Source organism: Kitasatospora sp. NPDC001683 (assembly GCF_053596495.1).
Window position 1 is genome coordinate 1 of sequence record NZ_JBSFGK010000059.1, and the last position, 47,821, is coordinate 47,821.

The 47,821-nt window shown below is 71.4% G+C and carries 38 protein-coding genes and 6 pseudogenes; 21 read left to right on the forward strand and 23 right to left on the reverse strand.

Annotation, left to right across the window (positions count from 1 at the left end; translation table 11 throughout):
- From ACWCYO_RS27355 to ACWCYO_RS27365, 3 genes and pseudogenes are all read right to left on the reverse strand, one after another.
- A pseudogene (locus ACWCYO_RS27355) lies at positions 1 to 353 on the reverse strand (multicopper oxidase family protein); the annotation flags it as partial.
- Positions 350 to 730 (reverse strand): hypothetical protein, encoded by a 381-nt coding sequence (locus tag ACWCYO_RS27360; protein WP_449785663.1) that lies wholly within the window; start codon positions 728 to 730, stop codon positions 350 to 352. The pseudogene ACWCYO_RS27355 and the gene ACWCYO_RS27360, both read right to left, overlap by 4 nt.
- The gene (locus tag ACWCYO_RS27365) at positions 727 to 1,044 is read right to left on the reverse strand and encodes a darcynin family protein (protein WP_449785664.1); all 318 of its coding nucleotides are present in this window, start codon (positions 1,042 to 1,044) and stop codon (positions 727 to 729) included. Before ACWCYO_RS27365 ends, ACWCYO_RS27360 begins: the two co-directional genes overlap by 4 nt.
- 154 nt (positions 1,045 to 1,198) lie before the next feature.
- Between ACWCYO_RS27365 and ACWCYO_RS27370 the strand changes: the two genes are divergently transcribed.
- Positions 1,199 to 1,915, forward strand: a complete 717-nt coding sequence (locus ACWCYO_RS27370) for a TetR/AcrR family transcriptional regulator (protein ID WP_449785665.1) — start codon at positions 1,199 to 1,201, stop codon at positions 1,913 to 1,915.
- Between the two features lie 701 nt (positions 1,916 to 2,616).
- Here the strand turns inward: ACWCYO_RS27370 and ACWCYO_RS27375 are convergent.
- Positions 2,617 to 3,540 carry a phosphotransferase family protein gene (locus ACWCYO_RS27375; protein ID WP_449785666.1) on the reverse strand — a complete coding sequence of 308 codons (924 nt, stop codon included), beginning with the start codon at positions 3,538 to 3,540 and terminating at the stop codon, positions 2,617 to 2,619.
- 57 nt (positions 3,541 to 3,597) lie between these two features.
- Between ACWCYO_RS27375 and ACWCYO_RS27380 the strand changes: the two genes are divergently transcribed.
- A protein-coding gene (locus ACWCYO_RS27380) for an IS5 family transposase (RefSeq protein WP_449785667.1) occupies positions 3,598 to 4,472 on the forward strand; the annotation gives its coding sequence in 2 pieces (ribosomal slippage) (positions 3,598 to 3,979 and positions 3,979 to 4,472; 876 coding nt in all).
- Between the two features lie 131 nt (positions 4,473 to 4,603).
- Here ACWCYO_RS27380 and ACWCYO_RS27385 read toward each other — a convergent pair.
- Positions 4,604 to 5,152 carry a TetR/AcrR family transcriptional regulator gene (locus ACWCYO_RS27385; RefSeq protein ID WP_270140074.1) on the reverse strand — a complete coding sequence of 183 codons (549 nt, stop codon included), beginning with the start codon at positions 5,150 to 5,152 and terminating at the stop codon, positions 4,604 to 4,606.
- A 20-nt stretch (positions 5,153 to 5,172) separates the two neighbouring features.
- Between ACWCYO_RS27385 and ACWCYO_RS27390 the strand changes: the two genes are divergently transcribed.
- Positions 5,173 to 6,021, forward strand: coding sequence for a transposase (locus ACWCYO_RS27390; RefSeq protein ID WP_449785692.1), 849 nt, complete (start codon positions 5,173 to 5,175; stop codon positions 6,019 to 6,021).
- 241 nt (positions 6,022 to 6,262) lie between these two features.
- On the opposite strand, the gene ACWCYO_RS27395 is transcribed toward ACWCYO_RS27390, so the two are convergent.
- The gene (locus ACWCYO_RS27395) at positions 6,263 to 7,480 is read right to left on the reverse strand and encodes a GNAT family N-acetyltransferase (RefSeq protein WP_449785668.1); all 1,218 of its coding nucleotides are present in this window, start codon (positions 7,478 to 7,480) and stop codon (positions 6,263 to 6,265) included.
- Positions 7,481 to 7,859: 379 nt separating this feature from the next.
- Here ACWCYO_RS27395 and ACWCYO_RS27400 point away from each other — a divergent pair, with 379 nt between their 5' ends.
- The 6 genes from ACWCYO_RS27400 to ACWCYO_RS27425 all read left to right on the forward strand — a co-directional run bounded on the left by ACWCYO_RS27400 (position 7,860) and on the right by ACWCYO_RS27425 (position 11,738).
- Positions 7,860 to 7,985: a hypothetical protein gene (locus ACWCYO_RS27400; protein WP_449785669.1), complete on the forward strand. Its 126-nt coding sequence runs from the start codon at positions 7,860 to 7,862 to the stop codon at positions 7,983 to 7,985.
- Positions 7,986 to 8,189: 204 nt separating this feature from the next.
- Complete coding sequence (locus ACWCYO_RS27405) at positions 8,190 to 8,492, forward strand: hypothetical protein (RefSeq protein WP_449785670.1); 303 nt, start codon at positions 8,190 to 8,192, stop codon at positions 8,490 to 8,492.
- A gap of 53 nt (positions 8,493 to 8,545) precedes the next feature.
- Positions 8,546 to 8,935, forward strand: a complete 390-nt coding sequence (locus ACWCYO_RS27410; RefSeq protein WP_449785671.1) for a hypothetical protein — start codon at positions 8,546 to 8,548, stop codon at positions 8,933 to 8,935.
- Positions 8,936 to 9,933: 998 nt separating this feature from the next.
- Positions 9,934 to 10,122, forward strand: coding sequence for a hypothetical protein (locus ACWCYO_RS27415; protein WP_449785672.1), 189 nt, complete (start codon positions 9,934 to 9,936; stop codon positions 10,120 to 10,122).
- A gap of 72 nt (positions 10,123 to 10,194) precedes the next feature.
- Positions 10,195 to 10,521, forward strand: coding sequence for a helicase associated domain-containing protein (locus ACWCYO_RS27420; RefSeq protein ID WP_449785673.1), 327 nt, complete (start codon positions 10,195 to 10,197; stop codon positions 10,519 to 10,521).
- Positions 10,522 to 10,649: 128 nt separating this feature from the next.
- Entirely contained in the window at positions 10,650 to 11,738 is a 1,089-nt protein-coding gene (locus tag ACWCYO_RS27425; RefSeq protein ID WP_449785674.1) for a DUF4190 domain-containing protein, read from the forward strand.
- Positions 11,739 to 11,900: 162 nt separating this feature from the next.
- Here the strand turns inward: ACWCYO_RS27425 and ACWCYO_RS27430 are convergent, their stop codons facing one another.
- The gene (locus tag ACWCYO_RS27430; RefSeq protein ID WP_449785675.1) at positions 11,901 to 12,893 is read right to left on the reverse strand and encodes an asparagine synthase-related protein; all 993 of its coding nucleotides are present in this window, start codon (positions 12,891 to 12,893) and stop codon (positions 11,901 to 11,903) included.
- Positions 12,894 to 13,005: 112 nt separating this feature from the next.
- Positions 13,006 to 13,347 (reverse strand): asparagine synthase-related protein, encoded by a 342-nt coding sequence (locus ACWCYO_RS27435; RefSeq protein WP_270140085.1) that lies wholly within the window; start codon positions 13,345 to 13,347, stop codon positions 13,006 to 13,008.
- 149 nt (positions 13,348 to 13,496) lie between these two features.
- Here ACWCYO_RS27435 and ACWCYO_RS27440 point away from each other — a divergent pair, with 149 nt between their 5' ends.
- Positions 13,497 to 14,084, forward strand: coding sequence for an RNA polymerase sigma factor (locus tag ACWCYO_RS27440; protein ID WP_449785676.1), 588 nt, complete (start codon positions 13,497 to 13,499; stop codon positions 14,082 to 14,084).
- Positions 14,085 to 14,804 carry a hypothetical protein gene (locus ACWCYO_RS27445; protein ID WP_449785677.1) on the forward strand — a complete coding sequence of 240 codons (720 nt, stop codon included), beginning with the start codon at positions 14,085 to 14,087 and terminating at the stop codon, positions 14,802 to 14,804. It abuts the gene before it with no gap.
- Positions 14,805 to 15,577: 773 nt separating this feature from the next.
- Here the strand turns inward: ACWCYO_RS27445 and ACWCYO_RS27450 are convergent.
- The gene (locus ACWCYO_RS27450) at positions 15,578 to 16,867 is read right to left on the reverse strand and encodes an SUKH-4 family immunity protein (RefSeq protein ID WP_449785678.1); all 1,290 of its coding nucleotides are present in this window, start codon (positions 16,865 to 16,867) and stop codon (positions 15,578 to 15,580) included.
- An 871-nt stretch (positions 16,868 to 17,738) separates the two neighbouring features.
- On the opposite strand from ACWCYO_RS27450, the gene ACWCYO_RS27455 reads away from it, so the two are divergent.
- From ACWCYO_RS27455 to ACWCYO_RS27465, 3 genes are all read left to right on the forward strand, one after another.
- Positions 17,739 to 19,850: a protein kinase domain-containing protein gene (locus ACWCYO_RS27455; protein WP_449785679.1), complete on the forward strand. Its 2,112-nt coding sequence runs from the start codon at positions 17,739 to 17,741 to the stop codon at positions 19,848 to 19,850.
- 336 nt (positions 19,851 to 20,186) lie between these two features.
- Positions 20,187 to 21,443, forward strand: a complete 1,257-nt coding sequence (locus ACWCYO_RS27460; RefSeq protein WP_270150742.1) for an SLC13 family permease — start codon at positions 20,187 to 20,189, stop codon at positions 21,441 to 21,443.
- Between the two features lie 14 nt (positions 21,444 to 21,457).
- Positions 21,458 to 21,949, forward strand: coding sequence for a universal stress protein (locus ACWCYO_RS27465; RefSeq protein WP_449785680.1), 492 nt, complete (start codon positions 21,458 to 21,460; stop codon positions 21,947 to 21,949).
- 262 nt (positions 21,950 to 22,211) lie between these two features.
- Here the strand turns inward: ACWCYO_RS27465 and ACWCYO_RS27470 are convergent, their stop codons facing one another.
- Entirely contained in the window at positions 22,212 to 24,128 is a 1,917-nt protein-coding gene (locus tag ACWCYO_RS27470) for a putative Ig domain-containing protein (protein WP_449785681.1), read from the reverse strand.
- A gap of 803 nt (positions 24,129 to 24,931) precedes the next feature.
- Here ACWCYO_RS27470 and ACWCYO_RS27475 point away from each other — a divergent pair.
- Positions 24,932 to 27,076 carry an alpha-galactosidase gene (locus ACWCYO_RS27475; RefSeq protein ID WP_449785682.1) on the forward strand — a complete coding sequence of 715 codons (2,145 nt, stop codon included), beginning with the start codon at positions 24,932 to 24,934 and terminating at the stop codon, positions 27,074 to 27,076.
- A 106-nt stretch (positions 27,077 to 27,182) separates the two neighbouring features.
- Here ACWCYO_RS27475 and ACWCYO_RS27480 read toward each other — a convergent pair whose 3' ends face one another.
- From ACWCYO_RS27480 to ACWCYO_RS27500, 5 genes are all read right to left on the reverse strand, one after another.
- Positions 27,183 to 27,962, reverse strand: coding sequence for a class I SAM-dependent methyltransferase (locus ACWCYO_RS27480; RefSeq protein WP_449785683.1), 780 nt, complete (start codon positions 27,960 to 27,962; stop codon positions 27,183 to 27,185).
- Positions 27,963 to 28,197: 235 nt separating this feature from the next.
- Positions 28,198 to 30,753 (reverse strand): glycosyl hydrolase family 95 catalytic domain-containing protein, encoded by a 2,556-nt coding sequence (locus tag ACWCYO_RS27485; RefSeq protein ID WP_449785684.1) that lies wholly within the window; start codon positions 30,751 to 30,753, stop codon positions 28,198 to 28,200.
- Between the two features lies 1 nt (position 30,754).
- Positions 30,755 to 30,880, reverse strand: coding sequence for a hypothetical protein (locus tag ACWCYO_RS27490; protein ID WP_270140101.1), 126 nt, complete (start codon positions 30,878 to 30,880; stop codon positions 30,755 to 30,757).
- A gap of 196 nt (positions 30,881 to 31,076) precedes the next feature.
- Positions 31,077 to 31,811 carry a FadR/GntR family transcriptional regulator gene (locus ACWCYO_RS27495; RefSeq protein ID WP_449785685.1) on the reverse strand — a complete coding sequence of 245 codons (735 nt, stop codon included), beginning with the start codon at positions 31,809 to 31,811 and terminating at the stop codon, positions 31,077 to 31,079.
- Positions 31,812 to 31,989: 178 nt separating this feature from the next.
- Entirely contained in the window at positions 31,990 to 32,466 is a 477-nt protein-coding gene (locus ACWCYO_RS27500) for an ABC transporter ATP-binding protein (RefSeq protein ID WP_270140105.1), read from the reverse strand.
- A 246-nt stretch (positions 32,467 to 32,712) separates the two neighbouring features.
- Between ACWCYO_RS27500 and ACWCYO_RS27505 the strand changes: the two are divergent.
- Both ACWCYO_RS27505 and ACWCYO_RS27510 read left to right on the forward strand, forming a co-directional pair.
- Positions 32,713 to 33,037 (forward strand): annotated as a pseudogene (locus tag ACWCYO_RS27505) (allantoin permease); the annotation flags it as partial.
- 32 nt (positions 33,038 to 33,069) lie between these two features.
- A pseudogene (locus ACWCYO_RS27510) lies at positions 33,070 to 33,132 on the forward strand (hypothetical protein); the annotation flags it as partial.
- 21 nt (positions 33,133 to 33,153) lie between these two features.
- Here the strand turns inward: ACWCYO_RS27510 and ACWCYO_RS27515 are convergent.
- A pseudogene (locus tag ACWCYO_RS27515) lies at positions 33,154 to 33,273 on the reverse strand (biotin carboxylase N-terminal domain-containing protein); the annotation flags it as partial.
- Here ACWCYO_RS27515 and ACWCYO_RS27520 point away from each other — a divergent pair.
- Positions 33,262 to 33,940, forward strand: a pseudogene (locus tag ACWCYO_RS27520) (carboxyltransferase domain-containing protein); the annotation flags it as partial. The pseudogenes ACWCYO_RS27515 and ACWCYO_RS27520 sit on opposite strands and share 12 nt — an antisense overlap.
- A 211-nt stretch (positions 33,941 to 34,151) precedes the next feature.
- Here the strand turns inward: ACWCYO_RS27520 and ACWCYO_RS27525 are convergent.
- Both ACWCYO_RS27525 and ACWCYO_RS27530 read right to left on the reverse strand, forming a co-directional pair.
- Positions 34,152 to 34,703, reverse strand: coding sequence for a hypothetical protein (locus ACWCYO_RS27525; protein ID WP_449785686.1), 552 nt, complete (start codon positions 34,701 to 34,703; stop codon positions 34,152 to 34,154).
- Positions 34,704 to 34,794: 91 nt separating this feature from the next.
- Positions 34,795 to 36,312, reverse strand: a complete 1,518-nt coding sequence (locus ACWCYO_RS27530) for an RICIN domain-containing protein (RefSeq protein ID WP_449785687.1) — start codon at positions 36,310 to 36,312, stop codon at positions 34,795 to 34,797.
- A gap of 502 nt (positions 36,313 to 36,814) precedes the next feature.
- Between ACWCYO_RS27530 and ACWCYO_RS27535 the strand changes: the two genes are divergently transcribed.
- Both ACWCYO_RS27535 and ACWCYO_RS27540 read left to right on the forward strand, forming a co-directional pair.
- Complete coding sequence (locus ACWCYO_RS27535; RefSeq protein ID WP_449785688.1) at positions 36,815 to 37,777, forward strand: extracellular catalytic domain type 1 short-chain-length polyhydroxyalkanoate depolymerase; 963 nt, start codon at positions 36,815 to 36,817, stop codon at positions 37,775 to 37,777.
- A gap of 147 nt (positions 37,778 to 37,924) precedes the next feature.
- Positions 37,925 to 39,182: pseudogene (locus tag ACWCYO_RS27540) on the forward strand (ricin-type beta-trefoil lectin domain protein).
- Between the two features lie 77 nt (positions 39,183 to 39,259).
- Here ACWCYO_RS27540 and ACWCYO_RS27545 read toward each other — a convergent pair.
- Genes ACWCYO_RS27545 through ACWCYO_RS27560 form a run of 4 tightly spaced genes read right to left on the reverse strand, consistent with a single transcriptional unit; the run spans position 39,260 to position 44,641 of the window.
- Positions 39,260 to 41,641, reverse strand: a complete 2,382-nt coding sequence (locus ACWCYO_RS27545) for a beta-xylosidase/alpha-l-arabinosidase (RefSeq protein WP_449785689.1) — start codon at positions 41,639 to 41,641, stop codon at positions 39,260 to 39,262.
- Positions 41,638 to 42,456, reverse strand: coding sequence for a carbohydrate ABC transporter permease (locus ACWCYO_RS27550; protein ID WP_270140117.1), 819 nt, complete (start codon positions 42,454 to 42,456; stop codon positions 41,638 to 41,640). The genes ACWCYO_RS27545 and ACWCYO_RS27550 overlap by 4 nt, the downstream gene beginning before the upstream one ends.
- Positions 42,456 to 43,352 carry a carbohydrate ABC transporter permease gene (locus ACWCYO_RS27555; protein WP_449785690.1) on the reverse strand — a complete coding sequence of 299 codons (897 nt, stop codon included), beginning with the start codon at positions 43,350 to 43,352 and terminating at the stop codon, positions 42,456 to 42,458. The genes ACWCYO_RS27550 and ACWCYO_RS27555 overlap by 1 nt, the downstream gene beginning before the upstream one ends.
- Positions 43,349 to 44,641 carry an ABC transporter substrate-binding protein gene (locus ACWCYO_RS27560; RefSeq protein WP_449785691.1) on the reverse strand — a complete coding sequence of 431 codons (1,293 nt, stop codon included), beginning with the start codon at positions 44,639 to 44,641 and terminating at the stop codon, positions 43,349 to 43,351. Before ACWCYO_RS27560 ends, ACWCYO_RS27555 begins: the two co-directional genes overlap by 4 nt.
- A 192-nt stretch (positions 44,642 to 44,833) precedes the next feature.
- Here ACWCYO_RS27560 and ACWCYO_RS27565 point away from each other — a divergent pair, with 192 nt between their 5' ends.
- Positions 44,834 to 45,880, forward strand: coding sequence for a LacI family DNA-binding transcriptional regulator (locus ACWCYO_RS27565; RefSeq protein WP_405000572.1), 1,047 nt, complete (start codon positions 44,834 to 44,836; stop codon positions 45,878 to 45,880).
- Between the two features lie 103 nt (positions 45,881 to 45,983).
- Here ACWCYO_RS27565 and ACWCYO_RS27570 read toward each other — a convergent pair whose 3' ends face one another.
- Positions 45,984 to 47,456, reverse strand: a complete 1,473-nt coding sequence (locus ACWCYO_RS27570) for an endo-1,4-beta-xylanase (RefSeq protein ID WP_270140125.1) — start codon at positions 47,454 to 47,456, stop codon at positions 45,984 to 45,986.
- Positions 47,457 to 47,821 lie beyond the last annotated feature (365 nt).

The following is a 47,821-nucleotide window of genomic DNA, read 5'->3' on the forward strand; positions in this document are numbered from 1 at the left end:
CGGTTGCGCACCCGCACCGACACCGGCCGGCCCCGGCGCCCGACGAAGGTCGAACCGGGGAAACCGCCGTCATAGCCCCAGATGGTGGTCTTCAGGCCGGGCAGGATCTCGACCTCGGCCTCGCGTTGCGTCACCTCGTACACGTCCCGGCCACCATCCGTTGCCACCGGCCGGGCGGTGGCCGGGACCGGCAGCGGCACCTTGAACGGCTCCGGCAGCTCGGCCGTGCTGGACAGCAGCCGCCCGGTGGAGGGCCGGGCAAGTTGCCCGTAGCCGGCGGCGCCCAGTGTGACGGCGGCACCGGCACCGGCGAGCAGCCCAAGCGCGCTGCGGCGCGACAGCCGCGGCCTCACGACGCCTCCCCGGGAACGGGGCGGTAGGTGAAGGACCAGCAGGTCAGCGCAGTCGCGGTGCCGAAGATCCCGAGCGCGAGCGGGATGTGACCGGCGAGTATCCGGGCCTGCCCGAGACCCTGCTGCCCCAGCACCAGGACCAGCAGGGCACCGGTCGCCGCGATCGGCCAGCCCGGGCCGCCGCCGCGCACGCGCAGCAGCACGGCGGCACCGACCAGCGCGGCGGCGAGCGCGGCGAGGAGTTGGGCGTTCGCGTCGTGCCAAGCGAGCAGGTCGACGTCGCCGGTGACGAACAGGCCGGCCAGCGCCGCCTGCGCGAGCGTGTCGAGCAGGAACGCGCACACCAGCGCCCGAATGAAGGCGATCGGCGTGCTCATGCGGCGGCCTCGGCGGCGAGGCTGCGCTCGAAGTGCTCGTGCCCGTCCTCGATGCCGAGCACGACGTCCTTGAAGGTCAGGTAGCCCTGGCCGACCAGCGGGGTGTCCCGCAGCTCCTCGATGAGGAAGTAGTAGGCCGTCAGGTCGGCCGTCTCCAGCAGCGCGAAGTCGCTGAACCGGGTCTGGAACGCCTCCGCGTCGAAGAACCGGGCTCGCACCCGGTCGGCGTACTTCTCGACCAGCGGCGCGATGTGGGCCGCCTTGAGCCGCTGCCGCTCCGAGCGGGGCAGGGCGAGCCACTGCGGAGAGAACAAGTAACCGAGCATGACCATGTACATCGCGTGAATCCCCCTGGGGTGAAGGCAGGCTGACGAGGCGTGGGGGCGGTCCTCGTCCGTCCACGCCTACAGCAAGTGCTGACGGTGTAAGCTACCGCTAACAGTGTCAGCAAAGTCAAGTGGAGCCGGGATGCCCGACCAGCCGCTCACCCGCCGCGAACGCCAGCGCGAACAGACGACTGCGGAGATCCTGACCGCCGCCCGGCACCTGCTCGCCGCCGACGGCCCGGCCGCGCTCACCTTGCGCGCCACCGCCCGTGAGGTCGGCATGACCGCCCCCGGCGTCTGCCGCTACTTCCCCGACCACCGCGCCCTGGTCCAGGCCGTCGTCGCCGATCTCTACCGCGACCTCGCCGCGGATCTCGAAGCCGCCCGCGATGCCCGGCCCGAGGCGCCCACCGCCGAGCGGCTCGCTGCTGCCGCCCGCGCCCTGCGCCGATGGGCGCTCACCAACCGCAGCGAGTTCACCCTGCTCTTCGGCAAGCCCGACGCCGACGCCGGCACCGCCCCCACCGACCCCGCGCACGAAGCGAGCTGGCGCTTCGGCCAGGTCTTCCTCGGCCTGATGACCCAGCTCTGGCGCGAAGGATCCGTCCCGACCCCGCGCACACCGGAGCCAGCCCCCACCTGGTGGTCCCAGTTCGACGACCTGCGCGAACACCTCACCGAGGACGTCCCGCTGCCCGTGATCCACCGCTTCGTCCAGGCCTGGACCCGCATCTACGGCCTCGTCGCGCTGGAGACCTTCGGCCACCTCGACTTCACCCTCGCCGACCCCGAGCCCTTCTTCGAGCAGGCCCTCGTCGACGTCCTCGGATCACTGACCCCGGCCGCCCCCGCGGTGTAGACCACGGTGGCCCACAAGCCAGCACTCTCGGAGCTGTGGGGACAGCCGGAAGGCAAGCCGACCAATGGGCACCCAGGACTGCCCGACCATCCCCCGTCAACCTCGCACCGCCCGGTGCGGCGCGTTCGTAGCGCCGCACCGGGCGGGCGGTCGCGCGGTCCACACAGCACTCGCAGGCAAGCCACCCGCCAGCCGCGTCCCCAACCTCACGAGTCAGAACACCTAGGGCGTGTTTCAGAAGTGATCTTTGTGGGACCCGCGCTCAGGAGCGTGCGGGAGAATGTGGATCGTGGAGGGAAATACAGGCTGCTGCGCCAGACAAGTCGATGGGCGCGGTTCGCACAGGTCACCGTGCACGGAGCCGTGGCCACCGAGCCAGAGGTCCGGATGGGCCCCGACATGTTCGGTTGGCGCGGCCGGTCCTACGGCACCGCGCCGTGCGCCAGCCGTTCCGATGATCAACGCATCCTGGCAGAGGCGCGGGAAGGTACTTGGTACGCGCTCATGCGGCTTCCCGAAGAGGCCCGTGGCGTGTCCGTTTCCGTCGTCGAGATCGTCACGGCACCAGCGGACACGGGCCCCGGTGATGTGAAGTTCGCTGCGGCAGATGCTGTCTGGCAAGCCGTCGGCCAGAAGCCGGACCAGCATCCATGGATCGGTGAGGAGGGAGTCCTGTCTTCCCATAGCGACTCAGGTCGCTGTCACACGAGCAGTGCCTCGAGCTCCGGAAGTCGGCCGAACAGGACCGGGAGGCCGCGCACGCCGTTGCGCGCGGACTCGTGCGACAGCGCGAGGTCGGGGCCGGTGCTTGCCTCGACAGCGGCGAGGCACCGGAGGATGTTCCACCTCGTGTGCCCCAGCCAGCCGCCGATCATGTACGCGAACCAGCTTGGACCTGACGGCGGCGGCGCTCCGCCCCCCGCGACATAGCCGTCGAGGACCGAGCGGAAGATGGCGGGCTTGATGTCGTCGAAGCCAGGCCCCTTGGCGAGGCTCAGCGCAGTGGAGCCGAGCTCACCGGACAGGTCGAGCATCCCCGAGAGCTCCCAGTCGAGCACCACCGGCCGACCCTCTCGGGCCAGCAGGTTCCACGGTTGGATGTCCCCGTGGGTCAGCACGACGGGGCCTGGCCGTTCGCAGGTGTCGACGAAGTGGGCGATCGCGAGGAACGTCTCGACGTGGGAGGCGAGTTCGTCGGCCCACGGCTGTCCGGTCGCCACCGCCCGCGCGGCGAGCTCGGGCCAGTCCCGTGGCGTCGGGTCCTCGATCGACACATGGGTCCACGCGACGTCGAGCGCGTGGATGCGCGCGAGGATCTCACCGATCTCGAACGCGTACGCCGCCGACACCGGTGCTTCGGGCACCTTCTCTCCCTCGACCCATCGGTGAACGAGCGTGTCGTGGCTGGCCGAGATCGGCTCCGGCATCGGGACACCGGCGGCGAAGGCCGTCCGCTCAAACCTGAACACCTCCTCGACGCGATAGGTCCAGCGACGGTCGACGAGGTTCAACTCCTTCACGGCGAACGACCCTTGGTCGGTGTCGAGCCGGTACATCCGGTTGGCGAACCCGCCATGGACGCGGGTCATCGGCCCGATCGGCACGCCGAGATGCGAAAGGTTCACCCACGCATGCTAGGGTCTGTTCAGAAGTGGATCAAGGTCGTGCGATGATCACGTTCCATGGCTCGGGGAGATCTGTCAGTCACGCATTGGGCGGTGCTGGAACTTCTGTTGCCGCGGGGCGTCAAGGCCGGTCGGCCGCCGGTGCACACCAAGCGGCAGCTGATCAACGGCATACGGTTCCGCACACGCACCGGCATACCGTGGCGGGATCTTCCCGAGCGGTACGGGCCGTGGGAGACGGTGTATGGACTCTTCCGTCGCTGGCAGCGCGACAGCACGTGGCACCGGATCCTCGAGCAGCTGCAGGCCCGCGCGGATGCGAAGGGCCTGATCACCTGGGACATCTCCGTCGACTCCACGATCGCCCGCGCGCACCAGCACGCGGCCGGCGCGCGCAAAAAGGGGATCTACAGGTCGAGCCACCCGGCGGCGTCTTCGCCGAGCCTGATGACCACGGACTCGGACGCTCTCGCGGTGGACTGACCACCAAGATCCACCTGGCCGTCGAGCAGACCCAGAAGCTGTTGTCGCTCGTGATCACCGCCGGACAACGGGGTGACTCCCCGCAGTTTCAGGTCGTCCTGGGCCGCATCCGGGTGCCGCGTCTCGGCCCGGGGCGCCCTCGTACCCGGCCGGACAAGGTCCGTGCTGACAAGGCGTACGGCTCCCGCGCGAACCGCGTTTACCTGCGCAGACGTCGTATCGGCTGCACGATCCCGGAGAAGCGCGACCAGATCGCCAACCGCAGGAAGCACGGCTCCCGCGGCGGTCGGCCACCGCAGTTCGACAAGGACGACTACCGCGAGCGCCATGCCGTGGAGTGCGGCACCAATCGCCTCAAGCGCCACCGCGCGGTCGCCACGAGATACGACAAACTCGCTGTCCGCTACGAAGCGACCGTGCTGATCGTAGCCATCAACGAGTGGCTGTGACCAGCACTTTCGAAACACGCCCTAGCGCCTTGGGGCCGCTGGGAGATCGTCCGGAAGTCTCCCCTTGGGATGACGCGATCGATGCTGAGGGCGGGCGCTGGCGTGAGATGCGAAGTGAGCCAGCAGATGGATCACCGCGCAGGCCTGGCGGCTGGCGTCAGCGGTAGGCGGCCAGGAATACGCGGACGCCTTCGTCCGCGAGGCGTTCGAGGTCGGCTGCGGGCTGGGTCCCCGTCGTAGCCGTGGAACATGGCGTGGTCCATCGGGATGGCCAGGATGAGCCAGGCGAAGTGGCTGGCGGCGAGTAGCGGATCGTCGACCCGCAGCAATCCGCGCCCCGCGAGGTGCTGGAAGCAGTCGGCCAGGGCCCTGACGGTGCGCTCGGGCGCCCGCTGGTAGTAATCACGGGCCGCTTCGGGGAAGCGGTCGGCTTCGGCGATGAGCAGTCGGCGTAGTCGCAGCCCCTGGGGCTGGATGACGGTGGAGATGTAGTGGCGGGCGAGTTGGCGCAGGTCCCGGTCGAGGTCGTCGGTGTCCTGGAGTGCGGTGATGGCGTCGACGAACAGGCCGACCTTGCTGCTGGCGTTGAGGATGATGGCGCCGAACAGGGTCTCCTTGTCGGTGAACTGCTTGTAGACGGTCTGCTTCGACACGGCCGCCATGGCCGCGATCTCGTCCATGCTGGTGCACCCACCGGGTCCTGGACCTGCTCCCCGAGCACGACGCGGCCACGCTCGCCCCATGGCTGGCCGCCCACCCACAGATCGAGGTGATCTGCCGGGACCGCGCGAGCGCCTACGCGGAGGCCGCTGACACCGCGGCGCCCCAGGCCGGGCAGGTTGCCGATCGGTACCACTTGTGGGCGAACCTGGTCCGCGCCGTCGAGCGCACCGTCATGGACCACCGGGCCTGCCTGACCAGCCTGCCCGTCGTCGAGCCGGCACCCGAGCCCCAGTGGGAGGCCCCGCTACCCACCGGCAGCGACACGGCCGGGCCGGCCAACCCGACCGGACGAATGGCCGACCGCCGCCGCGAACACCACGCGTTGGTCCACCAGTTGCTGGCAAGCGGCATGAGCCTGCGCGAGGTCGCCCGCCTCCTGGGCTGGGGCCGCCACGCCGTGCAACGCTATGCCAGGGCGAAGCACTGGCAGGACATGGTCAAAGGCCAGCTTCCCCGAGCGAGCAAGCTCGACCCCTACAAGGCCTACCTCGCCCAGCGCTGGGAGGAGACCGAAGGGAAGATCACCGGCCTGGCCCTGCTGGAGGAGATCAAACGGCGGGGCTACCGGGGCAGCTACACGATCCTCGCCGTCTGGAAGCAGCACGCCCTGACCGCTGCGGACAGCGTACCGCCACCGCCCCCGGCACCCACGGTCCGGCAGGTCACCGGCTGGCTCACCCGCCACCCAGCAGGCCTCACCCCTGATGAGGCAGTCCAACGCAAGGCCGTCCTGGCGCACTGCCCCGAGCTCGACACCGCCGCGCGCCTGGTCACCACCTTCGCCCGCATGCTCACCCTCCTGGAAGGCGAGCACCTCACCGACTGATCACCGAAGCCACGGCCCCCGACCTGCCCGCACCTTCGCCGCCGGCCTGAACAGCGACTGCGCCGCTGTCGAGGCCGGACTCACCAGCCACTGGAACTCTGGCCCCGTCGAGGGAGCCGTCAACCGGATCATGCTGAAACGACAAATGTTCGGACGCGTCGGCTTCGCACTCCCACGCAAGCGAGTCCTTCTCGCCTGACGCTGCGTGACCACCGCGGCCCCTGTCTGCAGCCGCGCGCGGTCAGAACCAGTGCAGGCAGTGCGGGGAGCGTTCGGCGCGGAAGAGGGTGTCGGCGCGGGCGGCCACGTCCGGGTGGTGGGCGTGGATGTGGCCGGCGCGGACGAGGGCGCTCGGAGTGGTGCCGCCGAGGTAGATCGCGCCCAGGTCGCGGACGTCCAGGGACAGGTCGGGCTTGCGGTCCGTGGGGACGCAGTCGGCCTTGCCGTCCTGGACGGTGAGCAGGTAGCGGCCGTGCTCGTCGAGGAACGGGTCGGTGACGTCGAGGACAAGCTCGCCGTCGGTGAACCAGCCGCGGGCAGTCAGGGCGCGCGGAATGTCGAGGAGCCGGACCCAGAGCCAGTCGGTCTCGCTGCTCTTCTGGCCGGCATTGAAGTCCGCCAACTGCCAGCGCAGCGGGTGGTCCGGCGGGACGTGCTTGAAGACGACCTCGGTGACCAGGTCGTGGCCGAGGGCGAGCCGGGCCAGGGCGGTGGCGGCGGTGTCGTTCGTGGTGATCGTTTCGTCGATGGTCAGGGTGCCCGCGCCGTCCAGGTAGTAGGTCGCGTAGCCGTCCGGGACGCCGTCGGCGTCGCGGTGGACGGCGACGTAGCGCGGCGCCGGGGCGACCGGGGGCATGCCGGCGCCCAGGGCCCACCAGTGGGGCGGGCGGGAGATCGCGCCGGGCTGGGCACGGCGGTAGCGGTCGTAGAGCTGCTCCAGGAGCTCGCCGCAGTCGGCGCGGTTCAGTATCTCGATCGAGCCGATCTCCGGGGTGTGGGCTCCCGCCCGGGGGGCGTCGAGGGCGGCGCGGTGGCGCGGGACGGTCAGCCGGCCGGTGTAGGTTGCCGGGCCGTAACCGAACCTGCCGTAGATCTGGGACTCGGAGGCCAGCAGTACGGAGAGGAACTCCCCGCGGTCGCGGAACTCGGCGAGCTGATGCCGCATCATGGCAGTGAGCACGCCCTGGCGTCGGTGCGTGGGCAGGACGCCGACGGCGGTGACCCCGGGGGCCGGCACGAGGGCCCCGCCGGGGAGGGTGAGCTCGAAGGAGTAGGCGGCGGCGGTGCCGACCGGTCGGCCGTCCTCGGTCCGGGCGAGCAGGCAACGGTCCGTTTCGTACGCCGCCCAGAACACTCCGCTGCCGTCCTCGTTCGGGGTGTCCGGGAAGCGGGCGAACGCGATGTGGACGGTGGCGACGAAGAGATCGCGCTCCTGGTCGGTCGTGGTGCGGATGTCCATTGGTGCCGTGGCCTCCCCGGGTGAAGGGCTCCACGACGCGTGGTGCCCCGTCACATTGGAGTCATGCTCCGTGGCGGGTGCAACCGAATATCGGCCGGGACGGCCGGGTGGAGCGACTCAGTGCGCGCGGGTGATCAGCGGGGGCCTTCCGACGTAACGCTGCGTGGCCGCGTCACACAACTTGGACCAGACCCTTCTGTTTGGCCCCACCTGGCGGCCGGCGCGGTGAGGTGTCGGCGGCAACTGTGTCTGCTCATGTCAGTACGACCGAAGGTGCTCGGCTCCCCGTCCGGTTCAGGTTCCGGAAGAGGCGAGAATGCTCGGCGTAATCGAGAGGCGATACGGGCAAGAGTGCGGAACACTGCGCCAGGTGATCGTGATGCAGCCTGTCCTGGAGATCAACATCCCCGAGGGGTTCGACCTCTGGCCTATCTCCAGGATCGAGCCGCTCGCCTTCCTGCCCCTGAACTGCGAACTCTCACCCGCCGAGGTCGGGAGGCGATGATGCGCATCATCGGCTGCAACGACATCGACCCCCCACGGGGACCGCCCGCCACGGCCGACTGACCCGGTCGAGTCCCTCCTTCATGGACTGCTGACCTTCGACCACCTCTACGCAGCCGGTGGCCTGCGAGTCACCGACCACTCCACGGGGGTCACCTTCCAGCCTGGCTGCTGCGACGGACTGGAAGACTGGCGCGACTGGCACGTGTTCGTCGATGGCGGCAGTCTGCTTGAGTTCGGCCACGAGCCCGTGTCACCGATTGCAGAACGTTTCGGAGACACCGTCCGGCTCACCGTCAACGCCGAGCAGAGTGACAGCCCGGTGATCGAGCTGTCCGTGACCGAGCTCCGTCACCTGCTCGCCGGCGCCGAGCGTGACCTGACCAACTTCCTCGCGTTGGCGACCGACTGGGTCCGTCAGCAAATGCCCGAGCACTCTGATCCGGTCATTGCCGCCATTGCCCGAGTTCTCGACCTGCCCGCACCGGCCGTGCCACCAGAGCCATAGGACGGCCGTGCACTCGTTTGGCGGCGCCGGCCCCAGTGGTGGATGATCTTGGCGTGCTGGTGCGTACCGAGTTGCTGCCGCTGGATCCGTCGGGGTTGCCGAGGGTCCGGGTCCACACCCCTGTCGGCAGCGCCATGGCGGTATGGCGCGGTGGCCTGGACGACGCGACTGGCTGGCACCACATCGAGTGGACCGTCGACTCGGACCTCCTGTGGGGATGCGACACACGGCTGACCTCACTCGCCGAACCGGGGGTGCGCGAGGAGGCCGGCCAAGTCGTCCTCCGAGGACGCCTCCAGCTCACCGAAGACGGCACTGCTGTCCTTGAGCTGGGTGACACGCAGGTGCTGTTCGATGTCGGTTCACCGCCGCCGCCCGACAGCGCCTGGGTGGAGATCGGCGTCAAAGCGGACCAGGTGGAGCTGTACCCCTACCTGCCCTGACCGGTCGAAGTCACCTGTCAATCAGTCAAGATCATTTTTTTTCGGAGGACAGGCCGTCCCGCCTGGGACGGGCATCAAGACACCTCACGGTGCCAAGCGGTCGAGTTGATCTCTGGTAGCTCCTGGGGTGGTCGAACAGAGCGGATCTTCGTGCGCCAGAATCACGGCATGGTGATGGCGCGGCATTGGTAGTCGTCGGCTCCCGTTGTGGACGGTTTCCCACTGCTGGACGAGCCTGGGTTCTGGGCCGCGCACCTGGCCGACCTGTGCGATGACGTGTCGCCGGAGGCCTTCGGTGTGGACGCCGCTGATGCTGGTGCCATGTTGGAGCGGCTGCACGACAAGTCGGCCTGGCCGGCGTTCACGGTCCCGTTGGAGGGTGGGTTCGCGATCGTCGTGCACTCAACAGCGGCGAGGAGTTCACGAGCACGGACTACTTCCTGGTCCACTCGGGCAGCACCGATGCGGTCCTGGCCAGCAGGTCTGGAGGGTACCCGTCGGCCGCCCCCAGAACGCCCCCGCCATCACGGCGCTGGAAGTGCTCGGAGTGCGCGGCTCGACGGCGGTCGTCGCAGGCTCCGACCCGACCGATCCGAACAAGATCACGGCGATCCTTACAGCCGTGGACCTCACCGCCAGGAAGGAGATCTGGACCAGGAGGTCCCTGGAATGAGGCCGAGGACCTGGTCGTCGGTGAGCGCAACATCGGATGGAACTCGGACAAGGGCGTGTACAGCGCCACTCTGCAGCCCGCCGGACCCAACCGCGTCGTCTTCCAGGGCCAGACCGTCCGCGACGACGGCCTCGTCTGGCTCCTGGAAGCACGACCGGCCAGCAGGTCGCCGACCTCAGCAACGGCGCTTACACCCATAAGTGCACCTACGACGACCGCTCCGTCACCGTCTGCGCGGGCGCCACCGTTTTCGCCTTCGACCCCTCCCACCGGCAAAACGCTGTGGAAGCTACCCGACGATGCCAAGACCCGGGTCGCACCCGAGGTGACCGCGGTCTGGCACGGCACCGTCTACGGAAAGACGGGCAACGGGGCCGTGACCCTCAACGCGGTCACCGGCCAGGACGTGCCGACCGACCCGGAGGTCGCACCCGTCCTCGTCAACAGCTACGCCGGAGTTGCCCTCTCCTCCGCCAGCGGATCCGCACTCGCGGTCTACCCCGTCATCGGCTGACCCTCAGGCCCCACCGACGGAAGCCGTCCAGGGACCCGCACGCCGACGAACCGCTAGCCCCGGACTTCGCACATGGGCGTGAAGATCGATAACCGAGCGACGGTGGCATCGGAGTCTCACGATGCGAACGCTCGGTGCGACGGCCTGGTCGACTGGGCCACGCTGCCCGTGGATACCGTGTTCGAGGGCGAGCAGCTCGGACGCTGGATGATGGCGCAGCGGGCTGGCTTCGCCGAGCTCGACCAGGAGCAGCAGGACCTGCTCACGGCGATCGGCATCGCCGAGGACCAGGAGCTGGCCGCCGCGCTGGCGGCAGCCGCGGCTCGGTCGAAGGTCTCCCGCACGGACCGGTTCCGGCGCGCAAGGATCTGGCCAGCCGCATTGCCAGCATCGAACTGACGCTCCGCGCTGGCTGGCCGTCCCCTACGGTGGCCCGTAAGCAGATCGCGCTGGGCAGTCGGCTATATTCGCGCAGCCGTCGAACGCCACGAGCCGCTACGCGGCGCGTACCAGGGGGAGAGTCAGCCATGCCGAATGCCAGGAACCAGCCGGACGACAGCTGTCCGGACCAGGGCGATCACGCATTGGTGGTGGCTCCGCCGTCCGGCCCGGGCGCCGCGCCGCGCGCCGGCGGGTGGAACGGTTATGCGATCACCTCGCTGGTGACCGGCATTCTTGGTGCCGCCTGTTTCCTCTGGGTCGCGGGCCTCGGCTTCGGCATCGCGGCCATTCGCGTCATCCCCCGGCGCAACCAGCGGGGTCGTGGCCTGGCTATCGCCGGTATCGCCCTGTCCGGGTTGTGGGCACTGCTGCTCGCGGTCGGTGCTGGCCTTGGCTTGTTCGGGTACTCCGTCGTGCCATTGTTGGCCGGCCGCGCCGATCCCTCAGACACGGTGAGCGTGTTCAGCCTCCGACGCGGTGATTGTTTCGAAGCGCTCGATGCTGCGAAGAGCCGCACCAGGGTGCGACCAGTGTCCTGTACGGAGCGCCACTCCGGCGAGGTCTTCGCTGTGGTACCCGTGGACGACCCGTCCTACCCGGGACCGTACCCGCTCCAGCGTGAGACGACCAAAGCCTGCGAGTCGCAGCAGAACGGCTACGCGATGGACACCTGGGCCGTGCCTCATTCCGTGCGCGTCCATGACTACATGCCGGACGAGCGGTCCTGGGATGGCTCGGGACACCGGATCGTCTGCTGGTTCGCCGACGACGACGGCGAACGGACGGGCTCGCTGCGGCGGGACGAGACGAACCTGACCGCGGAGCAGATCAGCTATCTCCAGGTTGCCGACCGGATGGAGAGCGAGCTGGCTGGCGCGCCCCGCAGCATGGATCTGGACGCCGATCCGACGAGTGTGCGGCCCTGGGCGGACCGGTTGTCGGGCACTGTCAACGCGGAGTTGATGACGCTGGATTCGACCACCTGGAGTGACCGGGTTCGGCAGCCGGCAGCCGACCTGAAGGCCGAACTCGCCCAGATGCTCCCGGCGCTGGCATCGCTGCGGACCGCCTCCGACGGCACAAGCGCACAACAGGATGTCGCGACCGCTTGCAGCCACGGGGCCCGTGCGCAGGCCGTCGGCATCCGGGCCGCGCTCGGCCTCGCCATCGAGTAGCGCGGCCGTCCAGGCGCCGGGCCCGCGGCCGGGACTTCGCGGTGGTCCGGACCACCGCGACCTCGCCCGCCAGTACCTGGAGCCGCTCGACCAGCGCGCCACCGTGCTGAATGCAGAGTGCCCCTGGGCCGCCGGACGGCTCAGGGGCACTCGGTTGGCGCGTCAGGCGCTGAGCTCGATGGGGGCGACGTCGCTGATCTTGGTGGCGAGGAAGGCGTTCGCGACGCCCTTGATCAGCTCGGCGGTTGCGATGCCGGTGACGATCAGCGGGGAGCCCTTGGCCAGGATGTCGGCATGGACGGCCCGGAAGACGGCCTCGCTGCTGGTGTCGCCGTCCTCGATGCCGAGGGCGATCCGGTCCGGCCGCAGGGTGTCCAGGATGGCGAAGGACTCGCGCAGGAACTCCGGCGACCTGGTCCAGTGACCAGGCCAGGCGATGCCGTCGACGTCGTCGCGCAGGTGCAGCAGGAGCTCGCCGCAGCGGTTGGTGATGATCGCGACCGCTCCGCGCGGTTCGGCGGCGGACGGCGGTGGGGAGAGTCTGGGAGTCCATGCGCTCACGGTAATGAGCCGACTGTCCGTCATGCCGCAGCGGCCAGCGTGTGGCGGGAGAACCAGGCCGCCGCCATCAGGGCCTGCATCCGGGTGCGGTCGAACCGCCCGCCCGCCCGGCCGCAGGCCGCCGGCCAGCAGCGGCTGAAGCCCGCGCGGGGCCTGGTCGAGTGCCGAGCTGATCTGGGCCCTCGCCCAGGGCTCCAGCGGGCCGGACAGCCAGCTCGGGACCGGGGAGGCGAAGCCGAGCTTGTCCCGGCTGCCCCAGACCTCCCGCGGCAGGCCGAGGGCCTTCGCCGCGTCGCGCAGGATCCGCTTCCCGGCCGCCGGGTCGGCGATCTTGTGCTCGACCGCAAGCCGGTAGGCGAACTCGACCGGGTCCCGCGCCAGGAACGGCGAGCGCCGCTCCAGCGCAAAGGCGGAGGCGAGCTTGTCCGAGGTCATCACCAGCGGGCGCCAAGCCGTGGCCAGGTCCGCCAGCGTCAGCCCCCGCGCGAGGTCACCGTCCGCGCGGCTCAGGGCGTCGGTGACCAGCTCTCGGAGCCGTCCGTCCGGGTCCTGCCCGCGCAGGACCAGCTTCACGATCGCCTCGGCCGGGCTCATCGGCCCGCCCGCCTCGTTCACGAGCTTGGACGCGAGCGGCCGGTAGGCCTCTAGCCCCGCGCCCAGCACCGCGTCCGGGCCGAAGAGGACGAGCGCGTGACGGACGTAGCCATCAGGAACTCGTCTGGCCCGAGTCCGCCGACCACCACCCGCAGGCCCGTTCGGCGACCGCCCGGCAGGCCATGTGCTCGGAGAACGTCGACGCGTTGCCCATCGGGTAGTCCAGCGCGTGCATGATCTCCGGCAGCGCGCGGGTGAAGTCCTGGATGGTCGGCTCGATGACCACCAGCTCGGCGCCGATGTCCCGGGCGACGGCCGCTGCCGTCGCGGACTCGTCCAGCCGGTCCTGCCCGGGGTAGCGGACCGTGACGCAGACCTGCGGGCGCATCAGGTAGACCAGCACCGAACAGCCGGTCGAGGAAGTCGACCGCCAGGGCGGCACCGGCGAAGTCATTCTCGGTCCAGTGACGACAGACATGACATCGCCTCACATGCCAGCCCTCTGAGTACCGGGGCCTCAAAGTCGATTCTGGTTCGGATGTAACGCTCCGGTCGTGCGTCGCCAAGAGGAGATGTGGGGGACGGACAGACAAGGGAGTCGATGTGAGGAAACCGCCGGACAGCGGTCTGGTCGCGCGGATCGGTGAGGATCCAGAGGCGTTCGAGGCCTTCTACCGGGAGCACGTGCAAGCGGTGCTGCGGTACGCGACCCGGCGGACCCGGGACCCGCACGCTGCGGCCGACCTGGTCACCGAGGTCTTCCTCGCGGCGATCTCCGCCGCCGGCGGGTACCGGCCGCAGCTGGGCACGCCGATCGCCTGGCTGCACGGCATCGCCCGCAACGTGGCCGCGTCCCAGGAACGGCGCGCGGCGCGGATCTGGGCGGCGGAGGGCCGAATAGCCGGCCACCGGCTGCTGGACGGCGATGACATCGCACGGCTGGAGGAGCGCATCGACGCCGAGCGCGCCTCGCGACAGCTGCTGGAACGCATCGCTCTGCTGCCGCGCGGACTGCGGGAGGTGCTGGAACTGGTGGCGGTTGACGGTCTGAGCGTCTCCGAGGCCGCCAAGGCACTCGGTACCAGCACCGTGGCTGCCCGGGTCCGGCTGCACCGGGCTCGCAAGGCCCTCCAGCAGCCCGGCGCCAATCCCGATTCCTCTCCGTCCCCCCCGTCCCTTGTGGAGGCCTGAATGAACGCCGAACGCTTCGAGGAGCGGTTGATGCACGAGCTCAAGAACCATGTCCAGCAGCGGGCGGAGAGCCCGCACCCCGACCAGTCGGCCACGGCCCGACCCCGCCGTGGCGTCCGCGTGCGCTGGGTCCCGGTCGGTCTGGCCTCGGGTCTGGCCGCCGCCGTGGCAGGCGTCGCCCTGACCGTGCTGCCGAGCCAGCCCGCGGCCGCCTACACCCTGCAGAACGACGGGAGCGACCTCGTCAAACTCACCATCGTCAACCCGGCCGGGAAGATCGACCTGGGCAAGCTGCAGAAGGACCTGGACCGCATCGGCGTTCACAGCCGCGTGCTGGCCGGTGACCCCGACTGCGCCACCCCGTGGGGCGGTCCCGACCCGACCGCGTCCCCCAGCCCGTCCTCGTCCCCGTCCACCTCCCCGAACCCGCAGCCGCCCCGCGGCGAAACGCCGCGCTCGGCCCCGCCCGGTTCGGCGCACCCCTCCCCCGGCGACACCAGCCTGCCGGCCGACGGCTGGGACATCGGCGGGGAAGACGGCAAGACCGTTCTGTACATCCGCCCCGGCAAGATCCCCGCCGGCAAGCTGCTCATGGTGGGCTTCCCCCTCGCCAAGGCCGACCCCTCCCACGCCTACGGCGTGATCACGGCGGGTCTGCTGGACGGATCGGGCCCGGACTGCCTGCCGGCCCCGCCGCCCGGCACGGTTCACTTCCAGTAGAGCCATGACTGTGCCCACGGTCGTCTCGCGGCCGTACTGACCATCGTGTCGGCCGCCCGGCCGCGGAGTCATCATCCGCCGCGGCCGGTAGCGGCGGATGATGACGCGTGTCGGCGACCGGCTCGCGGGTCCGCGGGCGCGACCGGGGCGTATGCGGCCGTGGCCGGCCTCAGCGGCGGCCGACGGCCTCGCGGGTGCGGCGGGCGGCGTGGTGGAGGCGTTGGAGGGCGACGAAGCGGTTCATCCGGTCGGCCTGGGTGAGGCGGTACTTGAAGCGCAGCTGGGGCTGAGGCCAGCCTGGGCCTTGGGGCCGATGGCCTGGAGAAGGCGGCTGACGTGCTGCTGGTAAGCGGCGCGGTCGGGGATGGGTCCAGAAGCGATTCCCAAAGCGGACGTAGCTTCAAGTCTTCACTGTTCAGGCATGTAGTCGTCGCCGGGTAGGCAGGCTGGATCCGCTGTGTTCACGCTCGCTGTGTGCGGAGGTGGCGGAGGCCGCGCGGCGCGCGGCCGTCGCCCGCGAGGAGGTCGTCGATGTCCCTATGCGTCGATCAGCGATCGGTCACCCGAACGAGGTCGACACACGCGACAGTTCGATGAGGAGGCGTGCCATCCGCATTGGGAATCGCTTCTGAGGCGCGACGCGAGGTCGCACGCTGCGAGTGGTCGCGGAGGAAGGAGGTCGGCATCGATGACGTGATCCGGGCCAGTGCCCAGGGCCCCTTCCCTCCCTGACGTGCGTTGCAGGCGACGGCAGGGCGCGCTCCAGGCCGGGCTCAGCCGAGGAGGTAGCCGTAGTTGCTGTCGTTGGCGCAGACGTTCCAGAGGGTGTCGTCGTGTGCCACGGACGGGGCGTCGAGCTGGGCGAGCAAGTCCAGGGCGATCCGTTCGAGGGTGAACTTTCCGAAGAAGGCGTTCCAGTCGGTGGGCCCCGGATTGTAGGGGTCGAGCTTGAACTCGTCCTTGTAGTCGTCCTCGTAGTCGTCGAAGTCCTCGTCCTCGTTCTGCATGGCGTCCCACAGCTCGGCGAGCCTGGTGAGAGTCCAGATGGCCAGGTAGAAGGCGGACAGGTCGGTGTGGAGCAAGTCGGAGGCGCAGTCCTCCAAGTCCTCGCCCTCGACCGCCTCGATACGGCCGGTGGCTCCGTCCAGCAGGATCTCGTAATCCTGTCCGGCCGCGCCTAGGCGGATGAGGTCGCGCTGGGCCGGGCAGTGCGGCTCGCCATCGTCGTCCGCCTGCCAGGAGCCGGAGTCGCGCAAGGTGACGAGCGGGCGCGCCTCGCTGTCTCGCAGGTAGCCGCTCGTGGGCAACCCGACGGTGGTGAGCAGGCGGCGGGTGGGCTCGTGCCGCAGGGTCGGCGGCAGGTCCTCGGGGCTGACGGGGAGCATGACGAGGTCCTCCATCAGCTCGGGTGTGATGTCGAAGGCAAGGGACTCGGCTGCGTCGTGATTGCGGCGGGCGGCCCAGAGCAGGCCGTAGCCCGCCAGGACGGCGGTCCAGTGCGGGGCGTCACTGTACTGCGTGAACACCGCGGGGTCGGTGGCTTGCATTCGCTCGCAGACCGCCCTGGTCACCTCGGTCATCACATCCCGGCCACGTCGGCCGTCGTGCGCCGTGGGATCGGCGGCGGTCGCGCGGAGGGCTTCCAGCTCGTGCACGAACGTGACCAGCACGGACAGGTCGCTCGCCACGAGGTCGGTGACCAACTCGCTGCCCGCGCTGCACCTCCCATCGACGATGAACACTTGACCGGTCACGGAGTCCAGCACGAGCCAGTCGCCGAAGATCGGCGGATGGCCACCACACTCCCCAAGGACGAGCAGGTGGTCCGCGCCGGCGGTCGGTTGCTCCAGCCGGCCCGAGACCGGCCGCAGCCAGACGGCCGGGTCGGTGTGGAGGCGTACGTACGCGCCGCCCTCGCGGGGCAGGCCGACCTCGCTCAGGAAACGCCGGGTCGGTTCGTGGACCAGATCGTCGGGCAGGGCGCTGGTCGGGACCCGGATCAGATCGTCGGCGCCGAACCACTGCGCCACGCTGTCTGCTGTGATGGTCGTCCTGAGCTGCACTGTCGCCGTCCTCGGTATCGATGCTTGATCGGCCGTCACCTTATCCGTCGGGCCGACAGCGGGTGTCTTGTGATCTTTGCCGTGCGGGTTGGCTGGGTCGGCCCGACCTCACCGAGGAGGAAGGCATCATCCCGAAGGCCATGGAGGAGCCGGAGCTCAGCGGGACCGGTGAACGACCTGCTCGACGGCAACGAGCGGCATGGCTACCCGAAAGCCTGCGGCGAGGCGATGGCTCCGCCGACGCCCGGAAGCGATGTACAGGCCGCTCGGTGAGCAGTCGCGATGCGCGCGTCCCCACGGACTGATCAGCAGAGCACCATCGACGACTCACGGTGACCGAGGCCGACGGCCGCCGGAGAATGGGCGACACCTCGACATACGAGCTCACCAGTCCCACGGGCCGACCCCAGGCGTAGCCGGCCTTGACGAGCCGGTCCCAGTTGATGCCCGTCAGGGCTTCCCGGTGGGCGATGGTGGTGGCCACGGCTTCGCGCGCGTGGGGGTGTCCGGGGTGGCCTCCGGGGAAGAGCCGGGGGGCGTCGTCCGGGGTGCCGATTCTGGCTTTGCCGCGGCACGTCGCGACAGGCTCGCGGACCGGCAGAGTCAAAAGACCGGTGTAACTCCCGATCAAGGAAGTAGCACCTGACGAAGGAGATGACCGTTTCGGCCGAGGCTGTCGCTACCCGATCGTTCGTGCACTCGTGGACAGCCTTCGGGGGTCCGTCCGCGAGCGCGGGCTGACCCGGGCGGGCCCGCCCGGCCGTTCATCCGGCGGGGGCGGGACAAGGCACCCCCATCGCTCTTCTACACTCCTGGGCTGCGGCGGGCTGACCCGCCGGGAACAGACCAGCCCTGAGGGAGCCGAACCACCATGCCGATACAGCCGCTGGCCGGGGACGACCCGGCGGAGGTGGGCCCCTACCGGCTGCTCGGGGTGCTGGGTGCGGGCGGGATGGGCCGGGTGTACCTCGCCCGGTCGGCGGGTGGTCGGACGGTCGCGGTCAAGCTGGTGCGCCCGGAGCTGGCGGACGGCGAGGAGTTCCGGGTCCGCTTCGCGCGGGAGGTGGCGGCTGCGCGGCGGGTGGACGGGGCGCATACGGCGGCGGTCGTCGATGCGGACCCGGACGCCGCTCAGCCGTGGTTGGCCACGGCGTACGTGCCGGGACCCTCGCTCAGTCAGGCCGTCCGGCGGTACGGCCCGCTGCCCGAGGCGTCGGTGCGCACGCTCGGAGACGCACTGGCCCGTGCTCTGGCCGCCGTCCACCGAGCCGGGCTGGTCCACCGTGACCTCAAGCCCTCCAACGTGCTGCTGGCCGCCGACGGGCCGCGGGTGGTCGACTTCGGCATCGCCCGTGCCGTCGACGGCGACCGCCTGACCCGTACCGGGGTCGCGATCGGCACACCCGGCTTCATGTCACCCGAGCAGGCCAACGGTCAGGTGGTGGGCCCGGCGTCGGACGTGTTCTCACTGGGTTCGGTGCTGGTGTTCGCCACGACCGGTCGGGGCCCGTTCGACAGCGACTCCGGTCCGGCCGTGCAGCTGTACAAGGTGGTCCACGAGCGGCCCGACCTGGCCGACGTTCCGGACGGTCTGCGGCCGCTCGTCGAGCACTGTCTGGCCAAGGAGCCGGAGCGGCGACCCGCACTCGTCGAACTACAGGAGCGCCTGTCGGCCGGGGCGGCGGTCGACTGGCTGCCCGCGCCCGTCGCAACGGCGATCGCTGTACAGTCGGCCGCCGTACTCGAACTGGAGACCCCGAGGCCCGGTCAGCGGCCCGGCGCCGTGGCCACCGCCGCAGCGCAGTCGGAAGGACGGCCCCGCCGGGCCGTCCTGTTGGGCGGCGCCGCAGCGCTGGCCGCCGTCGTGGCCGGCGGGGCGGCAGCCTGGCGGCTGACCGACCGGAGTGGTGGGGCGACCGGCTCCGCCACATCCGGCCCGAATTCCCCCGACGACACGGACTCCCGGCCGCCGTCGCGCAGTCCGGGGCCGGACGCCGCGCCGAAGCCGGTCTGGACGTACGACGCGATCGGTGCTCTCAACGCCCCTCCGCTGGTGGCCGATGGCACGGTGCTGCTCGGCGGCGACTCGGTGTTCGCGCTGGACAGCGCCTCAGGCAAGGAACGGTGGCGGATCCGGGACGCGAGCACGTACCAACTGGCCGCGGCTCACGGAACCGCGTTCTTCACCGTCGCCGGGGACCTGGTCGGCCACGACCTGAAGTCGGGGGCACAGCGCTGGAGGTACACCGCCACCGCGACCGCGCCGACCCAGCTGCTCGGCGCCGACGACCACGGCGTCTACACGCTGGCCGACCGCGGCGCCGACCTGCGCGGGGTGGCCGGTTTCAGCCCGGAGACGGGGGCGGTGTCCTGGTTCTCGGAGCGGCGGACGGCGCCCGAACCGGGCGTGAGCTCGCTGATGGCGCCCGACCACGTGCTCTACGGCGACGACAAGGGGAACCTGGTCTGCCGCAGCACCGCCGACGGCCGCGAGGTGTGGTCGGTGAGCACGGGGGCCCCGCTCGGCCACCCGATGTGCTGCGACGGGGAGCGGGTCTACTGCGCGTACCGACAGCGCGGGCTGCAGGCCCTGCGGCTCGCCGACGGCAAGCAACTCTGGTCCGTCGAGCCACCGGCGGACAGGCAGAGCGCCTACACCCCGCCGACCGTCGCCGACGGGGTGGTCTACGCGACCGCGGCCGACACCGACGTCCACGCGTTCCGCGCGGGCAGCGGTGAGAAGCTGTGGAGTTGCGGGCTCCCGGATGGCACGGTCGCCCCCGTGCAGGCCCAGGTGGTCGCCCGCACGCTCGTCGTTCCGACCGGCGCCAGCGGGCTCTACGCGATCGACACCGCCACGGGCCGGATCCGGTGGACCTTCCGCACCGGATCCGACTCCTCGCACGACTGGCTGCTGACCACCGACGGACAACGGCTGATCGCCCAACACGGCGCCACGGTGTACGCCCTGCCGCTGACGTAGCCGGCACCGTTCGCGCCTATCCACGTCACGCAGACCCGGCACCCGTCAGCGGCCGGGCGTTGCGCTCGACATGAGGTTCTACGAGTGGGTGTGTCACGAACGCCGAAGGGGGCTCGATGCAGGTAGAGCTTCGTGAGGCGGTGCTGCGTGGAAGACGAAGGTTCTGGCCCTTCGGAGTCGCCCTGCGGGAGGAGGCTCTTGGGAGCGGACGGGGCCGGTTGATCGCGAGCGGCTCGCTGTCCGGTTGGCCGACGTCCGGGTGGGCGGCCGGGCGCCGGTCGGGGCTCTCTGGTTCGATAGGAGCTGCCGTCACCACCAGCCACGAGGAGCAAGGCCCTGAGTACGTCGTTCGCCGAGGCGCTGTCCGTCGGGTTGCTGGTGCTGGTGCTGGTCTGCGCGGTGGTGCGGCCGTGGGGGTGGCCGGAGGCGGTGGTCGCCGTTCCGGCGGCGGGGCTGGTGGTCGCCACCGGCGCGATCCCGGCCGGGCACGCCGTCGCCGAGGCGCAGCGGCTGGGGCCGGTGATCGGGTTCCTGGCGGCCGTGCTGGTGCTGGCGCAGCTGTGCGACGACGAGGGCCTGTTCCAGGCCTGCGGGGCGTGGATGGCCCGTACCTCGGCGGGGAGTGCGCGGCGGCTGCTGGTGCAGGTGTTCGCGGTCGCGTCGGTGATCACGGCGGTGCTGAGTCTGGACGCCACCGTGGTGCTGCTGACACCGGTGGTGTTCGCCACGGCGGCCCGGCTGGGTGCCCGCCCGAAGCCGCACCTCTACGCCTGTACGCATCTGTCGAACACCGCCTCGCTGCTGCTGCCGGTCTCCAACCTGACGAACCTGCTGGCCTTCGCCGCCAGCGGGCTGAGCTTCACCCGGTTCGCGGCGCTGATGGTGCTGCCGTGGCTGGCGGCCATCGCGGTGGAGTACGTGGTGTTGCGCCGGTTCTTCGCCGCCGACCTGGACGCGGGTGCCCCGGCTCCGGCCGGGGCGCGGGCGCCGGAGACGCCGCTGTTCGCCCTCGTCACGGTGGCGGGCACGCTCGCCGGGTTCGTCCTGACCTCCGTGGTCGGGATCGATCCGGCCTGGGCGGCGCTGGCGGGCGCCCTGGTGCTCGCCGTCCGGGCGCTCGTCCAGCGCCGTACCACCCCGGCGGCGGTCGTGCGCTCGGCCGCCGTGCCGTTCCTGGCCTTCGTCCTCGCGCTCGGCGTCGTGGTGCGGGCGGTGGTCGACAACGGGCTGGCCTCCGCGCTCGGGCACCTCGTCCCGCACGGGACCTCGCTGCCGGCGCTGCTCGGCGTCGCAGCGCTGGCGGCCGTCCTGGCGAACGTCATCAACAACCTGCCAGCCACCCTCGTCCTGCTCCCGCTGGCCGTCCCGTCCGGTTCGGGTGCCGTTCTGGCGGTGCTGCTCGGGGTGAACATCGGCCCCAACCTCACCTACGCCGGCTCGCTGGCCACCCTGCTGTGGCGGCGGATCGTGCGTGAGCACGACACCGACGTCGGCCTGGGTGAGTTCACCCGGCTCGGGCTGCTCGTCGTGCCCGCTGCGCTGGTGCTGGCCGTGGTGGCACTGTGGGGGTCCCTGCAGATCATCGGAGCGTGAGGAGGCTGACCGTTGTGACGGTAGTCGTCTGGATCACCGAGGGCACCTGGCCCGCCTGCGTGGACGCCGCCCGCGCCCATGCGCCGCAGGACGCGCAGATCGTCCTGCTGCACGTCAGCGGCCAGGACGTCCCCGGCCTCGCGCACGGGGCGTTCGCCGGTCTGCTGGGGCGCGGCCACCGCGAGCGCGACCCCGGCGACCGGGTGGAGGAGCTGGCCACCGCCTCCGCACGGCAGTTGCTCGACGCCGCGGCGGACCGGCTCGGACGGCCCTGCACCCGGCTGGAGCGCACCGGGCGCACCGAGCGCGAGGTCGTCGCGGCGGCGGAGGGGGCCGGGCTGCTGGTCCTCGCCCGCGACGGCGACCGCACCCGCCTGGGGCCGCACAGCCTCGGCCCCGCCACCCGCTTCGTCGTCGACCACGCCCCCTGCCCCGTCCTGCTGGTCTGGCCGGAGACCGCACCGGGCGCCGACACCCTGCCGCCCCCGCCGGACCATCACCCGTGACGCGACCGGACGTGCGCGGCGGTGGTGCCACGAGGCATCACCGCCGCGAAGGGCTGCGCACACAGCGACAGTTTGCTTGAGCAGATCTGACGAGCCTGGGTACGGTTCGACGCCCCCGTTCCCGGCAGGTACCGGGAACGGGGGCGTGGGGGTGGAACCGGTGAGTCTGCTGCCCGGGGCGAGGCGGTGCGGGAATCCGCCGCTGCGGGATGGGCCCGGCGGCTGGGAGCCGCCGGGCCCGGCGCCGGGACGCGGACCGGGGTCAGCTGGTCTGGATCGCGGTGTCGTCGATCACGAAGCTGGTCTGGAGGGAGGAGTCCTCCACCCCGGTGAACTTGAGGGTGACGCTCTGCCCGGCGTAGGCCGACAGGTCGACCGTCTTCTGGGCGTAGCCGGTGTTGTGGTCGAGGTTGGAGTAGGTGGCCACCGTGGTGCCGTTGACGGTCACGGTGAGCTTGTCGTACTGGGCCGTGGTGGTGGTTTCGGCCGTGTCGATGTGCAGCCAGTAGCTGAGGGTGGCCTTGCAGCCCGTCGGGATGGTGACGGCCTGGGAGAGGGTGTCGGTGTGCGAGGTGCCGTACCCGTCCAGCCAGGCCTTCCAGGAGCCGCTGTGGGCGGGCTCGGACGACGAGTTGTCGATGACGCCGCTGGTCGCGGTCCACGGCGCGGCGGAGCCGGTCTCGAAGCCGGGGTTGCCGAGCAGCTGGGCCGGGGTGCAGGAGCCGCCGCTGCCGCTGACCGTCCAGCCGAAGCTGGTGGAGCCGGTGGCTCCGGTGGTGTCCTTGGCGGTGGCGGTGACGTTGTAGCTGCCGGCGGTGGTGGCGGTGCCGGTGATCAGGCCGGTCGCGGAGTTGATGGACAGACCGGTCGGCAGGCCGGTGGCCGAGTAGGTGTAGCTCTGGCCGGAGGCCGAGTCACTGGCCTGGATCTGCAGGCTGACCGAGGCGCCCTGCGCGGTGGTCTGGTTGCCGGGGTTGGTGACCGTCACCGTGTTGCCCGTCGAGCCGCCGCCCACGATCGGGTGGGAGATCGCGCAGGAGTTGGTGTCGTTCGACCAGCTGGCCTGCTCGGCCCAGGTGCCGAAGCTGCCGAAGGTGATGTTGGCCGCGCCGCCCGTGGTGCCCGGGGACAGCCAGGCGCACTCGTCGGAGTTCTCCTGGCCGTTGTACGAGCTGCCCGACACGTGGTTGGTCCAGCCGCCGGCCGGGTTCTGGTCGGACATCATCTCGTGCCACTCGTGGCCGAGGGTCATCGTGAAACCGTCCAGCGTGCCGGGCGAGTTGACGAAGCCGACGCCGCAGCCGGAGCCCGAGTCGATGTTGTAGGGCTGGTTGCTGAACGCGACGTCGCCGTACGGGGAGGTCACCGCGCCGCCGGTGAGCGTGGTGTCACCGTTGTAGTCGTGCCAGGCGCAGTACTGGCCCTGGTAGTTGTCGGGGTTGGTGCCGTGCGGCGACATGATCACGTAGTAGGCGTCCCGGTTGGCCGCCGCCGTGGTGTTGCCGAAGTGCGCCGCCGCGTTGACGGCTTCCTGGCCGAGCTGGTGCCCGGTGGCCGCGCTCGGCGACGCCGCCGCGTTGTCGTACCACACGCCGGCCAGCACCCCGCCGGCCTGGTACGGGATGAAGTTCGCGTTCGAGGGGCAACTGGTGGCGCCCACGGCCACGTTGGGCCCGTCGCACCATTGCGTCAGGTCCGCGGACCACAGCTCGTTGCCGGTGCCGATGCCCTTGAACATCTGCTGGGCGGCGCCCGCCGCACCGGCCGAGTCCCCGGAGAACTTCGCGTTCCCGTTGGCGTCCGTGCTCTGGGTCCCCCACTGGTTGCCGTAGAAGACCAGGTAGACCTTGGAGTGGCCGCTCTGGACACCGATGCCGTCGATCCCTCCGCCGTAGGAGAGGGTCTGGGGGCCGGTGGCCGCATCGGCGCTGGTCTCCTGATGGGTGGCGGCCCACTGCTTGATCTTCTCGTTCTGCGCGATGGTGGGCACCGCGCCGTGCCGGTAGGGGTGCTGGTAGGCGGGGCTGTACGGGTTGGTCACGGTGCCGTTCTGCGACGACACCGGCTGGTCCGCCGCCTGGGCGGCGCCGCCGGTTGTCAGCGCGGCGGTGACGAGGGACAGCGAGGCGACGGCGGCCAGGGCCAGCCTTCTGCTCGCACGGCTACGGGGAACGCCCATGTGTGGGGGATCCTCTCTCCCGCCGTCTCCGGCGCCGGTCGGCCCGGATGACGGCTCGTGGCATGACGGGGTACGGCGATCACACGGGCGAGAGGCGCGTAGAATCGGGGGCGGCCCGTGCTAGCCGGTAGTGCTGTGGGGGGCTGACGCGCAATGACCGACGCCGCGTCAGCGAACTGAGCACCAAGCGATGGTGGAGCAGCGGTACCAGCGCCGGCCGCCGGCCCGGGGGCTTCGGCAGGGGGCGTGAACCGAAGAAAAGCAGCGGTGACGGGCCTCAGTCAACGGGTAGCGCGAAAAGAGGGATGGGCGGGCCGCCGAAACCCCTGGGCGGGAAGAATCCGGCGAGGAATCGGCAATGGGATCCTCAAAGCCGATCGGTCACCCGCCCGACAGACCGGGGCCGCCGACGGAGGGAAGATCACTGCCCGAAGTCAGTGGCGGGCGCCCCCTCGCCGTGGCGGTCTCCAGGCGTCCGAAGAACATTTCCCGATCGTGGCAACCTCTGTGCGTGCGGCGGCGACTGAGAGCTGACCGAGGCCGAGACCAAGGCCAACTCCGTCCCAGAGGGAACAAGCCCTTGCGCAACGGCGGACGTGCTATCCCTACGAGTGCACTCTGCCGGTCAGGCCTGGAATCGACCTGCCCGCGCGGGGAACCGACGCTGGGTCAACGCACCGGACAGAAGCATACTGTTAGCGTTCACATAGCAAGGGCCAAAAGACGGACAACCCAGTACGGGCACGGCACGACACGGCTCGTTGACCGCTACCGTGACCGCACACCCCCTGAACGAGGACGAAATGACTGAGGCGAACCTCGTCGTGCTGTCGGCCGGTGACGCGGCCCTCGCGCTCGACACCACCGGCCCCGAACTGCCCCGGGTGCTGCACTGGGGCGTCGATCCCGGCCTCCGCGCCGGTGACGCCGCGCAGGTGCTCGACGCCATGGGCCGGACCTCACGCCACCAGGCCGGGAGCCTGATGCCCTCCCAGGGGCGGGGCTGGGGCTGGTTCGGACGTCCGGCGCTGGCCGGGCACCGCGACGGCCGGGTCCGCCCCCTGCGGTTCGAACTCGCCGAACCGGTCGCCGTACACGCCCGGGACGGCCGGGGCGGCACCGTCCACGTGCGGGCCCTGGACCCCGGCGCGGGGCTCGCGCTGGACACCGAGCTGCAGATGACGGAGCAGGGCGTGGTGCGGCTGCGGCACACCCTGACCAACACGGCGACGGACACCTACACCCTGGACGTGCTGGCGTGCGTGCTGCCCGTCCCCGCCCACGCCGCGCAACTGCTGGACTTCGCCGGCCGCTGGGCCCGTGAGCGCTCCCCGCAGCGCTCCCCGCTGCGGCACGGCGTCTGGTCCAGGGAGAGCCGCCGCGGCCGCACCGGCTTCGACGCCGGGCTGCTGCTCGCCGGCACCGAGGGCTTCGGCTTCCGGCACGGCGAGGTCTGGGGCGTGCACCCCGCCTGGAGCGGCAACCACGTCCAGTACGCGGAGCGGCTGGCCGACGGGACGACGGTCCTCGGCGCCGGCGAACTGCTGGACGCGGGCGAGATCCGGCTGACGGAGGGCGAGTCCTACCGGACCCCGTGGGTGTACTTCGCGACCTCCGGCACGGGTCTGGACGGGATCAGCCGAGGATTCCACGAGATGCTCCGGGCCCGGCCGCAGCACCCGACCAGCGCCCGGCCGGTCACCCTGAACATCTGGGAGGCGGTCTACTTCGACCACGACCCCGAGCGGTTGCGCGCATTCGCGCAGACCGCGGCGGCGGTCGGCGTGGAACGGTTCGTCGTGGACGACGGCTGGTTCCGCCACCGCCGCCACGACCGGGCCGGCCTCGGCGACTGGTACGTCGACGAGAAGGTGTGGCCCGACGGACTGCGCCCGCTCGCCGACCACGTCCACGGCCTCGGCATGCAGTTCGGCCTCTGGTTCGAGCCCGAGATGGTCAACCCCGACTCCGACCTGGCCCGCGCCCACCCCGACTGGTTCCTCGCCGACCCCGAACGCCTCCCGTTCGAGCAGCGCAGCCAGCACGTCCTGGACGTCGCGCATCCCGACGCCTACGCCTACCTGCTGGAGCGGATCAGCACCCTCGTCGGGGACCTGGGCATCGACTACATCAAGTGGGACCACAACCGCGACCTCGCCGATGCCGTCCACGCCGGCCGACCCGGCGTGCACGCGCAGACGACGGCGGTCTACCGGCTCCTGGACGAACTGCGGGGCCGCCGTCCCGGGCTGGAGATCGAGTCCTGCTCCTCCGGCGGGGCCCGCGCCGACCTCGGCATCCTCGAGCGCACCGACCGGATCTGGGGATCGGACAACATCGACCCGATCGAGCGCCAGGCCATCCAGCGCTGGACCAGCCTGCTGCTGCCCTACGAGCTGATCGGCTCCCACGTCGGCTCCGCCCCCGCCCACATCAGCCACCGCGACACCGCACTCGCCTTCCGCTGCGCCACCGCCCTGTTCGGCCACGCCGGCATCGAATCCGACATCTCCGGTTGGCCGCAGGAGGACCTGACCGCCTTGACCGCGTGGGTCGGGGCCTACAAGCAACTGCGGCCGCTGCTGCACGGCGGCGACGTCGTCCGCACTGATCACCCCGACCCGGCCGCCTGGGTCCACGGCGTCGTCTCCCGGGACCGGACCCACGCCGTCTTCGCCTACGTCCAGCTGGACACCTCCGTCGCCGAGAACGGCGCGCCCGTCCGCCTCCAGGGGCTGGAGCCCGCGACCCGCTACGCCCTGCGGGTGCGCCCCGAACTCTCGTCCCCCGAGGAGACCTGGCCCGCCTGGGCACGGCGGACGTCCCCGCTCACCCTGACCGGGCGGTACCTGGCCCAGGTCGGCCTGGCCGCCCCGGGTCTGGCCAACCGCCCCGGCCACGCGCTGGTGATCGAAGCACAGGCTCAGTCACCCGCCGCGCAGGACTGACAGGACTGGTGGGAGCAGGCCGCACGAGCCCAGGCAGGAGTCACAACTCACCCAACCCGTGCGGCCCTTCTCACGTCACGACGCGAGCGGAGCTGCGACGCGGGTATCAGGCCGGAACGGACCGGATCACAACCAACGAGCCCTCGTAAAAGGGCTGTTGCCGTAGGGCGCCGAACCGGGCGTCCCATGCTCCGCTGTCCAGGTCGCCCCGCAAATTCGCGGCGAATCGTTCGCGCGACTGCTCGTCGACGAAGCTCCACGCCGAGCACGCCTGTCGAGCACCGGGGTCGAGCAGCATCTCGGGGCGCGCGTAGTACGCCTCGTTGAAGCCGTCGGTGCAATCAACGGGTATCGGCACCCGGGTCACCGTCGTGCGTCCGCCGAGAACCTCGGCCAGCTCCGCGATCACCGGATACCGGCGCGCCTCCGTGTCCAGCACCTCCGGCGCGTACTCGTACAGCCAGAAGTCCCGAACGAGATCAGGGTCACAGGTCAGCACGACGACCGGGCCGCGTGCCACCCGGCGCATCTCGCGCAGCCCTGCCTTGAAGTCGCTCCACTGGTGCACGCTGAAGGTGGTCATCGCCGCGTCGAACGCATCATCGCGGAACGGCAGGTTCTCGGCCGCGGCATCAACGGCGGCCGACAGGTGCGCGGGGCGCTGGGCACGCATCGACGCCGACGGCTCAACCGCCGTCACCTCCAGCGCCGCCGACTCGTATGACCCCGCCCCGGCCCCGACATTGACCACCGTGCGCGCCCCACCCAAGGCGGCGGTGATCGCCTGCTCGATCCTTGCGTCCGGCTGCCGGTAGGTGGCGTACCCACCGCCTATCGTGCCGTAGTCCGCATCCCCTGCACTGCCGTCCGCCCCGCGTTCGCTCATGATCCAAACCTAGCCACGCTGTCAACACTCCACCGGCCACCGCGCCCCGGGTCGCCGACCGGAAGACCCCGCTGAGCCTCCAAACCACCACCCACACGGTCACCCGGCACCACGGCGCCGCGGTGGCCAACTCGCGCTGCTCCCCGACCTCGAAGACCGTTCGCGAGGTCACCAGGCCATCACCGGCCCGGTCTGCGGCGGTTCGGCCAACACTGGCCGACAACGCCAAGAACGGTCAGTGGCCGACGTCCGGTCCCGGGTAGGCGAGCCGGTGGCAGCTACCGGCCGCCAGCCGCAGCCGCAGCCGTCGCCCGTCGTCCGGAGCCGTGGTCACCGCAGCCACCGCAGCCAGGTTGCCCTGCTCATCGGTCACGACGGGAAGGCCCGTCCGGTCGGGCAGGTGCAGGTCGACCGTGACGTCCCGGGCGGCCCGCAGTTCCGCTCCGGTCAGCACACCCCGGCGCCAGCTCAGGCCGACCGTGAGCCCGCCCCGGGCACGCAGGCCGCGGACGTCGCCGTCCGGCCAGGACGGCGGCAGTGCGGGCAGCAGCCGCAGGACGCCGTTGTGGCTCTGCAGCAGCGACTCGGCGATGGCCGCGGTGATACCGAGGTTGCCGTCGATCTGGAAGAGCCGGGGCGGGTGCAGGTCGAACAGGTTGGGGGCGATCGACGTGGCGAGCAGGCGCTCGACGGCCTGCCCGGTGAGGGCGCCGTCGCCGAGGCGGGCGGCGAGCGCGGCGACCCAGGCGAGGCTCCAGCCGGTGCCACCCCCGCCGTGTTGCAGGCGGCGGTCCAGGGCGCGGCGGGCCGGGTCGAGGAGGGTGTCGTCGCCGAGCGGGTCGACGGCGCTGCCCGGGTAGAGGCCGTAGAGGTGGGAGAGGTGGCGGTGGCCGGGGTCCTCCTCGGGGAGGTCGTCCCGCCATTCCAGCAGGCGCCCGTCGCCGGCGAGGGCCGGGGGCCGCAGCCGGGCGCGGAGGCGGGCCAGTTCCGCCGCCAGTTCGTGGTCGACGCCCAGCTCGCGGGCGGCCGTGACGGTGTTGTCGAGGAGTTCGGCGGCGAGCCAGTAGTCCATGGTGCAGCCCGCGTCGACGGCGCTCAGGGTCCCGTCGGCGAGCCGGAAGTGGTGCTCGGGCGAGGTGGACGGGCAGGTCACCAGTGTGCCGTCGGCATCCTTGACCAGCAGGTGGGCGAGGAACCGGGCGGCCTCGCGCATGACCGGGTAGGCGCGGTCGGCGAGGAAGGCGCGGTCGCCGTGGAACAGGTGGTGGTCCCACAGGTGGGCGGCCAGCCACGGGCCGGCCATGGGCCAGTGGGCCCAGACCGGGTCCCCCTGTACGGGGTTGGTGGCGCGCCAGAGGTCGACGTTGTGGTGGCAGCACCAGCCCGGCGCGTCGTAGTAGGCCCGCGCGGTGGAGCGCCCGGCCCGGGCGAGGTCGGCGACGAGATCGAACAGCGGCCCGTGGCACTCGCCCAGGCCGGTGGTCTCGGCGGGCCAGTAGTTCATCTGGAGGTTGATGTTCGACGTCCAGTCGGAGTTCCACGGCGGGGTGACGTCGTTGTTCCAGATGCCCTGGAGGTTGGCGGGCTGGGTGCCGGGCCGCGAGGAGGCGATCAGCAGGTAGCGGCCGTAGGCGAAGAGCAGGGCCACGAGCCCGGGGTCCGCGCCGCCCGCGTTCGCGGCGGCGAGGCGCTCGTCGGTCGCGAGCCCCGCTGCCGCCCGGGGCGCCCGGTCGTGGAGCCGGAGTTCGGCTGCCCGGAAGAGTCGCTGGTGGTCGGCCGTGTGGGCGGCGCGCAGCCGGTCGAATTCCTCTGTCCCGGCCTGGTCCAGCCATCGGTGGGCCTCGGCGAGCGCCGCCTCGGGGCCGTCCGGCCGGCGCCGCCAGTCGCGGTACCCGGTGCCGACGGCGACCAGCAGCACCGCCTCGTCGGCACCGGTGACCTCGATCCCGTCGTCGCCGGAGCCGACGCTCCCGTTCACCGCGCGCACCCTGACGGCGGCCGCGAATCCCGTGCCCTCGTCCTCCCGGTACGCCGTCGACCCGCCGTGCCAGGACGCGACGCGGACCGGAGCACGTCCGTGGACCGACACGGTGGCGCTGTAGGGTTCGGCGGCCGGGGCCGCGGCCGGGTGGGGCGTCGTGAAGCTCGCGTGGAAGGAGAGGGCGCCGGGCGTGTCCGCGCTGAGCCGGACGGCCAGTACGCCTGCGGGGGCGGAGACGAAGCTCTCGCGCCGGTACCGCACCCCGCCCGCCGTGAACGACACCGTGTGCACGGCCGCGTCGAGGTCCAGGGTGCGGCGGTAGGCGGCGGCATCGCCGTCGCCGCAGGACGGGAAGGTGAGCAGGAGGGTGGCCAGCGGCTGGTACGCCTCCGCGTCGGGGCCGGCGAAGTGGGCGGCGGCGATCGCGTGGGCGGCGGCGTGGTCGCGGCGGCGCAGCACCGCCTCGCGCAGGGCGGGCAGGTGGTCGGCGGCGCCCGCCCGGTCCCGGGGGCCGGGCCCGCCGGACCACAGGGTGTCCGCGTTGAGCTCGATCCGCTCGGTGTGCACGCCCCCGTACGTCATGGCGCCGAGGCGGCCGTTGCCGAGCGGCAGCGCCTCCAGGAAGCCGTCGGCGGGGCGGCGGAACCAGAGGGTTTCCGCAGCGGGCTGCTGGGTGTCCGTCAGCACGGTGTCCGTCCCTTCGTGGGCGGTGCGATGCCCGTCGTGGGTCCGTACGGGCCGGAAGAAGGCGGTCAGGGGGCGGTACTGGCGTTCCCGTGGCGAACGCCGCTCGGACGGGGGTGTCGGCACGTCAGGGCTCCTCGGTCGCAGGACACCGCTCGTGGTCGAGCCGGGCGGAGGCGAAGCCGTCGATGACGGGCGTCGCGCCGAAGCCGGCCCCGGCCACGCCGTCCGCCGGGTCGATCCAGCGGATCACGAGCGCAGCGGGGTTGTGAACTGCTGGCGACTGAGGCCGTTTCAGTGTGCATAGGTGTCCATGCATTAGTCACGCCGGATGGCCGCCGACTCCGGTTCGTCGAGCCAGGTCTGCGGGCGTCGGCCCGACTCCCAGACGTGGTGGTGCGCGTCGACTCTCACCCGCGATCGCTCCTCGGCCAGTGATGGACGGCAGGTCAGGTGGTACGGGGGTGGTCCGGCTGCGGCCGCGGGGCGGCGGGGATCCGCTCCCCCTCGGCCAGGTGGTCGCGCAACCAGCGTTCGGTGGTGTTGACGTGCATCAGTGCGGCGGCCTGGGCGAGGTTCGGGTCGCGGGCGACGAGGGCCTGGTGGATCGCCTCGTGCTCGGCGATGGTCCGCCCGGCCGCGTCCGCGTCGGCCAGGCCCCGCCAGGCCCGGGCGCTGAGGGTGCGCCCGGAGATGTGCTCCAGCAGCGTGGCCAGCGTCTCGTTGCGGGTGGCGCGGACCACCGCGCGGTGGAAGGCCGCGTCGTGCTGGAGCAGCAGTTCCACGTCGTCCTGGGCGTCCCGCATGGCCGACAGGTGCCGTTCCACCTCGGCGAGGTCCTCGTCGGTGATGCGGGTGGCGGCCAGCGCGGTGGCGACCGGCTCGAAGAGCCTGCGCACCTCGGTGAGTTCCAGGACGGTGTCCCCCTGGAGCAGCTCGACCGCGCCCCCGAGGCCTTCCAGCAGCAGGCCGGGGGCCAGGCTGGTCACGTAGGTGCCGTCGCCGCGTCGGATCTCCAGGACCCGGGCGACGACCAGCGCCTTGACCGCCTCGCGCATCAGGTTCCGGGACAGGCCGAGCTCCGCCGCCAGCTGCTGCTCCGGGGGCAGCTTCGACCCCGGGGGCAGCTCGCCGTCGCGGATCATCTGGCGGATGCGGGCGATGGCTTTGTCAGTCAGGGACACGCCGCCAACGTAGCAGGTGATCCCATGTCTCGGAAGGCATCCGATCACACTCCTTTGTCGACTGGCGTAAGTGAACAGGCAGTTCGCCACCTCCCAGCCTCACGCCCCCACGTCGGAGGCCGGTTCACCCGTGGACACATCCCATGTATCGCGGCGACGAGCGGCCGAAGGGGGCCGCTCAGGATTCGGCGTAGGCCGTCGCCTGGATTCCGTAGAGCTCGGCGTAGCGCCCCTGCCGGGCCAGAAGTTCCTGGTGCGAGCCGATCTCTTCAAGGCGTCCCCGGTCGAGCACCAGGATGAGGTCGGCACCGGTGACGGTCGAGAACCGGTGCGAGAGGATCACAGTGATCGCCCCGGTGCGTGCGGCGAGTTCGCGGGCCCGGGCCATCTGGCGCTGGAAGACCTCCTGTTCGCTGGGCACGTCCAGGGAGGCGGTGGGCTCGTCCAGCCCGAACAGCAGCGGCTCGCGGCGCGTGGTCGCCCGCGCCAGGGCGGTCTTCTGCCACTGCCCCTCGGAGAGGTCCACCCCGTCGACGGTGATCCGGCCCGAGTCCGGCCGGTAGAACCGGTTGAGCAGCTTGACCAACGTGGTCTTGCCGGAGCCGTACTCGCCGACCACGGCGACGACCGTCCCGGCCGGGATGGTGAGGCTCACGTCCTCCGGGGCGAACCGGTCGGTTCCGGGGTGCCGGTAGCTGACCCGGTCGCGACGGGCGCCTCGACGAGGGCTACCGGGCCCTGCACGCCCCCGTCGGCGACTCGGTGGCCGTGGTGCTGGAACGCGCCCAGCGCGCCATGTCCCAGATGGCCGTGCACGCCGACCGCCTCTGAATCCCCACCTCTCATCGCACCCGCACCCAGCACCCCCGCCCCACACCACCGCACCCCGGAAGGGCTGGCCATGAGCACCACCGAGTCACACCTGACGACGACCACGCGACACCGCCGCCGAGAAGAGCCAGGCGACGAAGGAGACCCTGGAGGACTACACCCTCCGCTTCGCGCCCCGCAGTTACCGTCGCCGGACCCCGATGGTGGTGGCGACCACCGCGCTCGGCGGCATCGCCTACATGGCCGACTTCTCCATCGGCGCCGGCATCGGCCTGGCCCACGGCACCGGTAACGCGCTCCTGGCGATCGCCGTGGCGGCCGTGGTCATCTTCGTCACCGGCTTCCCGCTCGCCCACTACGGCGCCCGCTACAACATCGACCTCGACCTGATCACCCTGCGGACAGCTACCTGCGCGCCGACCTGCTGCTGGAGGCCGCCCGGGCCACCGGTACGGGAGCGGCCCACCCCGGCTACGGGTTCCTCTCCGAGAACGCCTCCTTCGCCGCCGCCGGCGGGTGCCGGGCCGAGTCGTACGGCTTCGTCGGCCATCCGGACGTGCGGGGCGTTGCGGTCGGCGTCGGAGTACACCGCCACCGTGCGCAGCCCGAGGGCGTGCGCACTGCGCTGGATGCCGACGCCCTGCGCCGCACCCCCGCCCTGCTCGCCCTCCCCACGAACGCCCGGCCGGACGACGACGGCGGCGTCCTCGCCCGCCGCCCGGCCACCGACACCGCCCCCGAGGTGACGCACCGGCGCGGCGCCGAGGACAACCTCCTGGTCGAGTACGGTCCGATGAGCCTCGACCTGTCACTGCGCATGCGCGTCCACGCCCTCGCCCAGCACCTGCCCGCACCGCGCCCGGCGGGACTCGTCGACATCACCCCGGGCGTGCGCTCCCTGCACCTGCACACCGATCCCGACGCACTCCTCCTGCGCACCCTCCTCGGTCTGCTCCAGGAGGCGGAGGAGCACTCCCCGCGACCGCCGACCTGACCGTGCCCAGCCGGGAGGTCCATCTCCCGCTCTCCTGGGACGACCCCACCGTCCAAGAGGCCATCGACCGCTACACGGCCTCGGTCCGCGACGACGCGCCCTGGAACCCGTCGAACCTGGAGTTCATCCGCCGCATCAACGGCCTGGACAGCGTGGAGGACGTCGGCGGGCCGTGTTCGCCGCCCAGTACCTCAGGCTCGGCCTGGGCGACGCCTACCTCGGCGCCCTGGCCACCACCCCGCTCGACCCCCTTCACCGCCTGGTCACCACCAAGTACAACCCGGGCCGCATCTGGACCGCCGAGGGCGAGTCGTCGCGCCGAGGCCGTGCTCGCCGGCGAGCGGGCACCGGTCCCCGCGGAGCACGGTGCACTCCACCCGGTTCGTGCTCACCCGAACTACACGTGATCTCCGCAGAAGCCTCGCGCCGGGCCGGTGTCGCGAGCGGGACGGCTCTGCGTAGGCTCCACAGATCACCCGTCACGGCATGCGGGCACCTACGGAAGATCGAATGAGCTACTGCACGTTCTGCCAACGGCATCTCAACGGCGCGCTCTCCTGCCCCGGCTGTGGGCGGCCGAGCGAGGCGCTCCCGCAGGAGGAGCCCGGACGCCCGGTCACGGACCCGCCCGCCGCGGCTCCCGCCCCCCGGACGGCCCGGCGGCGAAGGACCCGGCGGCGCGGAGCCCGGCTCACCCTGGCCGCGCTCGGTGTGGCGGCGGGCGGACTGGCCACCGCCGTGGTGGCCTTCGGCCAGAGCGACGGCGCGACGGTCCCGCTCCCGTCGGACAGTGCCGCGGCATCCACGACGACGGCCAGGCCCTCCGCCTCGGGGCCCGCGAGCGTTCCCCCGGCGGCGTCGGCCGCGCCGAGTACGGCGAGCCCCACGGCGCAGCCGTCGGCCGCCGGTGCCCGACCCAGCGCGTCGCGGACGACCGCCGCGCCGTCGCGCTCGGCCGCCCCGGCCGAGCCGTCCGCTCCGCAGCCCGCGGCGCCCTCCGCGGCGCAGCCCACCCGGCACTCCCCCAGCCCGGCCACCCCCACGGCAACGGCGACCCCGGACTGCAAGCAGTTCCTCTTCTGGTGCGTCTGACCGGACGAACGGCGCCGGCCGCCGCCCGTCGAACGGGTGGCGGCCGGGCCCGTCGCCGTCAGCCGGTCAGGACAGGGTCCAGCTCTCGCCGGCCGCGCTCGAACTGCCGCCGGTCTCCTGGTCCACCGCCGCTCCCTGCGTGGTCGAGCCGCCGGTGCCCAGGGTCAGGCCGCTGGCGGCGTTGACCAGCGCGTACGTGCTGCCGGTGAGGCTGCCGGTGAGGTCCAGTGCCCACTGCTGGTTGGTGCCGCCGTTGCAGGTCCACTGCTGCACCTGGACGCCGGTGGCGGTCGAGTAGCCGGGAACGTCCAGGCACAGTCCGCTGTTGACGCTGGTCAGGGCGTAGACGTTGTCCGCCAGCCTGGTGAGCTTCCACTTCTGGTTGGCACCGCCGGTCGACGGCCACTGGATGACCGCGCCCGCGTTCGCGGTGGAGGCGCCGGACACGTCCAGCAGCATCGAACTCGCCTGGTTGGTGAGGGTGTAGGTACCGGTAGAGGGTATTCCGCCGCCGACCGACCAGGTGCCCGTGGAGGTGTCGAGGGACCAGGTGGGGTACTGGCCGAGGTTCAGCGTCCTCCCCCTGACGGTCAGCGGCAGCCAGATCAGCTCAGAGGCGCCCAGGTCGCCGGTGTCCCAGCGGTCGCCCGCGTAGATGTACGTGCTGCCCGAGGAGCCCTGGACGGTGATGATGTTGGCGGTCTGGCTCCCGTACGTGTTGGTGCCGGGGGCGGCCACGTCCTTCCAGGGCGACCATGGTCCGCTCGGGGAGGTGGCGGTGGCGTAGACGTTGTCGTTGAGGTACCAGCCCGACAGGTGGGAGCCCATCAGGTAGTAGATGCCGCCCACCTTCGCCATGGCCGGGGCCTCGATGCTGCCACCGCCCAGGAGCGCGACCGAGCTGTCCACCGAGAGGTAGTCGGCGGAGAGCCGGTCGATCCGCAGACCGCCGCTGTTGCGGTCCTCCGTCAGCAGGTAGGCGGTGCCGTCGGATTCCTGGAACAGGCCCAGGTCACGGCTGACGTTGCCCAACGGCCGGAAGCTGCCGCGGTAGACGTACGGGCCGCAGGGGGTGCGGCTGGTCGCCACGCCGGCCCTCGCCTCGGAGTAGTCGGCGCTGTCGATGTGCACGTACATCACGTACGTGCCGGTCGACGCGTTGTAGATGACCTTCGGCCGCTCGACGATCCGGTTCGGCCCCAGGTCGCCGCTGCTCCGCTTGGCCAGTGCCACCCCGTGGTAGGTCCAGCCGCCGAGGTCGTCGGAGGTGTAGCAGGGGATGTCCTGGAACGAGGTGTTCGCCGACGTCTCGCCGGTCTTGTCCTCGCCGAAGCCGTACCAGGTGCTCCCCACCTTGACGATGCCCAGGCCGTGGAGCTGGAGCGTGTTGCCGTTCTGGTCGGTGCGGGCGGCTCCCGGGGTGAAGGGCACCGGGGCCGCGGCCGTCGGCGCGGCCCCGGCCGCCTGGGCCTGGGCAGCGGGCAGCAGCACCGCCGTGAGGACTCCGACCAGGGCGAGGAGCCCGGCCAGTGCGGTTCGCCACCGGCCGAGCGGTCGGCCGTCGCGAGAAGGACTGTGGAACAAGGGTTTCACCTCTCCGTGAGGACGTGCCTCAACACCGGATGCGTCCATGACATTAGGTGGACTAACTCTCAGAGATCGGGTGTTTGTACAGAGTTGTGACAGCGTTCGCCCTCCGGAGCCGTAAAGTTGGCGTGATTCATCGGATCAATGGACGGCATGTGCGGGATCGACGGCCACCCAGAACCGATCCGGGGCCACGCTCCCCGCCCGGAGCACCCGGACGCCTCGCACGCCCCCGCCACGGTGAAACTTTCACCGGCAGAACCGGGCCCACCGGCCGTACCGCCGGGCTGCCGGGGAGGGGCCCGTCCATTCCTTGACAGGTAGCGGTCACTGATGCACCGTCATCAGTCCGAAACACCACCGAAACACCGACAGGCACCCTATCCTGATGCTCCGTCTCAAATGTGAACGCTCACATGACCGGGAGCGAACACCCGCGGGATCCCCGGGCACGCCTGCTACCGCCACCGCCGTCGGCACTCCACGAAGAAGAGGTTCCATGCTGCGCTCCCGGCACTTGAAGTCCCGCCTGCTCGCCGCACTCCTGGCCATCGGCGCCGCGTTAGGGGCGAACCTGGCCGCCGCGCCCCAGGCCGGCGCCGCCTCGTTGACCCAGGTCACGAACTTCGGCAACAACCCGACCGGCCTGCAGATGTACGTGCACGTACCCAACCGCGTCAAGGCGCACCCGTCGGTGCTGCTGGCGCTGCACGGCTGCCAGGGCTCCGGGCCCTACCTGTACGCCAGCACCGACTTCGGAGCGCTGGCCGACCGGTACGGCTTCGTCGTCATCTACCCCTCGACCAACCCCGGCGGCAGCTGCTGGGACGTCTCCTCCGACCAGGCGCTGCGGCGGGGCGGCGGCAGTGACCCGGTCGGACTGATGTCGATGGTCACGTACGTCGAGCAGCACTACAACGGGAACCGCGACGCCGTGTACCTCACCGGCGAGTCCTCGGGCGGGATGATGACGAACGTCATGCTCGCGGACTACCCGGACGTGTTCAAGGCGGGCGCGGCGTTCATGGGCGTGCCCTACCACTGCTTCTACACGGGCACCACGCGCGGCTGGAACGGCCCCTGCGCCGGGGGCCAGGTCTCCATGACCCCGCAGCAGTGGGGCGACCTGGTGCGCCGTGCCGATCCCGGCTACACCGGGCCGCGGCCCCGCGTGCAGCTGTGGCACGGCACCACCGACCCGATCCTGAACCACCGCGACCTCGGCGAGGAGACCAAGCAGTGGACGAACGTCCTCGGGGTGGGCCAGAACCCGTCGTCCACTGACATCCCGGCCGCCAACTGGAACCGGAGCCGGTACACCGACCGCTCCGGCAAGACGCAGGTCGAGTCCTACAGCATCGCCGGTGCCGGGCACGAACTGCCGGTCAAGGGAACGCAGATGGCCGCCTACGCCATCCACTTCATGGGCCTGGACGGCACCAGCCCCACCCGCGCCTCCTGACCCCGCCACGGCCGGGCCGACCACCTCTCGGCCCGGCCGCCCACACCCCCGCTGCCGAAGCGCAGCGTGAAGGCAGAGCGCATGACACGCAGATCCCCGTTCGCGCCCCTCGTGGCCCTGGTGGCCTTCATCGTGGCCGTGATCGGCATGGCTCCGGGCACCGGCTCCACCGCGGCCGCCGCTCCGGTCAGGGCAGCGGCCGGCACCGGCGGCTGCGGCAGCGCACCGTAGGTGGCGCGCGGCACCCACACGATCGCCAGCGGCGGCCAGAGCCGCAGCTACATCCTCAGGGTCCCCGCCGGGTACGACCGGAACCACCCGTACCGGCTGGTCTTCGGGTTCCACTGGGTGGGCGGCACCGCCAACGACGTCGACTCCGGTGGCACCGACGGGTACAACTGGTCCTACTACGGGCTCAGGCGGCTGGCGGACAACGCGAACAATGGCACCGTCTTCGTCGCGCCCCAGGGCCTCGGCAACGGCTGGGCCAACTCCAACGGCCAGGACGCCACCTTCGTCGACGACATGGTCAGGCAGCTCGAAGCCGGCCTGTGCATCGACCAGACCCAGCTCTTCTCCACCGGTTTCGCTACGGCGGCTCGATGACCTACGCGCTCGCCTGTGCCCGGCCGACGGTCTTCCGTGCGGTCGCGGTCTACTCGAACGCGAACCTCAGCGGCCGCGCCGGCGGGACGCACCCGATCGCCTACATGGGGCTCCACGGCCTCCGCGACAACGTCTGGGCATCGGCGGGGGACGGGCACTGCGCGACCAGTTCGTCAGGAACAACGGCTGCGGCCCGCAGAACCCGACCGAGCCGGCGTACGGCAGCCTGACGCACGTCGTCACCGCCTACTCCGGGTGCAAGTCCGGGCATCCGGTCGTCTGGGCCGCGTTCGACGGGGCGGGCCACGACCCCGGCCCGATCGACGGGTGCACCTGCGACGGCTGGCACACCTGGACGTCCGGCGAAGTGTGGAAGTTCTTCAGCCAGTTCGGCTCCTCCACTCCCCCGGCCGGCGGCAACCAGGAGATCGTGGGCCGGGCGTCGGGCCGTTGCGTGGACATCAACGCCCTCTCCACGGCCAACGGCACGCAGACCCAACTGTGGGACTGCAACGGTGGGGCCAACCAGCGGTGGACCTACACGGCAGGCAAGCAGCTCATGGTCTACGGCAACAAGTGCCTGGCCGCCTCGGGCACCGGCAACGGCGCCGCGGCGGTGATCTCGGACTGCAACGGGCAGGCCGACCAGCAGTGGAACATCGGCTCCGACGGCGCGATCACCGGAGTGCGGTCGGGCCTGTGCCTGGACGCCACCGGCACGGGCCCGGCGAACGCGACGAAGATCCAGCTCTGGGCCTGCTCGGGCGCGGGCAACCAGCAGTGGAGCCTGCGCAGCTGAACAGGGCTTCGGGACCGGCCTCCGCCACCGCAGGACCGGTCCCGAAGCATCCTGGTCGGGTTCGAGGGCTTCCTCCGTTACGGGGTAGCGGCTGGCGGGAGCGCGTGGACGGTGAAGGTCGGGTGCAGTCGGCGGGTGTGGTCGAGTGGGCGGACCGGGCCGGTGAGGCGCAGCGGCACGGTGAGCCGGGGGTCGGTGCTGGAGGCGGAGATCCGCAGTTCCAGGGCGCCGGGTTCGACGATCCGCTCGCCGTGGCGGCCGGTGAAGGAGGCCAGGTCGGCGGGGACGGTCAGCTCCACCCGGCAGCCCACTCCGGCGTCCAGCGGGATCCGGCGGTAGCCGATCAGCCGCTGCACCGGCTGGACGACGGAGGCCACCGGGTCGTGGAGGTAGAGCTGCACCACCTCGGTGCCCGCCCGCGCGCTGGTGTTGCGCAGCTCGAAGGCCAGCCGGAACGCGCCGTCGGTGCCGGTCTCGGCGGTCCGCACCTCCAGCCCGGACCAGCTGAAGTCGCTGTAGCCGAGCCCGTGTCCGAAGCCGTAGGCCGGTGTCGGGTCGGTGCTGGAGACTTCGCCGGCCTGGGCCAGCCGCGCGGCCAGGTAGGTGGAGGGCTGGACCCCGGGGTGGGCGGGGACGGAGACGGGCAGGCGTCCGGACGGGTTGACCCGCCCGCTGAGCACGCCGGCGAGCGCCTGCGTCCCGGCCTCGCCGGGGAAGAAGCACTGGACGATCCCGGCCGCCTCGGTGACGGCACGCCCGAGCGCGTACGGCCGCCCGGCCAGCAGGGTGACCACCACGGGCGTCCCGGTGTCTAGCACCGCTTCCAGCAACTGTCGCTGTCTTCCGGGCAGTTCGAGCGACTCGGCGTCGCATCCCTCACCGCTGGTGCCGCGCCCGAACAGCCCGGCCCGGTCGCCGAGGGCGAGCACCACCACCTCGGCCTGCCGGGCGGCCTCGACCGCCTCGGCGAGGCCGGCGGTGGACTCGCCGTCGACCGTCACGCCGAGCACCGTGCGCAGCTCGGCGCCTGTGAACTCGGCCGCCAACGCCTCGCGGAGCGTGGGGAGTTCGATGCCGATCGGGGTTTCGGGGTGCTGTCCGCCGACGTGCACCGGGAAGGAGTAGCAGCCGAGCACGGCGGTGGGTTCGTCCGCGTTCGGGCCGATCAGCGCGATCCGGGCGGGGCTGCGCAGCGGCAGCAGTCCGTCGTTGCGCAGCAGCACCACGGCCTGCTCGGCGAGCTCGGCGGCGAGCGCGCGGTTGCCGGGCCGGTCCAGATCGACCAGACCGCGCAGCGCGGCCGATTCGCTCGGGTCGACGTCGGCGAGGGCGGCCGGCACCGGGTTCCAGTCGGCGTCCAGCAGCCCGAGTTCGGCCTTCTGCACGAGGACTCGGCGCAGCGCCCGGCCGATCAGCCGCTCCGGGACACTGCCCGAGACGACCGCGTCGAACAGCGGCTGTCCGAAGGCGTCGACGGTCGGCAGCTCGACGTCTACTCCCCCGGCCAGGGCGAGCCCGGCGGCGTCGGAGCGGTCCTCGGCCACGCCGTGCAGGGTGGCGAGGAAGGCGATGCCGAAGTAGTCGGCGACGACCGTGCCGGTGAACCCCCAGGTGTCCCGGAGCAGTTCGGTGAGCAGGGCCCGGTCGGCGGCGGAGGGGAGGCCGTCGGTGTCGGTGTAGGCGGGCATGACCGAGCGGGGCCGGCCTTCGCGAACGGCCATCTCGAAGGGCGGCAGGATGACGTCGGCGCGTTCGCGCGGGCCCATCGACACGGGCGCGAGGTTGCGTCCGGCCCGGGAGGCGGAGTACCCGGCGAAGTGCTTGAGGGTGGCGATGACCCCGGCCGACTCCAGGCCCTGGACGTAGGCGGTGGCGATGGTGCCGACCAGGTACGGGTCCTCGCCGATGGTCTCCTCGACCCGCCCCCAGCGGGCGTCGCGGACCACGTCGAGCACCGGGGCCAGGCCCTGGTGCACGCCCACGGACCGCAGGTCGCGGCCGATGGCGGCGGCCATCGTCCGGACCAGCCCCGGGTTGAAGGCGGCGCCCCAGGACAGCGGCACGGGGTACGCGGTGGCTCCCCAGGCGGCGAAGCCGGCCAGGCACTCCTCGTGGGCCAGCGCGGGAATGCCGAAGCGGTTGGCGGCGACGATCCGCTGCTGGGTGCGCAGCAGCGAGAGCGCGCCGAGCGCCGGGTCGACCGGGGCGGTGCCGAACGGCCGGGTCAACTGCCCGAGCCCGTACGGCAGGAGGCTGTCGAGGTCGGGTGGCGGCCCCATCTCGTGCTGGTGCGGGGCGACTTCGGCGCCGCTCGGGTCGGCGCCGACCCAGACGCCGACCAGTTGGGCGGTCTTCTCCCGCAGGGTCATCGCGGCGATCAGGGCGTCGGCCCGGGCCTCCGGGGTGAGCGTGGTGTCGAGCCACGCGGGCGCGGGCTCGGGGTCGCGGTGGTCGTTCATTTTCCTCCCACCCCCGTCAGGCCCTGGACCAGGGCGCGGCGGGCGAACAGGTAGACGACGAAGACGGGGAGCATGGACAGCACCACGGCGCTGAGGAGTCCGGGCACGTCCACGCCGTGCTCGGTCTGGAAGTCGTACAGGCCGAGGGTGATGACCTTGGTGGAGTCGGACTGGGTGAGGATCAGCGGGAAGAGGAAGCCGTTCCAGGCCTGGAGGGCGGCGAAGACCGTGATCGAGGACAGTCCGCCCTTGGACAGCGGGAGCACCAGTTGGCGGAACATCCGCGCCGGGGAGGCGCCGTCCATCGCCATCGCCTCGTACAGCTCGGGGCTGATGTCGCGCATCGCACCGGTCAGCACCAGGGTGCAGACCGGCAGGCAGAAGGCCGCGGTCGGCAGGATGACGCCGAGCAGGTGGTCGTACAGGCCGGTCTTGCTGATGACGAAGAACATCGGCACGATCACCGCCTGGGCGGGGATCGCCAGGCCCAGCAGGAACAGCCGGAACACCCAGCCGGTCGCCCGGCCGCGGGCGCGCACGATGGCGTAGGCGAGCGGCGGGACGACCAGCAGCACGATGGCGACCACGCCGGCGGTGACGGTCAGGGTGTTGAGGAAGTCCTGGCCGAAGCCGGTCGAGAGGTCGGTCAGGTAGTTCTGCAGGGTCCAGTGCTTGGGCAGGCTCAGCGGGCCCTCGGTGGAGTAGTCGGCACGGGTGCGGAAGGTGGCGATCAGCAGCACGTACAGCGGCAGGCCGACCAGCACCAGCCACACCAGGGAGCCGAACCCGGCCAGGACGTTGGGGCGTCGTCGCATCACAGGCCCTCCGCCGTGCCGCGCATCCGGTCGTAGCCGGAGAGCCGGACCACCGCGAGCGAGATCAGGGTGGCGACCACCACGAGGACCAGCGCGATGGCCGAGCCGGTGCCGAAGTCGAAGCTCTTGAAGGCCTTCTGGTACATGTAGTAGGAGGTGACGGTGGTGTCCGTGCCGGGACCGCCCTGGGTGAGGATCAGCACCGTGTCGAAGGTGGTCAGGCCGCCGACCACCATCAGGATCACCGAGGTGATGACGGTGTTGCGCAGTTGCGGCAGGGTGATGTGGAGGAACTGCCGCACCCGGCCCGCCCCGTCGACGGCCGCGGCCTGGTAGAGCACCTGGGGGATGGCCCGGGCGCCGCCCTGGTAGATCAGCGCGTGCAGCGGGGTGAACTGCCAGACGCCGACGAAGGTCAGCACCCCGATCGCCCCGCTCTTGGTGCCGAGCAGGTTGCCGTCGCCGAACAGCCAGATGAGCTGGGCCGGTACGCCGAAGTTGGGGTCGAGGACAGCCCGCCACACCACCGAGACGGCCGTCGCGGAGAGCAGCAGCGGCACGAAGTAGACGGCCGAGAGCACGGCCCGGTTGCGCTGCTTCCCGGCGGCCCAGACGCCGATCAGGATGCTGACCGGCGTCTGGGTCACCACGCCCAGGGCGGTGAGCAGCAGGGTGGTCCAGACGGACTGGAGCATCACCGGGTCGTGGAACAGGGCGGTCCAGTTGTCCAGGCCGTTGAAGTGCGGGTCGCCGATGCCGTCCCAGCTGGTGAAGGAGAGCACGGCGACCAGCAGCAGCGGTGTGAGCGCGAACATCCCGAAGAACACCGCGGCGGGCACCGCCCAGACGAGTCCCGGACGGGTGGCCACCGCGCCGCGCCCGGTGGCGCGCGTCATGACGTCGGCAAGGCCTGCATGGCCTTGACGAAGCCGTCGGCGTCGAGTCCGCCGTTGAAGAACTGCTGGATCGCGGTGTGCATCGGGGTCATGGCGCTCGGCGGGTAGGCCTGGTCCCAGGAGAGCTGGAACGAGGGGGCGTCCTTGACCAGTTGGTACTGGTCCTTGGAGTAGGCGGGGCTGGCGGAGAGGTCGAAGTGGTCGGGGGTGTTGGTGGTGGTCGGCAGGTTGCCGATGGCCAGCTGGGCCTTCACGAACTCCTCGGAGTACATCAGTTTGAGGAAGGCCGCGACTTCCACCGGGTGCTTGGTCTTCTTGAGTACGGAGTAGAAGTTGTTGGTGTTGCCCACGACGTCGGCCGGGTCGCCCTTGCCGCCGCTCAGGGCGGGGAAGCCGGTGTAGCCGAGGCCGGACTTGGCGAAGTCCGGGTTGGCGTCCTGCTGGGTGGAGTAGTACCAGGAGCCCATCAGCTCGAAGGCGGCCTTGCCCTTGGCGACCAGGGCCGGGGAGCCGCCGTCGGTGAACTTGACGGAGTCGAAGTTGCTCCCGAAGGCCCCGGCGTCGACCAGTTGCTTGAGGGTGGTCAGCGCCTTGCGGCTGTCCTCGCTCGCCCAGGCCTCCTTGTCGCCACCGAGCGCCCGCTGGAACAGCCCGGGGCCGGCGATCCGGTCGTAGAGGTACTCGAACCACATCAGGGTGGGCCACTGGTCGCCGCCGCCGAGGGAGATCGGGGTGATGCCCTTGGCCTTCAGGGCCTTGGTGGTGGCGAGGAGCTCGTCCCAGGTCTTCGGTGGGGTGAGTCCGGCGTCCGCGAGCACCTTCTTGTTGTGGAACAGCAGCACCGGCTGGGTGCCGCGCATCGGTATCCCGTACGCCTTTTTGTCGATCACCGCCGAGTTGAAGACGGAGGGCAGGAAGTTGTTCTTCAGGCCCGGGTCCTCGGCGATGAAGCCGTCCAGCGGCAGCAGCAGGTCCGCCTTGACGAACGACTGGATGGAGCCGCCGCCCCAGTTGAAGAAGATGTCGGGGGCCCGAGAGCTGTTGATCACGGTCTGCAGCTTCTGCTGGTAGTCCGCTCCGGGGATGGTGTCGAGCACCGCCTTGACCTTGGAGGTCCGGTTGAACGTCTCGACGATCTGCTTCTCGACCTTGTTGCCGGCGTCGCCGTAGACCAGCACGTGGATCGTTCCGGCTCCGGCGTCGGAGGAGGAGTCGCCGGAGCTGCAGGCGGCGGACGTCCCCAGGACGAGTGCGGTGACCGCGGTGACCGCGGCGAGTCTGGATCGCATATCCTGCCCTCAGTTTCGAATGTTTCGAGCAAGTCGCCGAATGTTGTGGGAAACGTAGATCCGACCTGATCCCCAGTCAAGACTTCGGACGGGATCGGCCACGGCCCGCCGGCGGGCTAGCATCCGTGCGGTACGGACCGCCCGCGGCCGTGCCCGACAGCCACCCACGACGGATTTCGCCCAGCAGGGGCAGTGCAGGAGGAACCCGTGGACAGAGCGGCCACGCTCGCCGAGATCGCGCAGGAGGCCGGGGTCTCCGCGCCGACAGTTTCGAAAGTCCTGAACGGCCGCGCCGACGTCGCCCCGGCCACCCGGGAGCGGGTGGAGGCACTGCTCCAGCGCTACGGCTACCGGCGGCGGCGCGGCAACCGCCAGACGAGCCCGCTGCTGGAACTGGTCTTCCACGAGCTGGAGAGCGCCTGGGCGGTGGAGGTGATCCGGGGCGTCGAGAACGCGGTCCGCGCGGAGGGCCTGAGCATCGTGCTCTCCGAGTCCGCCGAACGGCACGGGCCAGGTCAGTCCTGGGTGGACGGAGTACTCGCCCGCCGCCCCACCGGCGTGGTGCTGGTGCTGTCCGACCTGGACCGCGCGCTGCGCGAGCAACTGGCCCGCCGGGACATCCCGTTCGTGGTGATGGACCCGGCCGGCGATCCCGGCCAGGAGGTGCCCGCCGTCGGCACCACCAACTGGGACGGCGGCCTCGCCGCCACCCGGCACCTGCTCGACCTCGGCCACCGCCGGATCGGCCTGATCGCCGGCCCCGCCCGGATGATGTGCAGCCGGGCCCGGGCCGACGGCTACCGGGCGGCGCTCGACATGGCGGGCATCCCGTACGACCCGGAGCTGGTCCGCGAGGGCGACTTCCACCACGAGTCCGGACGCCGGCTCGGCCTGGAACTGCTACGCCTGCCGGACCGGCCGACCGCCGTGTTCGCCGGGAACGACCTCCAGGCGCTGGGCCTGTACGAGGCCGCCCGCGAACTGGGGCTGCGCATCCCGGAGGACCTCAGCGTGGTCGGCTTCGACGACCTGCCGCTGGCCCGCTGGGTGGGGCCGCCGCTGACCACCGTGCGCCAGCCACTGACCGAGATGGCCGAGACGGCGACCCGCCTGGTGATCGACCTCGCCCGCGGGGTGCGGCCCGGCACGCTCCGGGTGGACCTGGCCACCAGCCTGGTCGAGCGCAGCAGCACCGCCCCGCCGCGGGTGGCCCGCGCCGGCCCGGCCGCGAACGGCTGACGGGCCGTCGGGCCGGAAAGCGGTGCGGCCGGACGGCCCGGGAGTCCCGGCGCCGTCCGGCCGCACCGCACCGTGTTGTGCCGTGCAGTGGTGTGCTGTGGTGTCAGCCCAGCGTCCACCGCTGGTTGCTGCCGCCGCTGCAGGTCCACAGCTGGGTCAGGGCGCCGTCGGCGGTGGAGGCACCGGACACGTCCAGGCACAGGCCGGACTGGACGCCGGTGACGCTGCCGTCCGCGTTGAGGTGCCACTGCTGGTTGGCCTGGCCGTTGCACGACCAGACGACCACCTTGGTGCCGTTGACGGCGCCCTGCCCGGAGGCGTCCAGGCACAGCCGGCTGCCGCCGTCGTAGACGGTCAACTGGTCGTCCGAGGTGTGGGTCCAGGTCTGGTTGGAGCCGCCCCAGCAGGCGTAGATCTGCACCGGGGTGCCCGCCGTGGTCGAGGCGTTCGGCACGTCCAGGCACTTGCCGGCACCGACCGCGTGCAACTCTCCCGTGGTGCCACCGCCACCGCCGGAGCTCGAACCGCCGAGGGCGGAGAGCGCCGCGTAGTAGGACGGCTTGGGCTGGTCGTTGCCGTCGTACATGGTTGCCGCGCCGGTCCCGGGGAAGGTGCCGGGGATCCAGGAGTGGGCGTCGTCCACGCCCCACTGGCTGACGCCCACGCAGCGGGAGACGGCCAGGCAGTCCCGGGCCACGGCGGCGTAGTCGGTGCCCTGCTGCTGCAGCGCGGCGCCGGAGGCGGGGAGCTGGATCCGGTCGTCCAGTTCGGTGACGGCCACGTCCAGGCCCAGGTTCGCGAACCTCTGCATGTTGGCCTGCATGTCGGAGGGGACCTGCCCGAGGATGAAGTGGCTCTCGAAACCGATGCCGCCCAGCGGCACCCCCTGGGCGAGCAGCGACTGGGCCAGGCGGTAGAGGGCGTCGCTCTTCGCGTTCCCACCCTCGATGCCGTAGTCGTTGATGTAGAGCTTGGCGCCCGGGTCGGCGGCGTGCGCGGTGCGCAGCGCGTCGGCGAAGTAGCCGGATCCCATCGCCCGGTAGAACACGTCCGGGACGAAGGAGCCGTCGCCGTTGAAGGGCTCGTTGATCACGTCCCAGGCGTAGACCTGGCCCTTGTAGTGGGTGGCCTCGGCCGTGATGTGCGCCTCCATCGCGGAGCGGACCTGGTCCAGCGGCAGGTTCGAGACCCAGGACGGGAGCTGGTTCTGCCACACCAGGTTGTGGCCGCGTACCCGCATGCCCTTCGACCGGGCGAACTGCACGAGTTGGTCGCCCGGCCCGAAGTTGTACGAGCCGCGGGACGGTTCGACGGTGTCCCACTTCATCTCGTTGGCCGGGGTCAGCATGTCGAACTGCGCCCCGGCGACGGCGATCTCACCACTGACGCCGAGGTCGCCGCGCTCAATTGCGGTGCCGAAGTAACGGCCTTTGGCTTCCGCCGCCGCCTTCAACGTGTTGTCGGCCGCCGCGGCCGGGGTCGTCGCGGCCAGCGCGCCGGTCGCGAGCACCAGTGCCAGGACCAGTACGGCGGTCCAGGCGCGGTGCATTCCGATCAGGACATTTCGAATGGGCATGGTCGACCTCCAGAGTCGCTCCAGGGGGAGGTGCACCCGCGCGGTCGGCGGGTAGTGGGCACGAGCGATGACGGTGGTGGGGCCATCGGTTCGGGGAGCGGGAGCACGGCGGCGGCCGTCCGGCGGACGATGCGCCCCGGGTGGTGGGTTGCGCTCCCGCCGTTAGGTAACTCGGGGTGTATGGGACGCGTCAATACGTGGTTGAATGTTTCGCTGATATTTCGGAAATTTCTGAACCGCCGTCAGACAGCCTTCGGCCCCGGGCCCCCGGGGGGGGGCGGGGGGGGGGGGGGGGGGCGCCCCCCGGCCGGGCCCCCCCCCCCCCCCGGGGCGCCCGGGGGGGGGCCCCCTCGCCCCCCTACCCC

Bases quoted from the DNA above. Each gene is read 5' to 3' on its own strand.
- ACWCYO_RS27385 (WP_270140074.1), bottom strand. From the start codon at position 5,152: ATGGACGAGATCGCGGCCATGGCGGCCGTGTCGAAGCAGACCGTCTAC.
- ACWCYO_RS27570 (WP_270140125.1), bottom strand. From the start codon at position 47,456: ATGCCCATTCGAAATGTCCTGATCGGAATGCACCGCGCCTGGACCGCC.
- ACWCYO_RS27550 (WP_270140117.1), bottom strand. From the start codon at position 42,456: ATGCGACGACGCCCCAACGTCCTGGCCGGGTTCGGCTCCCTGGTGTGG.
- ACWCYO_RS27400 (WP_449785669.1), top strand. From the start codon at position 7,860: ATGCAGCCTGTCCTGGAGATCAACATCCCCGAGGGGTTCGACCTCTGG.
- ACWCYO_RS27535 (WP_449785688.1), top strand. From the start codon at position 36,815: ATGCTGCGCTCCCGGCACTTGAAGTCCCGCCTGCTCGCCGCACTCCTG.
- ACWCYO_RS27475 (WP_449785682.1), top strand. From the start codon at position 24,932: ATGACTGAGGCGAACCTCGTCGTGCTGTCGGCCGGTGACGCGGCCCTC.
- ACWCYO_RS27555 (WP_449785690.1), bottom strand. From the start codon at position 43,352: ATGACGCGCGCCACCGGGCGCGGCGCGGTGGCCACCCGTCCGGGACTC.
- ACWCYO_RS27470 (WP_449785681.1), bottom strand. From the start codon at position 24,128: ATGGGCGTTCCCCGTAGCCGTGCGAGCAGAAGGCTGGCCCTGGCCGCC.
- ACWCYO_RS27395 (WP_449785668.1), bottom strand. From the start codon at position 7,480: ATGGACATCCGCACCACGACCGACCAGGAGCGCGATCTCTTCGTCGCC.
- ACWCYO_RS27545 (WP_449785689.1), bottom strand. From the start codon at position 41,641: ATGAACGACCACCGCGACCCCGAGCCCGCGCCCGCGTGGCTCGACACC.
- ACWCYO_RS27360 (WP_449785663.1), bottom strand. From the start codon at position 730: ATGAGCACGCCGATCGCCTTCATTCGGGCGCTGGTGTGCGCGTTCCTG.
- ACWCYO_RS27480 (WP_449785683.1), bottom strand. From the start codon at position 27,962: ATGAGCGAACGCGGGGCGGACGGCAGTGCAGGGGATGCGGACTACGGC.
- ACWCYO_RS27560 (WP_449785691.1), bottom strand. From the start codon at position 44,641: ATGCGATCCAGACTCGCCGCGGTCACCGCGGTCACCGCACTCGTCCTG.
- ACWCYO_RS27430 (WP_449785675.1), bottom strand. From the start codon at position 12,893: ATGAGCCCGGCCGAGGCGATCGTGAAGCTGGTCCTGCGCGGGCAGGAC.
- ACWCYO_RS27420 (WP_449785673.1), top strand. From the start codon at position 10,195: ATGGGCGTGAAGATCGATAACCGAGCGACGGTGGCATCGGAGTCTCAC.
- ACWCYO_RS27370 (WP_449785665.1), top strand. From the start codon at position 1,199: ATGCCCGACCAGCCGCTCACCCGCCGCGAACGCCAGCGCGAACAGACG.
- ACWCYO_RS27455 (WP_449785679.1), top strand. From the start codon at position 17,739: ATGCCGATACAGCCGCTGGCCGGGGACGACCCGGCGGAGGTGGGCCCC.
- ACWCYO_RS27435 (WP_270140085.1), bottom strand. From the start codon at position 13,347: ATGACTTCGCCGGTGCCGCCCTGGCGGTCGACTTCCTCGACCGGCTGT.
- ACWCYO_RS27425 (WP_449785674.1), top strand. From the start codon at position 10,650: ATGCCGAATGCCAGGAACCAGCCGGACGACAGCTGTCCGGACCAGGGC.
- ACWCYO_RS27445 (WP_449785677.1), top strand. From the start codon at position 14,085: ATGAACGCCGAACGCTTCGAGGAGCGGTTGATGCACGAGCTCAAGAAC.